Below are 46,290 nucleotides of genomic sequence, written 5' to 3' on the forward strand. Positions count from 1 at the left end.
CTGCCAGCGGGCTTGCCGTGTTGCGGGCTGGCCGTACGGGCAGCGGGCGCTGGGCGTGGCTCGGCAATCGGTGCCGGTGCATCGGGCAGCACGCCCTTGATGACGGGGGTCTGCTTGTTGGTCGGCTCTTGCGAGCGGCGGGGAAAGCCCCGGCTTTCCTCTTCGGGGTCGGCCAGCTTGTAGCTCGCTTCCATCGAGTCCAGACGCGGGTCGTCGTGCTTCATGCGCTCGAGCTTGTAGTGCGGGGTCTCCAGCGCCTTGTTGGGCACCATGGTGACGGACACGCGCTGCTTGAGCTCGATCTTCTGGATTTCGGTGCGCTTTTCGTTGAGCAGGAAGGAGGCGACTTCGACAGGCACCTGGCAGTTCACCGCTGCCGTGTTGTCCTTCATCGACTCTTCCTGGATGATGCGCAGGATCTGCAGCGCCGAGCTTTCCGCGTCGCGGATGTGGCCGGAGCCGCCGCAGCGTGGGCAGTTGATGTGGGCGCCTTCGCTCAGCGCCGGCTTGAGGCGCTGGCGGCTCATCTCCATCAGGCCGAACTTGCTGATGGTGCCGAACTGCACGCGGGCGCGGTCCTGGCGCAGCGCGTCACGCAGGCGGCTTTCCACATCGCGGCGGTTCTTCGACTCTTCCATGTCGATGAAGTCGATCACGATCAGGCCGCCCAGGTCGCGCAGGCGCATCTGGCGGGCCACTTCGTCAGCGGCTTCCAGGTTGGTGCGGGTGGCGGTTTCCTCGATGTCGCCGCCCTTGATGGCGCGGGCCGAGTTCACGTCGATGGAGACCAGCGCTTCGGTGTGGTCGATCACGATGGCGCCGCCCGATGGCAGTGTCACGGTGCGCGAGTAGGCCGACTCGATCTGGTGCTCGATCTGGAAGCGGCTGAACAGCGGCGCATCATCGCGGTAGCGCTTGACGCGGGCAGCGTGCTCAGGCATCACATGGGCCATGAACTGCTGGGCTTGTTCATAAATGTCATCGGTGTCGATCAGGATGTCGCCGATGTCATTGTGGAAATAGTCGCGGATCGCGCGGATCACCAGGCTCGATTCCTGGTAGATCAGGAAGGCGCCCTTGCCCGACTTGGCAGCGCCGTCGATGGCGCCCCAGAGCTTGAGCAGGTAGTTCAGGTCCCATTGCAGCTCAGGCGCGCTGCGGCCAATGCCAGCCGTGCGTGCGATGATGGACATGCCCTTGGGGTACTCGAGCTGGTCCATCGCCTCCTTGAGCTCGGCGCGCTCGTCGCCTTCGATGCGGCGCGAGACACCACCACCCCGGGGGTTGTTGGGCATCAGCACCACATAGCGGCCTGCCAGCGAGATGAAGGTGGTCAGGGCCGCGCCCTTGTTGCCACGCTCTTCCTTCTCGACCTGGACGATCAGCTCCTGGCCTTCCTTGATCACATCATTGATGCGGGCCTGGCTGGGGGAGACGCCTTCGGCGAAATACTGTTTGGAGATTTCCTTGAAGGGCAGAAAGCCGTGGCGGTCTTCGCCGTAGTCGACAAAACAGGCTTCCAGCGAGGGCTCGACCCGGGTAACAACGGCTTTGTAGATATTGCCTTTGCGTTGTTCGCGGCCTTCGATTTCAATTTCGTAGTCCAGCAGCTTTTGGCCATCAACAATGGCGAGGCGGCGCTCTTCAGCTTGCGTGGCGTTGATCAGCATCCGTTTCATGATGCGCGTCCTTCGTAATGCGGGACAGGCTGCCTTTGTCAGTCAGGCACCTGTCTCCAATCCCAACAATAAACAGGCTCTTACTGGAGCCACAGATGCCGGGACAGACGCAGAGAAACGAAAGAATTCACAGAGCGTGTCATGTTTGCTGGTAATACTTATGTCAGCACAGGGGATCTAGGCACGCGGGAGAGGGCATGTAAATAAGCAGCCAGCCAGCGCTGGGCTGCCTCCGGCTGGGATATTTGCCCTGAGAACATGCGCACAGCGGGCACAGCAAGACGCACTGGCGCACAGCTGCTGCTGTGCCAGAGAGTTGCCATCCAAGCCCACAAAATCAACATGTTTGGTGTGAAGACGATCAGCTGGGCGGGGCCTGGTTGCAGGCCTTTGCGACAGCTGTCGCCAAAAATCTGTTTTTTCGTTGTTTCAATGTGTCTGTCCGCCTGATTCACTTGGCGTCCCCTGCGCAATCTTTTGGTATGCAGGTGGGGCGGCAAGGCGATCAGCCAGACATCGACCGGCCTGTGCGGGTACTGGTGGGTGAATTAAACTGCTCACCGGTAAACCAATAACTCTATCGCGCAGGTGAAACATATTATAGGGGGCAAACCGGGCGAGCCCCGTAGTCCACAAGCACCCCCAGTGGCTGTAAGGCTGGTCGAGGTCCATCCCGACGACGCAGACCAGCGCCTGGACAATTTTCTGATGCGCCACCTCAAGGGCGTACCCAAGACCCATGTCTACCGCATCATCCGCCAGGGTGAAGTCCGTATCAACAAGGGCCGCGCGACAGCGGACACTCGCGTCCAGCCCGGCGATGTGGTGCGGATTCCGCCGGTGCGCGTCGCAGCAAAACCTGAAGAAGCCGAGCGCGCGGTGCCAGCTAGGGAGTTTCCCTTGTTGCTCGATGACGATGTCATGCTGGCGATCAACAAACCCGCTGGCGTGGCCGTGCATGGCGGCTCGGGCGTCAGCTTTGGCGTGATCGAGCAGCTGCGCCGCGCCCACCCCGATGCCCGCTTTCTGGAGCTGGTGCACCGGCTCGACCGCGAAACCTCAGGCATCCTGCTGGTCGCCAAGAAGCGCTCGGCGCTGACCCATCTGCAGGACCAGTTCCGCGAGCGGGAGACCGGCAAGACCTACCTGGCGCTGGTCATCGGCGAATGGCCGGCCAACAAGAAGGTGATCGACACCCCCTTGCGCAAATACCTGCTGCCCGATGGCGAGCGCCGCGTGCGCGCCACGACGGCCGACGACCCCGAGGGCATGCGCTCGGTCTCACTGGTCAAGGTACAAAAAGTATTTGCCGCCCGGCACCAGCTGGGCCTGCCGGCGATGAGCCTGCTGGAGGTGACGATCAAGACTGGCCGCACCCACCAGATCCGCGTGCACCTGGCCAGCAGCGGCCATGCGATTGCCGGCGATGAGAAATATGGCGACTTCGATCTGAACAAGCGCCTGGCCAAGCACGGCCTCAAGCGCATGTTCCTGCACGCCTGGCGCCTGCAGTTCAACCACCCGCAGACGGCAGAGCGCGTGCAACTGGGCGCCGAGCTGCCGCCAGAGCTGGCGGACTTTGTGGCGGCGGCCTCGGCGGCCGATTGATGAATTTTGTGACAGCTAGAGAAAGAGCACCCGATGGCCCGCCAATTTGACCTGATTGCCTTTGACTGGGATGGCACCTTGTTTGACTCGACGGCGGCCATTGCGCTGTCGATCCAGGATGCGGTGCGGGATGTGGGGGGGACGGTGCCCAGCCTGGCGGATGCCAAGTATGTGATCGGCATGAGCCTGCAAAGCGCGCTGCGCCATGCCGCGCCCGATGTGCCGGAGGACCAGATGGTGGCGCTGACCAACCGCTACCGCCTGCACTTCCTCAAGCGCCAGGAGCAGGTGACCTTGTTTGACGGCGTGCTGGAGCTGCTCGACCAGCTGACCGCCAGCGGCCACCTGCTGGCTATTGCTACCGGCAAGAACCGCCGGGGACTGGACCGGGTGCTGGATACGACCTTGCTCAAGGGGCGCTTCCATGCGACGCGCACCTCGGACGAGACGGCTGGCAAGCCCCATCCGCTGATGCTGCAGGAGCTGATGGCCGAGCTGGATGTGGCGCCCGAACGCGTATTGATGGTGGGTGACACCACGCATGACCTGCAAATGGCCGTCAATGCCGGCTGCGCCAGCGTGGGGGTGAGCTATGGCGCCCACCACCATGCGGGTTTTGAGGCCTTCAAACCCTTGTATGTGGCCCATACCGTTGCTGAACTGCAACAGTGGATGGCGGATCATGCCTAGCTATGGTGCAATTACTGTCTGTATGTACAGTCAGATGAACCTCGGTGAACAGGTGCGGTGATGGCGGAAGTACCGGCGCAGATGATTGCTTTGTGCCAGAGCGATGCGCTGCTGCACGGTGGGCGCGCGGTGGCCTTTGATGTGGTCTATGCCGGTCAGACCTGCCAGGCCTTTGCCATCCGCTACCACGCGGGAGTCCATGCCTATCTGAACCGCTGCACCCATGTTGCGATGGAGATGGACTACCAGCCCGGGCGTTTTTTCGACGACACAGGTAATTGGTTGCTCTGCGCCACCCATGGCGCCGCCTATGTGCCCGATACTGGAGCCTGTGCCGGCGGCCCCTGTCGTGGCGGTTTGGTCAAGGTTGCGCTGAGTGAGAGTGATGGCGTGGTCTATTGGCACACGGATAACCGTCTCCAACCTCTTGATTTTTAAGATGAACCCCATGGACAACAACCCTCAGCACAATCCGCCGCCGGCGCCCGACCTGTGGGGGCAGACGGCCGCTGCGGCGCCTGCCGCTGCCGCAGCACCCAGCCCGGGCTGGGAGCGCTCGGTGCTGGAGCGCCTGGCCTTTGACACGCTCAAGGAGCAGCGCGCAGCGCGCCGCTGGAAGATTTTCTTCCGCCTGGTCTGGCTGGGTCTGGTGGTTGCGTTTGTCAGCTACCTGTTTGGTTCGGACGGATCGGCCGCCAAGACCTCGACCGAGCACACGGCTGTTGTCGAGCTCAAGGGGGAGATCGCCTCCGGCGCGGACGCCAGTGCCGAATTTGTGATTGCGGCCCTGCGCACCGCTTTTGAAGATGACGGCGCCAAGGCCGTGGTGCTGCTGATCAACTCGCCCGGCGGCAGCCCCGTGCAGGCGGGCATGATCAATGACGAGATCGTGCGCCTCAAGGCCCAGTACAAGAAGCCGATGTATGCGGTGGTCGAGGAGTCCTGCGCCTCTGCCGCGTATTACATTGCCTCTGCGGCTGACAGTATCTATGTCGACAAGGCCAGCATCGTGGGCAGCATTGGCGTGCTGATGGATGGCTTTGGTTTTACCGGTACGATGGACAAGCTGGGCGTGGAGCGCCGCTTGCTCACCGCTGGCGCCAACAAGGGCATGCTCGATCCATTCAGCCCCATGAACGACAAGCAAAAGGCCTATGCGCAGCAGATGCTGAGCCAGATTCACCAGCAATTCATCCAGGTGGTGCGCCAGGGCCGGGGTGACCGCTTGAAGGAAACCGAGGACACGTTCAGCGGCCTGTTCTGGACGGGCCAGGAGGCCGTAAAGCTGGGCCTGGCCGATGGCCTGGGCAGCCTCGACCAGGTGGCCCGCGATGTCGTGGGTGCCGAAGAGGTGGTGGATTACACCCGCCGCGACAATGTGGCCGAGCGCTTTGCCAAGCGTTTTGGTGCCTCGGTCGGCGCGGGCGCGGTCGGCACCCTGCGCTCGATGTCGCTGCTGCCCAGCGTGCGCTGACAGCCTTCAAGGCTTGAATGACAAAGCGGTGCCCAGGCACCGCTTTGTCATGGGCGTGCCGCAACGGCTGCAGCCATTAACAAGCCTTAGCGGCCAATGGCAAACACCATGGGGGTGCGGTTGTCCAGGTGGGTGTTGAGCGGCTTCCACTGCTTGACCAGGCGGCTTTGCGTGTTGGCACTCTCCAGGGTCAATCCGCTGGAGATGGACAGGCGTGTGTTGGGCTGCAGGGTCTGCAGCAAGGCGCCCAGCAGCGCCTGGTTGCGGTAGGGCGTCTCGATGAAGATCTGGGTCTGGCCCTGGCGCAGCGCCAGTTGCTCGAGCTCGCGCAGGCGGGTGCTGCGATCGGAGGCATCGCTGGGCACATAGCCGACGAATGCAAAGTTCTGGCCGTTGAGTCCGCTGGCGGCCAGTGCCAACAGCAGCGAGGTGGGACCAACCAGCGGCACCACGTCGATGCCCGCGTCATGGGCGGCGCGCACCACCGAGCTGCCGGGGTCGGCAATCGCGGGCATGCCCGCCTCACTCACCAGGCCCACATCATGGCCTTGCAGCGCAGCGGCAATCAGGCTGCTGCTGTCGCTGCCAGCGCTGGTCTGCGGGTGGTGGTCGCCTTTTTTATGGGCTTCGCGCGGCAGCTCGGCAATGTTTTGCTGCTGCAGCGGCAGCGCCAGGGGTGCTGCCGCATCCACCCGCTTGAGAAAGGCGCGGCAGCTTTTGGCGTTCTCGCAGACCCAGTGGGTGATGCGGGCGGCGGCTTGCACGGTGTGCAGCGGCAGCACATCGGTGAGCGGCGCCTCGGTGGCGCAGCCAAAATCGAGTGGGGTCGGCACCAGGAACAGGCGGCCTTTGGTGGTTTGTTGGTTCATGGCAACACCAATCCGGCGGCGCGCAGCAAACGGGCTGTGCGGATCAAGGGCAGGCCGATCAAGGCGGTGGGGTCGTCGCTTTCGATGGCGTCGAGCAGGGTGATGCCCAGGCCTTCGCTCTTGGCGCTGCCGGCGCAGTCATAGGGCGTTTCTGCCAACAGATAGCGCTCGATCTCAGCGTCTTCGAGCGGGCGGAACACGGTGCGCACCACAGCGGTATCGGCCTGCGCAAAGCCCGTGGCCTGGCAGACCACGGCCACGGCGGTGTGAAACTGCATGCTTTGCCCGCTCATCGCGCGCAGCTGCGCCACGGCTCTGTCATGCACCATCGGCTTGCCCAGCGGCTGGCCGTGCAGGTCGGCCACCTGGTCCGAGCCGATCACGATCGCATCAGGGTACTGGGCGGCCACCGCATGGGCCTTGGCCAGCGCCAGGCGCAGCGCCAGCGCGGCCGGGCTTTCGCCGGGCTGTGGGGTTTCATCCACATCGGGCGAGGCCGTCTCGAAGGGCAGGCGAAAGCGCGACAGAAGCTCTCGCCGGTAGCGGGAGGTGGAGCCCAGTACAAGGGCGCGGGGCATCAGGGATTCAGACATGCCCAGATTCTCTTACACTGGCGCGCATGACAAAGGAATTTTCAGTCAATCGCCTTGAGATCAAGGCTTTTGCCCACCAAAACGCTTCGCTGGAAGGCGAGTTGCCCCTGGGGCAGCTGGCCCGCTTGCTGGCCGAAGACCAGCGCGGCGAGGCCGCTGCGGCCGAGCCCGTGCGCTGGGTGCTCGATGGTGAATGGGTGGAATCGACCGGCGGCCCCGGCCAGGCCTGGCTGCATCTGCATGCCGAAACCCAGGTGCAGCTGCAGTGCCAGCGCTGCATGCGCCCGGTGGATGTAGCGGTGGAAAGCAGCCGCTCCTTCCGTTTTGTAAAGGACGAGGCCACGGCGGCAGCGCTCGATGACGAGAGCGAAGAAGATGTGCTGGTGCTGGCGCCCCAGATCGATGCGCTGGAGCTGATCGAGGATGAGTTGCTGATGGCACTGCCTATGGTGCCGATGCACGATATCTGCCCCGTCGATGTGAAGCTGGAGTCCGCCACCCAGGATTTTGACGACCGCCCTGCGGAAAAAGCCAATCCCTTCGCGGCGCTGGCATCGCTGCGCATCGATAAAAACCAATCCTAGTTCGGGTGGCTTGAAGCCTGCTTGCGATCTTTGCTATAATTTGAGGCTTCGCGCGAATCCCTCGTGTCTTTAATGGGCTAGTCGCGTAAATTTCGGGCATGCGTTTGTGATTGCGCAGGCCATGTCACCAACCCTTTCAAGACTCAGGAGCCATCATGGCTGTTCAACAAAACAAGAAATCCCCTTCCAAGCGCGGCATGCACCGTTCGCACAACGCACTGAACGTGCCTGGCATCGCTGTGGAACCCACCACCGGTGAAACCCACATGCGTCACCACATCAGCCCCAACGGTTTCTACCGTGGCCGCCAAGTGCTGAAGAACAAGTCGGAAGCCTAAGCCATAGCTGTATAAAAAAGGCCCGCAGCTACATAGTAGCGCGGGCCTTTTTTATTTCTTGCCAGTTTGCGGCGCGCTGCGCGCCGAGCTGGAACTCGGTGCGAACAACGTCAAAGAATTACCGAACGAATGATCACACTGGCCGTGGATTGCATGGGTGGGGACGCAGGTATCCGTGTCACGCTACCCGCATGCAAGAAGTTTTTGGATAGCCACCCTGATGCCCATCTGTTGATGGTCGGGCAGGCTGAGGCATTGCAGTCTTTTCAGCACGAGCGTGCCACCATCGTGCCTGCAAGCGAAGTGGTCACTATGGATGACCCGGTGGAAGTGGCCCTGCGCAAGAAGAAGGATTCTTCGATGCGGGTGGCCATCAGCCAGGTGAAGACAGGCGCCGCGCTGGCAGCCGTGTCGGCGGGCAATACCGGGGCGCTGATGGCCATTGCCCGTTATGTGCTCAAGACGCTGGAGGGCATCGACCGTCCGGCTATCGCCACCCAACTTCCCCACGCCAAGGGCGGCGCCACCACGGTGCTGGACCTGGGCGCCAATGTGGATTGCAGTGCAGAGCATCTGCTGCAGTTCGCCGTCATGGGCTCGGCCTTGGTCAGCGCCCTGGAAAACAAAGAAAACCCCACCGTTGGCCTGCTCAATATTGGTGAAGAAGCCATCAAGGGCAGCGAGGTCATTAAGCGCGCCGGCGAGCTGCTGCGCACCGCTGGCCAGTCGGGTTACCTCAATTTTTACGGCAATGTCGAAGGCAATGACATCTTCAAGGGCACGGTCGATATCGTGACCTGTGATGGCTTTGTCGGCAATGTCGCGCTCAAGGCCAGCGAAGGCGTGGCCAGCATGATCAGCAACGGGCTCAAACAAGAGTTCAAGCGCAACCTGCTCACGAAGATCGCCGCAGTGATCGCTTACCCGGTGCTGGCGCGCTTGATGAAGCGGGTGGACCACCGCCGCTACAATGGGGCTGCATTGCTCGGATTGCGCGGCCTGGTTTTCAAAAGCCATGGCTCGGCCGACGCGGTGGCGTATGAGCATGCCTTGCGGCGCGCCTATGATGCCGCCCGCAATGATTTGCTGGGGCGTGTGCAGACCAAGATTCAGACGGCAGCGCCCCTGCTGATGTCGGCAGACAGCAATGCTGCTGCCAAAACCGTGACGTCTCCTACCTGAATTCGATGAGTATTTATTCCCGCATTATCGGCACTGGCAGCTACTTGCCGCCACGTCGTGTCACCAATGATGAGTTGGCCGCTGAGATGGCCACGCGCGGTCTGGAAACCTCCGACGAGTGGATTGTGGAGCGCACCGGTATCAAGGCGCGCCATTTTGCAGCGCCCGATGTCGTAGCCAGCGATCTGGCGCTGGAGGCCTCGAAGAACGCGCTCCAGGCTGCCAATATCCAGGCCGGCGATATCGACCTGATCATCGTCGCGACCTCGACGCCGGACATGGTCTTCCCCTCGACCGCCGCGATCCTGCAGCACAAGCTGGGCATTGCCAATGGCTGCCCGGTGTTTGACATGCAGGCGGTGTGCAGCGGTTTTGTCTACGCACTGACGGTGGCGGACTCGATGATCAAGTCCGGCAGCGCCAAGCGCGTGCTGGTGGTGGGCGCCGAGGTATTCAGCCGCATTCTGGACTTCAATGACCGCACCACCTGCGTGCTGTTTGGCGATGGCGCCGGCGCTGTGGTGTTGGAAGCGTCTGACAAGTCCGGCATCCTGGCCACCGAGCTGCATGCCGATGGCAGCCATGTCGACATTCTGTGCGTGCCGGGCAATGTCTCGGGTGGCCAGGTGATTGGCTCGCCGCTGCTGCGCATGGATGGCCAGGCGGTGTTCAAGCTCGCCGTCGGTGTGCTGGACAAGGCCGCACGCGCTGCACTGGAAAAGGCGAACATGCAGGAAGCCGACATCGATTGGCTGATTCCGCACCAGGCCAACCTGCGCATCATGATGAGCACGGCGCGCAAGCTCAAGCTCGCGCCGGAGAAGGTCGTCGTCACCGTCGACCAGCATGGCAATACTTCGGCGGCCTCGATTCCGCTGGCGCTGGACCACGCCGTGCGCAGCGGCCAGGTCAAGCCCGGGCAGAATGTGATGCTCGAAGGCGTGGGCGGTGGCTTCACCTGGGGTGCGGTGCTGCTGACGATGTAGCAAGTCTCGGCGTTGCCGAGACCGCTGCCATCCGCTGATTGATAAAAAACTGATTGAACCGAGACATGAGCGCTTTTGCATTTGTATTTCCGGGCCAAGGCTCGCAGTCTGTGGGCATGCTCGATGCCTGGGGTGGCCACCCCGCCGTTGTCCAGGCGCTGCAGGAAGCCTCTGATGCGCTGGGCGAAGACCTGGGCGCGCTGATCCAGAACGGCCCCAAAGAAACGCTGGCGCTGACCGCCAACACCCAGCCCGTGATGCTGGTCGCTGGTGTGGCGGCATGGCGTGTCTGGCAAGCCGAAGGCGGCCCCATGCCGATAGCGGTTGCTGGCCACTCGCTGGGCGAGTATTCCGCCCTGGTGGCTGCCGGTGTGCTGACCCTGAGCCAGGCCGCGCCGCTGGTGCGCCTGCGGGGCGCTGCCATGCAAGAGGCCGTGCCTGTGGGTGCTGGCGCCATGGCGGCAGTGCTGGGCCTGGAGGCCGACAAGGTCAAGGCCGTGTGCGCCCAGGTGACGGCCCAGCTGGGCGGCGCTGAAGTGGTCGAGGCGGTGAACTTCAACGACCCTGGCCAGACGGTCATCGCCGGCTCCAAGGCTGCGGTGGAAGCGGCCAGCCTGGCCGTGAAGGAAGCCGGTGCCAAGCGCGCGCTGCCGCTGCCCGTGTCTGCGCCTTTTCATTCCAGCCTGATGAAGCCCGCCGCTGAAAAGCTCAAGCTGGCGCTGGCAGAGCTGCAACTGGCTGCGCCCCAGATTCCGGTGCTCAACAACATCGATGTGGCGCTGCCTACCGATGCCGATGCCATCCGTGATGCGCTCTACCGCCAGGCCTTTGGCCCTGTGCGCTGGGTCGAGTGTGTGCAGCGCCTGCGTGCGCTGGGCGCCACCCACCTGGTCGAATGCGGCCCGGGAAAGGTGCTCACCGGCATGACCAAGCGCATCGACCCCGAACTCGTCGGTGTGGCCCTGTATGATCCCGCCACTTTGCAAGAAACCAAAGGAGCCATTGCATGACGGAAACCACCTCAACCGCCAAAGTTGCCCTCGTTACTGGCGCATCGCGCGGCATTGGCGCCGCCATTGCCCAGGCACTCGGCGCTGCCGGCTACCAGGTGATCGGCACGGCAACCACCGAAGACGGCGCTGCCAAGATCTCGCAAGCGCTGTCGGCCTTTGCCGGCTCGCGTGGCGTGGCACTGGATGTGAACGATGGCGCTGCCGTTGACGCGCTGATTGACAGTCTGGTCAAGACCCAGGGCGGTCTGCATGTGCTGGTCAACAACGCCGGTATCACCCGCGACACCTTGGCCATGCGCATGAAGGACGAGGACTGGGATGCCGTGCTGGGCACCAATCTGAAGGCCGTGTTCGGCGCCAGCCGCGCCGCCATCCGTCCGATGATGAAGCAGCGTTTTGGCCGTATCATCAGCATCACCAGTGTGGTGGGTGCATCGGGCAATGCCGGTCAGGCCAACTACGCGGCCGCCAAGGCGGGTGTGGCAGGTATGACGCGCTCGCTGGCCAAGGAGCTGGGCAGCCGTGGCATCACGGTCAACTGCGTGGCGCCTGGTTTCATCGAGACCGATATGACGGCCCAGTTGCCCGAAGAGCAGAAGAAAGCACTTCAGTCGCAGATTGCCTTGGGCAAGCTGGGACAGCCGCAAGACATTGCCAACGCTGTGGTCTATTTGGCCTCAGATGGCGCCGGTTATGTGACCGGGCAGGAGTTGCATGTCAATGGCGGCATGTATATGTAGATTTGACGAAAGTTGAATGCCGTTTCCTCGCGACGGCAAGTTGCACTCAGGTATTGCTGAAGCAGCTAGAATCGCGGGTTCATTCACAACCCCCAGAGGGAAACCATGAGCGATATCGAAGCACGTGTCAAGAAAATCATCGCCGAGCAACTCGGCGTGGAAGAGTCTCAAGTAACGAACGAAAAGGCTTTTGTAGCCGACCTGGGCGCTGACTCGCTGGACACCGTGGAACTGGTGATGGCTTTGGAAGATGAGTTCGAGATCGAGATCCCTGACGAAGACGCAGAGAAGATCACGACGGTGCAGAACGCCATCGACTACGCCAACAGCCACCAAAAGGCTTAATTGATTGCGCATGCACTTGGCGCCCTTGTGGCGCAAGTGTCTTGCTGCCAATCTTCCGAGAGATCAACAAGAAAGTTGTAACGCATGAGTCGCCGTCGCGTCGTCGTGACTGGTCTGGGTTGCATCAGCCCCGTGGGTAACACGGTTGCTGAAGCCTGGTCCAACATTTTGGCCGGTCAATCCGGCATTGACCTCATTACCAAGTTCGACACCACCGATTTCAGCTGCAAGATTGCAGGTGAGGTCAAAGGTTTCGATCTTGAGTCCTATATGAGTGCCAAGGAAGCACGCACGATGGACTCCTTCATTCATTACGGCATTGCCGCTGCCCAAGAGGCAGTGAAAGACGCCGGCCTGCCTTTGGGCGAGGCACTGGATGAAGAGCTCGCAACTCGTATTGGCTGTGTGATTGGTTCGGGTATTGGTGGCCTGCCACTGATCGAGAACACGCACGGTGAGTATGAGCGCCGTGGTGCGCGTCGCATCACGCCTTTCTTTGTTCCCGCGTCCATCATCAATATGGTCGCAGGTCATGTATCGATGCGTTTTGGCTTCAAGGGCCCGAACTTGTCGGTGGTGACTGCTTGCACGACAGGTTTGCACTGCATTGGTGAAGCCGGTCGCATGATTGAGTACGGCGATGCCGACGTCATGATTGCAGGTGGTACCGAAGCAACTGTTTCTCCATTGGGTGTGGGGGGGTTCGCAGCCATGCGCGCGCTGTCCACACGCAATGACGATCCCAAGGCGGCATCGCGCCCCTGGGACAAGGGCCGTGATGGCTTTGTGCTGGGTGAGGGTGCCGGTATCGTCGTGCTCGAAGAGTACGAGCATGCCAAGGCCCGTGGTGCCAAGATCTATGCCGAGTTGCTGGGTTATGGCATGAGCGCTGACGCCGGTCACATGACCGCGCCCAATATGGACGGCCCGCGCCGCGCCATGCTGGCCGCTCTGCGCAATGCAGGTGTCAACGCCGACCAGGTGGACTACCTCAATGCCCACGGCACTTCCACGCCGCTGGGAGACCTCAATGAGACCAATGCCATCAAGGCTGCCATGGGCGAGCACGCCAAGAAGCTGGTGGTCAGCTCGACCAAGTCCATGACCGGCCATTTGCTCGGTGGTGCTGGCGGTCTGGAAAGCGTCTTTACCGTGATGGCCTTGAAGGACCAGAAGATTCCCCCGACCATCAACTTGGTGGACCAGGATCCGGAATGCGACCTGGACTACTGTGCGAATACCGCGCGCGACGCCAAGCTGGACATCGCCGTCAAGAACAACTTTGGTTTTGGCGGCACCAACGGCACCTTGGTGTTCAAACGGGTTTGATGCGGGTTGGCGCCTGGTGCGCCGCCCCAGCCACGCTTGGATAAGGCCTCTGTGACAGAGGCCTTTGTTGTTTTTGCGCTGCCCCGGTCAACACGGTGTTGGAGCTTCAACACGGGGTTTGCCCTGCGGGATCGCTGATGGCTGCATTGCAAAATGGAGTGATGCCTCTGTCAATAGCCGCCCAGCCATGCTCCAGCATCGCCCAGCTGCCTTGATGGCACTGCAGTCCTTTGCGCTGGTGAGCCCAAGCCGCATCCGCCTGCTGTTGGCCGGCTGGGTGTGTCTGGTCACGGTGCTGTGCCTGGTCTGGATGCATGCAGCAGCTCCTTCGGCGCTTCCGCGCGCCTTGGCGGTGGCTGTGCTGGCACTGGCGACCGGGCTGATCTGGCGCATGCCGCTGTGGCCGCGGGGAACTTGTTTGTGCTGGACCGGCTCTCAGTGGTGCCTTGGGCAGGGCCCGTTGGCGCTCGAGCCGCGCCAGGAGCTTGCGCAACTGGCTGTGCTGATGGATGGGCAATCCTGGATATTGCTGCAGGCCCAGGGGCTGCCAAGCCGGGGTCCCGGTCAGTGGCTGCTTGTGGCGAAAGCCGCTAATCCAGAGCGCTGGCCGGATATTCGTCGGGTTTTATACTCGTCGCTTGCCGCTGAACCGCAGAACATCCATCAGGTGTAAGCCTACAGCTGAACAACCACAACAATAGCTGCAAGCTTGTAGCGCCAAGAGGGCCTCTTTTATGACGGGAACGCCAACGGCCAGTACCCCGAATGCAAATGACAGCGATCTGCACCTGGTGCAGCGCACGGTGGCAGGAGATCAAAAAGCCTATGGCCTGCTGGTGCTCAAGTACCAGCGCCGCATCGAGCGCCTGATCGGGCGCATGGTGCGCGATGTGGATCTGGTGCCCGATCTGGCCCAGGAGACCTTTTTGCGTGCCTACCGCGCGCTGCCGCAGTTTCGGGGCGACGCGCAGTTCTACACCTGGCTGTACCGGATTGCCGTCAATACCGCCAAGAAGGCGATGGTCGAGCTCAGCCGCAATCCGGTGATGACCGAGAGTGCGCTGCGCGGAAAAGACGATGACGATGAAACTTATGTGCCCGGGCGTGAACTAACGACCGATGAGACGCCGGAAACGGTGATTGCCGCCCAGGAAATTGCCCTGGCGGTGAATACGGCGATGGACGCGCTGCCCGAGGACCTGCGACAGGCTATCGTGCTGCGTGAGATTGAAGGCATGTCTTATGAAGACATTGCCGCTGCGATGGATTGCCCCATCGGTACGGTACGGTCGCGTATTTTCCGCGCCCGCGAGGCGATTTCCGCCAAGGTAAAGCCCATGCTTGAACGCCAGTCTGGCAAGCGTTGGTAGCTGATATGAGTGTGATGACTGGCTGCAAGGGCCTGGGGCCCGCTAGGAATATGGCTATGAATCTCGAAAACCAAGCATCGAACAAGAGCACGCAGGCAGCCTGTGAGCAGCTGTCCGCCTGGGTCGATGGTGAGCTGGACGACCAGGCGCTCAGCCAGCTGCTGGCTGAGCTGCCGGAGTTGGCCCAGGACGAGGCCTGCTACGCCTCGGTGCAGTCCTACCAGGTCATTGGCGATCTGATGCGCTCGGCGCATGCGCCGTGCTCCGACAGCCTGGCATTTCTGGATGCGCTCAATGCCAAGCTGGCGCTGGAGCCGCCGTTGCTGGCCCAGGGTCAGCCAGCGCCAGGCGCGGTCGCCGTGCCGGCCGTGGCTGCTGCAGTTGCGCAGGCCGTCAAGCCTGCCGCTGCAGCGCAGGATGCCGCCAACCACTCGGTTTTCCGCTGGAAGATGGTGGCCGGCTTTGCCACCGTGGCCGCTGTGGCGATGGTGGGCTGGAACAGTATCGGCTTGCTCTCGGGTGGCGCCGGCCAAGAGACACGCCAGCAGATGGCCGGAGCTGCTGCGCCGCAGGTGGTTGCATCGGCTGCATCGCCAAGGCCGGCGGCGTCCAATGCCCAAGGCCTGGTGCAGCAGCAAGTGACGGTGGGCCAGAACTCCAGCATCATGCTGCGTGATCCGCGCTTGGATGAATTGCTGGCGGCACGCGGCCAGATTGGCGGCACCGCCAATCTGCAGATGCCAGCAGGCTTCTTGCGCAATGCGACTTTCAATGCCGAAAAGCGCAGCGATGGCTGCGCCGACAAGGCATCGCGCCTGTGCTGATGATGCGCTGAATCCTTTGAAAAACACCTGCCTGGCAGGTGTTTTTTTATGCCTTTCGCGCACCGAGGCTTGAAACCTGTGGTTTACCGCCTATCTGAAGGTGATGCACGCTTGGAACCTTGAGGCCTATTGCCCCTCCAATTGCGGCACGGCACCATGGGCAAAGCGTTTGAACCGCTGCGCATGCGCTGCCGCCATATTGTCAAATTGAGGAGTGATATGTCTCTAAAGCGTTGGAAGCCTTTTCAGATCAGTGCGCTGGCGGCCATCCTGTCCGTCAGCAGCGCAATGATGCTGCCGGCAGCAGCCCAGACCCCCGCACCTGCCGTGGTGCGTGGCCTGCCTGATTTCACCGACCTGGTCGACCAGGTGGGCCCATCGGTGGTCAATATCCGCACGATGGAGAAGGTGTCCAACCGCCAAAGCCAAAGCGGCCTCGACCCCGAGATGCTGGAGTTCTTCAAGCGCTTTGGCCTGCCGGTGCCCAGCATTCCCAAGCAGCAACGCCCCCAGCGCCCTGGCGCCGATGGCGATGAGGTGCCCAGTGGCCTGGGCTCGGGCTTTATCCTGACGGCTGACGGCTATGTGATGACCAATGCGCATGTGGTCGATGGCGCCGATGAAGTGATCGTGACGCTGACCGACAAGCGCGAGTTCAAGGCCAAGATCGTGGGCGCCGACAAGCGCACCGATGTGGCCGTGGTGAAGATCGACGCCACCGGCCTGCCCGCCGTCAAGATTGGCGATGTGAACCGCCTGCGCGTGGGCGAGTGGGTGATGGCCATTGGCTCGCCCTTTGGCCTGGAAAACTCGGTGACCGCCGGCATTGTCTCGGCCAAGCAGCGCGATACCGGTGACTACCTGCCCTTTATCCAGACCGATGTGGCCATCAACCCCGGCAACTCGGGCGGCCCGCTGTTGAACATGCGCGGCGAAGTGGTGGGCATCAACAGCCAGATCTATTCGCGCTCGGGCGGCTTCATGGGTATCTCGTTCTCGATCCCGATCGATGAAGCGGTGCGCGTGAGCGACCAGCTGCGCGCGACCGGCCGCGTGGTGCGCGGCAAGATCGGTGTGCAAATCTCCACCGTGAGCAAGGATGTGGCTGAATCCATCGGTCTGGGCAAGGCCCAGGGCGCGATGGTGACGGGTGTGGAAAGCGGCTCGCCTGCCGAGAAGGCCGGTGTGGAAGCGGGCGACATCATCACCAAGTTCGATGGCAAGCCGCTGGAGAAGCTCGCGGATCTGCCGCGCTGGGTGGGCAATACCAAGCCAGGCTCGAAGAGCACCGTCACGGTGTTCCGCCGTGGCAAGACCTTGGACCTGCCGATCACCATCATCGAGATTCCGTCGGATGCCGCTGCAGATGCTGCTGCCACCAGCAAGGAGCCAGAGAAGTCCAAGCCTTCCACCGCTGCCCAGCAGCTGGGCCTGGTCGTCACGGATCTGACCGATGCACAGCGCAAGTCCATGCACCTCAAGGGGGGCGTGCAGATTGTGTCAGCCGATGAGGCTGCTGCCCGTGCTGGTCTCAAGCAAGGCGATGTGATCCTGGGAATTGCCAATACCGAGATCAATGACGTCAAGCAGTTTGACGCCGCCGTGGCCAAGGCCGACAAGTCCAAGCCCGTCAACGTGCTGTTCCGCCGGGGTGAGTGGACGCAGTATGTGCTGATTCGCCCAAGCAAATAAGCACTCAGCGCGTAGGCGCTGTGCTGACCGCAAGCCGGTTTCCGCCATGGAAATCGGCTTTTTTCATGGATGGGTGTGAAAGAGCCAGGCACTACCCAATATTCAATACCCAGCAACGAAAAAGCCTCAGAGCATTGCTACTCTGAGGCTTTACGTTTGGTGCGGCTGGCAGGAATCGAACCCACGACCCCTTGGTTCGTAGCCAAGTACTCTATCCAGCTGAGCTACAGCCGCTAAGCCGTCGATTATAGCACGCAATTTTTAGATGGTGCTGGTATTTTGATCTGATGGGATCGCTGAGAAGGCCGGGAAGCGTTTGCGGCATCCAAATCGGGCGGTCTTACCGCGTGGCTGGAGGTGCCGACGGGCACCAGCACCAGCCTGCAACGCGCAGGACAGCCGTAGTACATATTCACTAATTTCGGGGATTGACCGTGAGCGGGCCCGGTCCGATAGTTAGCAACATTGTTAATTTCTGTATATGGCTGCTGAAATGAGGTTGTGCAGGCGTTTGATCCTGGGGTGGTGGATGGCATCGGGCTGCTTGCTCGCGCATGCCGTGCCCACTGCTGTCTCGTCCCGAGACATGTCGGCGGACTACAACCTGGTGTCGCAGCACACGGCGGCAGAGAGCCAAGGGGCCTACGCAGGACGGCTGGCCAGCGCATGGGCGCAAGGGGTGGCCTTGCCCGGTCCGGACATGCATGCGGCGGCCAGTACGCGAGTGCAAGACGATGAGACGGTGTACCACCGCGTGCGACACAGCATGGAGGCCGTGACCGAGCAAGCGTCTGGCGTCCTGTCCAGACCCGCTCCCAAGCTGGGCGGGCTGGTGCTGGTGCTGCTGACGATCTTTGCGCTGGTGCTGGGCTTTTTGAGCCTGCGCTGGCATCGTGAAACAGCGGAATGACCGCAGCTCTGGTGCTGACACCGTTGCTGCTGGCACCCCCACACATCCCCAAAAAACATCAGTGCGATAGAAATAAATAATAAAACGCTGAACTTGTTTACATCTAGAAACAACAATGCGTTCCAACGTTTGGAGTGACTATGAAGCTGTTGTTTCGCATCTGTTCAGTGGGCGCGGTCTGGTTTTGGGCATGCTTATGGGCACAGGGCGCGAGCGCTGCCGTGGTGGCTGCAGCGGATGTGGTGCCGGAGGCGACATTCCAATGGGGCAGCAGTGGCCCCAACCAGTGGGGGCAGGTGGGACTGACAGGCGCGGGCCTGGCGCAGGTCACTACCGATTTCCCGAACAGCGGCAATGGCTCACTGCGCCTTGACTTGCCCGTCACCTCGTCCAAGGCGGGACTGGCTTACTACCCTGCGGCGACCTTTGGCAAGCTGTCGGAGCTGACCACCGTCTCCTACCAATGGCTGGTGCACCGCACCGATGTGGTGGACCAGGCGCCCGTGCTGCGGCTGTACCTGCGCAATGCGCAAGGGGTGCATACGCAGACCCTGGTCTACACCCCGGACATCGCTGGCGTGCACGGTGTGGGGCTGGGCCAGTGGACCACCGCCGATATGCTCCACGGCATCGTTTGGCAAGGGCGCAGTGCGGCGCAAGGTGGCTTTGATCCCAACATCCGACGGCCATTTTCGGACTTCCAGGCCGACCCGCGCTTTGCCGACATGGTGGTCTTTGCAGTCGAGGGTGGCGCCGGCAATGGCTCCAGCGGCTTTGTGGGCGCCATCGACAATATCGAAGTGGTCGGGCCGCTGGCCTCGGTATCGGCCAACTTCGAAGTGGTGCCGCCTACGGCCTCCATCCAGTGCGATAAGGCGCAGCTGTTGGATTCCGAGGGGCAGACTGCTAGCTGCACCCTGAGTTTGAGCCGGCCTGCAGAGACTGCGCTGACCGTGGGGCTGAGCACCTCGGGGGACGCTGCGCGCTACAGTGGTTGCGCCGGTCCGCTGGAGATTGCAGTGGGCGCCAGCACGGCGAGCTGCACGATCACGGCCACCGCCAATACCGTGAGAGGCGATGGCCAGGTCACCGTGTCGGTTGCCATCGCACCAGCGGCCAACCCTGGCGACTACAGCTTGCTGGCGGGCACATCGGTGGCTTCCATTCAGATTGCCAATGACGACGGGGAGGCTGCTGCGCCTGTGGTGATTCCTCCTTCTGTGGCCGTTCCCGTTCCTGGGCTGTCAGATGGAATGTTGGTGCTGTTATCGATGGGGCTGCTGGGCTGCGGTGCCTTTACCAGCCGGCGCATCACCCCTAGGATCTGAGGCATGGGGAGTGGGCCGATCTTGCGGTTTGGATAGGGGCAACCAGAGAGTCCATGTACAGGCCACCACGGTCGGCAGAAATGATGCACCCGCGAAATAGTGAAACGGGTACCACCAATACACCACCAACGCCAGGGCATACATGGCGGCTACCCCAACCAGAATACGACTCGCGATGCGCCATCCGATGTGATGCGTGGGCAGGACGATGCCCAGGCTTGACCAGAGCAAGAGATGCAGCGAATTGAGAAAGTTGTTGGCTATGGGAATCATGATGGCGTCGGCCTCGACGGGGTAGAGCATCGCATCCAGGTTGCTGATCAGCACCCATGTGGTCAGGATGTTGGCTAGAGCCAGTGCGCCGATGATGAGGCCAGCTGCTTGAGCTCGGGAGGAGGGCTTTGGAAGTTTCATTCCTCCATACTAAAAATCCCCTGTGTGGCGACGTTGAGCCCAGGGTGAGGCGGGAGTGAAGTCGGCGTATTTCTTCTTTGACTGCGACCACTGGAAAATTGAGCCGGCGCATAAGAAATACGGTGCTTGAATCCAAGAGGCGCGCTGAGCAAGCGCCTTGCCATTCTGGCAACCATGCATCCCCTGTTGCTTAGCTGGAAAGTACACCTCCCATGGCAAAAATCGCTATCCCTGCGTACCAAGATGCCAGAAAGCGCTTTCCTGTCGGTGTTTTTTGAGCACAGACAACGATATAAAACGGGACCAATAAGCAGAGCAGAAATTTTAAGGGCTGAGATCTGAACACAAAAATAGCCATTCCAAGCTGGGCTAGTATTGCCAAGGCAATGCCTGAAAGCAGCAGGCTGTGTCCAAGTAATGGGTGCATAGGTACAGAGATTTTTGAAGTCGTCCAATAGAGAGTAGTTTGCCGCTGCAGTTCAGTGGCAGTGTTGTGCCGGTGGAACGGCTTGGCCAGAGTGTGGTTGTTCAATTCTTAAAATTTGTCAACTCCGGTCTTGCAGCGTCTTCATATTTCTATGATGCATGGCGACGGATCGGGTCTCAGCCTCCGCTGCTACACATGGGGTGACCGAGCGAATTCCAGTCTCCATCGAGCGATGGCGACTGGGCATTCACGGTTTTCTCCATGGAGTGGGATGCAGCCGCGTAGGCCATACAATTACTGCCTGTCACAAAAGCAATAAAACTTAACCTATAGTCGGGCACTCGCTCCAGTGATTTATCTTCGGCAGGACAAAGGTCTGGCATCTCTATGCGCAAGGACAGTCGTCCGGATTCTGACACCAAAGCTGATTTATGGGATTGAACGCAAAAGGAAGAGAAATGCGATTTGCATTAAAAGCGGGTACTTCAGGTGCACTAGTGGCGGTATTGCTGAGCTTGGGAGGGTGCGCCACGCAGCAAGCGCCGATCGAGACCAAGCAGGCGCCACAATCGCAGACTGAGCAAAAAGCAGCGCAAGCCAGCACCCTTGCGCAGGCAACGGCCACCCCAACGCTCAAGCGCAAGGTCGCCTTGGGACGTTTGTCCAATGAAACGGCCTATGGCCAGTCCCTGTTGCGCGACAAGGATGGAGATCCACTGGGCAAGCAGGTGACGGATCTGTTCAGCAAGGCGTTGACAGAATCTGGTGCATATCTGGTGTTTGAACGCCCAGACATCAGCAAGGTGCAAGCAGAAAGCCAGTTGGCCCAGCAAAAGCTCGACTTGATTGGCGTTGATGCTCTGATTGTCGGCTCGCTTTCCGAGTTCGGGCGCAAGACGGTTGGCAGTTCTGGCTTTGCATCGGCTTCGAAAAAGCAGGTGGCATTTGCCAAGGTCGATGTCCGTTTGGTGGATACACGCACGGGCCATGTGTTTTTTGCCACATCCGGTGCTGGCGAAGCATCCAATGAGGTGTCGTCCACTTTTGGTTTTGGCTCGCGGGCCGGCTATGACGGCACGCTCAATGATGCTGCCATCCGTCAGGCTGTATCTGAAGCGGTGAGCAAGCTCTCCACTGAAATGAATCGCCGCCCCTGGTCGACTGCAATTCTCAAAGTGGAAGGCGGCCGCATCTACATCAGCGGTGGCAAGAGCCAGGGGCTGCAACCGGGCATGACGCTGGCGGTGCAGACGGCTGGCGAGCAGATCAAGTCCCCGCAAACAGGTGCCATCATCACCTTGCCAGGTCAGAAGATTGCACAGCTGCGTGTGGATGCGCTGTTTGGTGACAGCGAGCTCAACGAAGGTGCCGTCACCAGTGTGGTGTCGGGCGATCTGGGCAAGCACCCAGCCAATTCGCTGGTCGTGTTGCATGAGGGAGGAAAGTGAAAATGATGTTCAAGGGATTGCGTGGAGCCACGCTGGTGCTAGGTGCACTGATTGCAGGCGCAAGCCTCACCGCCTGTGTTCAGATGCCCACCGAAAAGCAGGGTGTGGTGTCCCTCAAGCCACAGATCACTTTCCGTCTGGCCCATGAAAGCTTGGGCAATGCAGCCGTGGTGCTGGACGGTCTGCAGGTCGGAACGGCAGGTCAGTTCCAGGCAGGGCAAGCGGCCCTGCAAGTGGAGCCCGGAACACATCAACTTGTGGTGCAAGGCAATGGCAACACGTTCATCAACGAGAAGTTCTACGTGGGTGACGGTGTGACCAAGACGTTCGACATTCGCTAAGAGTCAGTACACATGAAGTTTTTCGACAAGCATGTTCAAGGGCTGCGATCCGCTGCCCGGTATGCGGCTGCGGGAGCGGCGCTCGCGTTGATGACGGGTTGCGCAACCAATCAGAATCTGTACGAGTGGGGTGGCTACGATGCCGCGCTCTACAGCACCTACAAGAGCCCAGAGACGGTGGTAGAGCTGCAAACCAAGCTGGAAACCCATATCGCTGCGATGACGCAGGCCAAGCAAAAGGTGGCACCAGGTCTGTATGCCGAGTTGGGATCGCTTTACCTGCAGGCAGGCAAGACCGATGAAGCCATCGCGCAGTACAACAAGGAGCGCGAACTCTGGCCGGAAAGCCGCACGCTGATGGATTCGATGATCAAGACGCTGGAGAGCCGCTCCAAAGCGACCCCGGCAACCAGCGACAAAAAGGCGAACGGGGAAGTCACATCATGAAGGGTTTCATCTCTCGTATCTCCACCTTGCTGCTGCTTGCAAGCAGCGCGTTGTTGGTAGGCTGCCAAACCACAGCGCCCAAGCGCGATCTGGCCGCTTATGAAGCCGCTAACCCGCGCTCGATCGTCGTCGTGCCGATCGTCAACAAGTCGCTGGATGTGGATGCACCCAACTATGTGCTGAGCGCATTGCCCGTGCCGATTGCGGAAAAAGGCTACTACGTCTTCCCGGTGAACACGACCAAGATGGTGCTGGAGCAGGAGGGCTTCTACGAGCCTGAGCGCGTGCATGAGCAACCGCCCGAGACCATCGCCAAGATGTTTGGGGCCGATGCGGTGCTGTTTGTGACCATCAACCAGTGGGATGCGCAGTACATCATTCTGTCGACGACAGTGACGGTGGACTTTGAGTACCGGCTTGTCAGTAAAACCGGTGAAGAGCTCTGGAAAAACACGCAGCGCATGCAATATTCCCCGAACAATTCCAACGGGGGCTTGATTGGGATGTTGGTCAGCGCAGCGATTGCCCGTGCCGCGCCCAACTACATGCCGCTGACAATACAGGCCAATAGCATGGCGCTGCGGACCGGGCAGAATGCACTGCTTGATGGCCCCTATCTGAAAGAAAAGCTACCGCAGCAAAAGTAAGAAAGCGCGTCAAGCGCCTTCTGTGCGTATGCTTAAAAAGGCTCGATGGTATCGAGCCTTTTTGAATTGCTCGTTATCTCCAGGCCGCAGCAACCCTGCGCTTGGACGGCGCACCGGAGTCTCCGCCATGTACTCCTTTTCGGTACCCGGAGTGGCAGTTCTCCCACCCAATTACGGTCGCCAGAAAAAAGGAGAGCTTGCGCTCTCCTCAGGTTGCTGATAAACCCCCGTTTTTTCAAACGGGGGTTTTTTCTTTTCAGTTTGCAAGCCGATGTGCAGACCTTGATACCCACCGCCGGTAAAACTTTTGTGATGCGCACTGGGCTTGTTTGCGCTGCTCCCAGCCGCTCCTAGCTGCTTTAAAAAGCTGTAAAAGCCGCGCCAGCAGCAACGCGATCTTCTTCATGTTCTGCGCGCACGCTGCCAGCAGGCATTGCTCCGTCACCTTGGACAGACCCCGCATGCGCGCGTAGCGGTGGCCGTGCAGCTGCTTGGCATCAGCAAAGCTGCGCTCTACTGTCTCTTTGCGGCGCGCGTATACCTTCTTTCCCCACTCACTCAGCCGTCTGGCATCTACCGCCGCTTTGGCCCACTCCCACACATGGCGCGTGACCACCTTGGTCATGTTGGCGCTTCGCGTGCAGCGCTGGCGCTGATCACAACCGGCACACTGCGCCGGGTCTGAGTGGTAGAGGCGGTAGCCTTGTCGGTTGGTGGTGCGGTAGTGCAACTGCTGGCCTTGCGGGCACAGGTAGATGTCTTGCTCGCTGTCGTAGCTGTACTGGCGTTTGTAGAAGTAGCCTGCCTTGTGGGTGGGAGTGCGGTAGCCCATTACAGCAGCGATACCTCTTTGCTCCAGGCCGTAGCAGACCTGTGGGGTGAAGTAGCCCGCATCGAGCCCGACGGCGTAAGGCGCCAGGCCAAAGCGCTCGCACTGGCGCTCCAGTCTTTTTATGTACGGCTGGCTGTCGTGCACATTGCCTGCGGTGACGTGCGTGTCGGTGATGATGGCGTGCTTGCTGTCGACTGTGCGGTGGTCCAGGTAGAAGAATCCCCTGGGTTTGTCGTCTCTGACCATGAAGCCGCTGTCCGGGTCGGTGCGGCTTTACTTGATACGCTTGGTTTGCACGGCGCCGCTGGCTGCATCCGTGCTGGTGGCATCGGGCGCATCGCTGTCTGTGGCGCTCGCTGCGCTGCCGCCTCTGTCATCGTCTTCAGAATCTACCTCTGCGCCCTGCGCCCGCGTGCGGGGCTTGAATGGCTTCTTGCCTGCAGCTATGCGGTCTGCATCTATGGCCTCTTCGAGCTCTTGCAAATAGGCGCTTGCGCTGCACGCTACCTCCACCTCGTCGTGTTTGTTCTTGTTGGCGTTGGCCTTGAGGTGGGTGCTGTCGCTGTAGAGCACCTGGCCCTCAATCATTCCTCGACCAATGGCCTGGAGCACGATCTCGTCGAAGATCTCTTGGTAGATACCGCTGCCAGCAAAGCGGCGCCTGCGGTTTTGGCTGATGGTCGAAGCATCAGGCACTTTGTCCGTCAAGCGCAGCCCCAGAAACCAACGATAGGCCACGTTGACTTGTACCTCGCGCATGAGCTGGCGTTCGCTGCGAATGCCAAACAGGTAGCCGAGGAGCAGCAGCTTGAACAGCACTACCGGCTCGATTGCAGGGCGCCCGTTGTTGGCGCAGTACAGATGTGCAACCCGCTCACGGATGAAGGACAGATCGATAGCCGCTTCTATCTTGCGCACCAGGTGATCGGCTGGTACCAAGGATTCGAGTGTCACCATCTCCAGCTCATGCTGGTACGCGCTTGGCTCTTTAAGCATTCCCCCATTATGAACAAAACCCGCCGTTTTTATGGGCGGGTTTGTCAGCAGTCTGAGGAGAGCTTGCGCTCTCCTGGATTCTTCCGTCTCAGTGTGCGCCGGTTGACGGATGGTCGCTGGCGGACAATGGCGTTTTAGTCTAGGACGAGCGCTGAGCCAGTGCCTTACCGTCCTGCGACATGGTGCGCAGATGACGTTCCACGCGCAGGAAGACCACGATCATCATCAAGAACACGAACGACCACAGCAGCACGGTGAACACCAGCAGATTGCTGGGCTCGATCAGGCGCTCCAGCCAGCTGGGCTTGGCTGTTGACATCTCGCTCTCACCCGCCTTGGCGCTGAACACAATGCCATAGTTGAGCAGCAGATTCGTCACCACCATCGACGTGGTTTGCTTGTTGATTCCCTTTTGCACTTGCGGGTCGGCCAGCAGGGCTTTGAGCGCCTGTGGTGCGCCCAGCGTGAACGAGCGGCCTGCCTCATAGCCATAGCTGCTGATAATGCTGCGTGTTTGCTGCAGCAGCACCTCGCCGATGCTGGTGGGCTGGGGTTTCCAGCCTTCGCTGTCGGCCGCATCCGAGGCCGCTGCAGTGGCTGCCGCCGCCGCGTCTACCGCGTCCATCTCCTGGCTGGCCCGCTCTTTGGCCTGCATGGTTTCCACCAGCGCGGGCAGTGCCTGCATGGCTGCCAGGCCTTGCTCCTCGTTGTCTCCTTCCAGTTTCTTGCGTTGCGCAGGGTCGCGCTCGATCGCGGCGCGCAATACCGCGTCGACCTCTGCAAAGGCCGCTACTACCGCAGGGTCGGCGGCCAGTTTGCCATCGCTCAGGGTCTGGTTGGTATCGTCATAGCCAAAGTCAGAATAGGTAATCTTCTTGAGTTCTTCTTCGCTGATTTTGAGTGCAGCCCAGTCACGGTTTGGGTGCATATCTTCGGCGGCAGTACCCGGTGTGGGTTTGTGCGCAGCCCCCCAACTCCACAGCGCAAAGTTGAACAAGGTGAACAACACCAGTACCACCATCACCAGGCGCATCAGGTACAGCAGCGCACTTTCTATTTTTCCGAGCATGTATTCCATCCCTCATGGATTTTGACAACCCGCGAGTGTGGCATGTGGCTATGGCGAGATGGCAGTTATTGTTCATTGCGATGGTTACTGATTGTTGATTTATCAATCACCCAGGCAGAGCGTTATCGAATTGGGTATTGGAGTGAGGGCACTGTCAGCGGTACTGGTTATTGAAAATCAGGCTAGTGCCATGCGGTCGAGCTGTTTTGTACGGCATAGGCGGCCTCGGTGTTTGAAGCTGCGCGGGTTCGGGTATTTCGGCGCTCAGCTCTCTTCCTTACCCGCATTCTGCTGCGCATCAATCGCCTTCATGTTGTCCAGCAGCTTGAGCAGGTAGTGCAGGGTGTGGACCATGTCATTGCTCGAGAACCCTTCGAGCGCCTGCTCGTAATAGCGGCCAATCGACTCAGCCGCATCGTGCTGCCACACCTGTTGCCCGGCGGGGGTGAGCTGCACCAGGCGGGAGCGTTTGTCCGCCGGGTCGGGCACGCTGTGCACATAGCCGGCGGCCTCCATGCGTGAGAGCAGGCCGGTCAGGTTCTGGCGGCTCACCAACAGGTAGCGGGCCAGGTCGCCCATGCCCATGCCCTGCGCGGATTCGGGCCGCGACAGCGCGCCCATCACCGCCCACTGTTGTGTGGTCAGGCCCTGGGCCTCGACCGCCTTGGTCCCTGTTTTATGCAACATGTTGGCGCATTGGTAGAGCTTGAAGTACAGCCGATTGGCCAGATCGGTGCGCAGTTGGTTCGGGTATTCTCTAGGTGTTTTGGCGGTTTTGCTCATGATCGGGATATTGCCATGGCCTGGCATTTGTGTAAATATATTGTCTAATTAAACGATGCAATGCGCAAGAAAGGTGGAATCATGGCACGTTTTGATGGGCAACATGTTGTAGTAACCGGTGGCGGTGGAGGCATTGGCGGGGCCTCCTGCAAGCGCTTTGCCGGCGAAGGCGCCCGGGTGACCGTGCTCGACAAGCAGCTGGGCGCCGCGCAGGCGGTGGCCGATGCGATTGCAGCGGCCGGCGGTCTGGCGCAGGCGCTGGCCTGCGACATCACCGACCGGGCGAGCGTCGATGCCGCCGTGCAGCAGGCCGAGCAATGGGCTGCGATTGATGTGCTGGTCAACAACGCTGGCTGGGATGTGTTCAAGCCCTTCACCAAGACCCATGAGAGTGAATGGCAGCAGCTGATTGCCATCAACCTGGTGGGCGCCTTGCACATGCACCATGCGGTGCTGCCGCGCATGGCAGAGCGCAAGGCGGGGCGTGTCGTCAACATCGCGTCTGACGCGGCGCGCGTGGGCTCCTCGGGCGAGGCGGTGTATGCCGCCTGCAAGGGCGGGCTGGTGGCGCTGTCCAAAACCCTGGCACGCGAGCATGCCCGCCACAACATCACCGTGAACGTAGTCTGCCCCGGCCCCACCGATACCGCCTTGTTCGCCAGCTACAAGGAGGGCGCGGGCAACCCCGACAAGCTGCTCGAGGCCTTTACCCGTGCGATTCCGCTGGGCCGCATCGGCCGGCCCGAGGACCTGCCCGGCGCGATCCTGTTCTTTGCCTCCGCCGATGCCGCCTATGTGACCGGCCAGGTCATCAGCGTATCGGGCGGCCTGACGATGGCCGGTTGACGGCCCCCCCATAAATAAGGAGACTGGTATGGAATTCGAAGACATCCTCTACGACGTGCGCAACCATGTGGCCTGGATCACCATCAACCGGCCCGAGAAGATGAATGCCTTTCGCGGCACCACCTGCGACGAGCTGATCCGCGCGCTGAACAAGGCGGGGTATGACAAAAGCGTGGGTTGCATCGTGCTGGCCGGCGCGGGCGACAAGGCTTTTTGTACCGGCGGCGACCAGTCGGCCCACGATGGCAACTACGATGGCCGTGGCACCATCGGCCTGCCGATGGAAGAGCTGCACGACGCCATCCGCAATGTGCCCAAGCCCGTAATCGCTCGCGTCCAGGGCTATGCGATTGGCGGCGGCAATGTGCTGTGCACCATCTGTGATCTGACGATCTGCTCGGACAAGGCCGTCTTTGGCCAGGTGGGCCCCAAGATGGGCTCGGTGGACCCGGGCTATGGCACGGCGTTCCTGGCGCGTGTGGTGGGCGAGAAAAAGGCGCGCGAGATCTGGTACCTGAACAAGCGCTACTCGGGTGAAGAGGCGGTCGCCATGGGCCTGGCCAATATCTGCGTGGCGCCAGAGCAGCTCGATGCCACCGTGCAGGAATGGGCCGAGACCATCTGCGAGCGCAGCCCCACCGCGATTGCGATTGCCAAGCGCAGCTTCAACATGGACACCGCGCACCAGGCGGGCATTGCCGGCATGGGCATGTATGCGCTCAAGCTGTATTACGACACCGATGAGTCGCGCGAAGGCGTGGCTGCGCTCAGGGAGAAGCGCAAGCCCGATTTCCGCAAACACGCCAAGTAACGCAGCCTGCCGCAAGAGGTGCCTATGAATCCGTACCTGAACGATGACTTGATGAGCCTGGCGGCATCGGTGCGCCGGTTTGCTGATGCGCGCGTGGCGCCGGGCTTTCTGGAGCGCGACCGGACCCGCGTGCTGGACCGCAGCCTGATGCGCGAGATGGGCGCGATGGGCCTGATTGCCCCTGAGCTGCCCGAGCACCTGGGCGGCCAGGGCCTGGGTTGCCTGGCTGCCGGAGTCGTGCATGAGGAGCTGGCGCGTGCCGACCTGAGCATGTCCTATGTGCCACTGCTGGCATCGCTCAATGCGCAGATCCTGGCCGCCCATGGCCAGCCGGATGTGGCGGGGCCCTGGTTGCAAAAAATGGTGGCAGGCGAGGCGCTGTGCGCGATTGCGCTGACTGAGCCCCGGGGTGGCTCGGACGCAGCCAACCTGCGTCTGCGCGTTGAGCGCGATGCAGAAGGCTACGTGATCAACGGCGAGAAGACCTCGATCTCTGCCGCAGACCAGTGCGATATCGCCGTGGTATTTGGCCGCACCGGCACGGTGGAATCGGGCGCGCATGGCGTGACAGCGTTGCTGGTGCCCATGGATGCCCCTGGCATCACGCGCAGCCGCTTTGATTGCCATGGCCAGCGCGCCATTGGCCGGGGCTCGCTGTTCTTCGACAATGTCCGTGTGCCGCTCTCGCACCGCCTGGGTGATGAGAACCAGGGCTTTGTGCAGGTGATGCAGGGCTTTGACTATTCGCGCGCGCTGATCGGCCTGCAGGTGCTGGCCGTGGCGCGTGCGGCGCTCGACGATGCCTGGCAGCACGTCACCCAGCGCCAGGCCTTTGGCAAGCCCCTGTCGGCGTTTCAGGGGGTGTCGCACCCGCTGGCGGATTTGGATACGCAGGTCAGCGCCGCGCGCCTTTTGTGCCTGCAGGCGCTGTGGCTCAAGGACCAGCGCAAGCCCCACAGCGCCGAGGCGGCCATGTGCAAATGGTGGGCCCCCAAGCTGGCCTATGACTGCATCCACCAGTGCCTCCTGATGTTGGGCCATGGCGGCTACGACCGGGGCGTGATGGAGCAGCGCCTGCGCGATGTGCTGGGCTTTCAGATCGGTGATGGTACGGCCCAGATCATGAAGACCATCATTGCCCGCGACCGGGCGGGCAGGCAGGCCGTGCCGGCATAGCCTCGTGATTCGCTCCCAAGCGCAGCCAACAAGCGCGGAGCCCCAACCCACAGGAGACAAGCATGCAATTTGATGCCGTATTGCTGGCGCCGCGCCGTGCGCAAATGCGCAGCCAGGGCTGGTGGCGCGACACCACCATCAACGATGCGCTGGACCAGGCGGCGCAGCAGTGGCCCGACCGGCTCGCGCTGGTGGGGCAGCGCACGGGCGAGGGCGCTGCGCAGTTCTTTAACTACGCGCAGCTGGCGCGCATGGCCGACCGGGTGGCCATTGGTTTGTGGCGGCTGGGTCTGCGGCCTGCCGATGTGGTGGCCTGCCAATTGCCCAATGTCTGGCAGTTTACGGTGCTGTACCTGGCATGCGCACGCATCGGCGCGGTGCTCAATCCCCTGATGCCCATCTTTAGGGAGCGCGAGTTGCTGTTCATGCTGGGCCACGGGGAGGCCAAGCTGGTCGTGGTGCTGAAGGACTTTCGCCATGTCGATTACGAGGCGATGCTCAAAAGCATTCAGCCCCAATTGCCACAGCTCCAGCACATGGTCGCCATCGGTGGTGCCGGCGCAGACAGTTTTGAGGCGTTGCTGACCCAGCCTGAATGGGAGCGCGATGCCGATGCCGTGCAGATCCTGGGGCGCCACCGGGCCCCGCCCGATGCCATCACCCAGCTCATCTACACCAGCGGCACCACGGGCGAGCCCAAGGGGGTGATGCATTCGTCCAATACCTTGATGGCCAATGTCCATGCCTATGCCGAGCGCCTGGCGCTGGGGCGTGACGATGTGGTGCTGATGGCATCGCCCATGGCACACCAGACCGGCTTCATGTATGGGCTGATGATGCCGGTGATGCTGGGCGCCACGGCGGTGCTGCTGGACGTGTGGAATGCTGCTACAGCCGCCCAGCTGATCCGGCAATGGCGCTGTACCTTCACGATGGCATCGACGCCGTTTCTGGCCGATCTGTCACGCGAAGTGGCTGCCAGCGGGGCGGTGCCCAGCCTGCGTACCTTTCTGTGCGCCGGTGCGCCCATCCCCGGCCCCTTGGTAGAGCAGGCGCAAGCCGCCTTGGGGGCGCAGATCATCTCGGCCTGGGGCATGTCGGAGAACGGCGCCGTCACCACCACCTTGCCCGGCGATGGCGCGCTGCGCGCGGTGGAGACCGATGGCCTGCCCTTGCCCGGCGCGGAAGTCAAGGTGCTGGACGACCTGGGCCAGGAACGCCCGCGCGGCGAGATCGGCCAGTTGTGGGTGCGTGCCAATTCCAACTTTGGTGGTTATCTGAAACGCCCGCATCTCAATGCCACTACGCATGACGGCTGGTTCGACACCGGCGACCAGGCGCGCATGGATGCGCAAGGCTATATCCGTATCACCGGCCGCAGCAAGGATGTGATCATCCGCGGTGGCGAGAACATTCCGGTGGTGGAGGTGGAGGCCTTGCTCTACAAACACCCTGCCGTAGCACAGGCTGCGGTGGTGGCCTATGCGGACGAGCGCCTGGGCGAGCGGGCTTGCGTGGTGATTGTGCCCAAGCCTGGCGCAGTCGAGCCGACGCTGGCTGACCTGACCGACTTCTTGCGGGCGCAGAAGCTGGCGCCGCACTACCTGCCCGAACGCCTGGTGGTGCTTGCAGAAATGCCCGCCACGCCCTCGGGCAAGATCCAGAAGTTCAAACTGCGCGAACAGCTCAAGGCCGCGCTGCCGTAGCTATACCGCGTCCGACGCGCCCGAGGAGCTGTCCCGGTTGCGCAGCACAATCGTTATCTGCCCGTTGGTCTCAATCGTCGCCTGCTCCACCTCATAGGTGTGCAGGCAGCCAGCGCCGCGCAGTGCGGCCTTCAGGTCATCGCTGGTGATGAGCTCGGCATCCATCACCTGGCGGTTGACCTGGCCGTTGGAGATCAACCGCTTGGGGATCCCATCAACCCAGCGCGACACCCGCCTGCTGCGGTAGCTCAGTTGCGCGACGATGGAGTGGCAGGCGATCAGGGTCGTGGCCGATATCAGCCCGCCGATCAGCGAGTTGTCGCCCGCGTTCATCGAGTTCTGCACCGCGTTCGACAGGATCAGCAGCAAGATCAGATCGAAAGGATCGTATTGGCCAATCTGGCGCCGGCCCGTGAGCCGCAAAAACACCAGCAGGAACGCGTAAACGACAAAGCCGCGAACCACAAACTCCCACCACGGAACACTCATCGAGAACATGGCATGACTCCTCTGAAGCTCGGGGCGGGCAGCGCCTGCATGCATGCCGAGGCTGCCCGCTGACTTGGCAATGATAGTCCGCAGTGGCTGCCCGGCACGCTGTTGCCGCGTACGCGGGCAGGCCCCGGCGGCGTCGTCTTTTTTCGCCAGTGCTGGCGCTGCATCCAAAGGGTGGTTGCTCGCGATGGATGCCACAAATAAAAAGGCGCCAGTGTTGGCTGGCGCCTGGAGAGCAGAGGCGGGCTGGACTGCTTACATGCCCTGGCCCAGATCGGAGATCAACTGCGCCGACAGGTAGAGGCGCCGCGCGATGGGCTCGGTCAGCACATACTCGGCCAGGTTGGAGTGGTAGTTGGCGCCAGGCAGGCCCAGGCCTTCAATCACCGGCTTGCCCGACAGCGCGGCGTAGGCGGCATCCGATCCACCACCGCCGCGCGTGGTGTACATCTCGGATTTGCCACCCACATCGGCATAGATGGTGATGGCCTTCTGGATCAGCTTGACGCCATCGTCGGTGGCGTTGAAGGCGGGGCGGCCCCGGGTCAGGTTGATGTCGATGGTGGCCCCATGCACATGCGGCAGCGATGCGGCCTTGTCCAGCATGCCCTTCATCAGATCCAGATCTTCATTCTTGCCATAGCGCACATCGGCATTGACCACGGCCTTGTCCGGGATGATGTTGGTGGCGCTGCCGCCAGCGGTCATCGTGGTCCAGTTGAAGCCGCGTTCCTTGGCCTTGTCCTGGATGTCCTGCGTGCGCAGCACCAGGGCCGAGGCTTCGGTCAGCGCGTTGATACCCGCCTCTGGCGCCACGCCGGCATGCGATGCCTTGCCATGCACCACGGCCTGCACATAGGCAATGCCCGAAGTGGCGGTGCCAAAGCCTTCTTCCAGGCCCGAAGGCTCGTAGGAGAGCACATAGTCATGCGAGGCTGCCAGCTGCTGGATCAGATCGCGCGAGCCGAAGGAGCCCTTTTCCTCATCGGTGTTGAACATCACCGTGATGGTCTTGAACTTGCTGAAGTTCTGCGCCTTGAGCAAGCCCAGGCTGTGCAGAATCACGGCGATGCCGCCCTTGGCATCGGCAATGCCCGCGCCGTAGGCCTTGTCGCCCTCCACCTTGAAGGGTGCCGTGGCCAGAATGCCTCGTGTGTAGACGGTGTCCATGTGTGCCATCAGCAGCAGGCTCTTGGTGCCGCTGCCTTGGAAGGTGCCGACAATGTTGTCGCCCACGACGCCCGCTTCTGCCTTGTGGCGCACCACATTGGCCCCCAGCGCCTGCAGGCGCGCTTCCAGGTAATTGCCCATCTGCGGAATGCCGATGGCGTCATTGGTTCCCGTCTCGATGTTGACCAGTTCCTGCAGCGTCTGCAGCACTGCCGCTTTCTCGGCCTGCGACGCCTGGTCGAGCACGGCGTTGTAGCGCAGCGAGGAGGCGCTGCTGTCGGAGCAGCCCGATACGGACAGGGAAAGGGCCGCAGCAGCGGCCATGGCCAACAAGGTTTTTTTCATAGTAATCATTGGGTGGGGGAGTCTCTTGAAAGCGTCACGGGATTGTCATGTGACGGTTGCAAGCATAAGAAAGGAGCTCCGCTGCGGCGGTCACGGCTGGGACAAGTGTGGTGGTCACTGCCCGCGCGGTCACCGCTTGCGCCCATCTCGGGCTGCGGCATACCCATGCCCGCGCTGACCAGCCTGCTGCAGCGATGGCCACGATTAAGCTTCCGCGTAACCACCGGCAGACAAGAGGTTCCTATGGCCCCAACTGTGATCGCTTAGCCGTCTGAGGATGCGGACAGCTACCTTCCCATGGGGCGGAATCAGCATGCCCATGCCATCCCGCGCAGTGCCCGCATCCCTGGCGCGCCAGACAAAGTCAAGCGGACTTACTCACGGTCGCGGCGTTCGCCGCGTTGGCCTTCACGCGCTTGCGGGTGGGCGCCTGACTGCGCCTGCTGGTGCATCTGCTGCTGGCGCATTTGCTCTGCTTGCGCATGCTGTTGTGCCCGCATTTGTTGCTGCATCTGTTCTTGCTGGGCCCGTTGCTGTGCCATCTGCTGCTGGCGCGCTTGCTCCTGTTGGGCCCGCTGCTGCGCCATCTGCTGTTGGTGCATCTGGTCTTGCTGGGCGCGCTGCTGTGCCATCTGCTGCTGCTGGCGCGCTTGCTCCTGTTCAGAACGTTGTTGCGCCATCTGCTGTTGGTGCATCTGGTCTTGCTGTGCGCGCTGCTGTGCCATCTGCTGCTGTCGCGCTTGCTCCTGTTCAGAACGTTGTTGCGCCATCTGCTGTTGGTGCATCTGGTCTTGCTGTGCGCGCTGCTGTGCCATCTGCTGCTGTCGCGCTTGCTCCTGTTCAGAACGTTGTTGCGCCATCTGCTGTTGGTGCATCTGGTCTTGCTGTGCGCGCTGCTGTGCCATCTGCTGCTGTCGCGCTTGCTCCTGTTCAGAACGTTGTTGCGCCATCTGCTGTTGGTGCATCTGGTCTTGCTGTGCGCGCTGCTGTGCCATCTGCTGCTGTCGCGCTTGCTCCTGTTCAGAACGTTGTTGCGCCATCTGCTGTTGGTGCATCTGGTCTTGCTGTGCGCGCTGCTGTGCCATCTGCTGCTGTCGCGCTTGCTCCTGTTCAGAACGTTGTTGCGCCATCTGCTGTTGGTGCATCTGGTCTTGCTGTGCGCGCTGCTGTGCCATCTGCTGCTGTCGCGCTTGCTCCTGTTCAGAACGTTGTTGCGCCATTTGCTGTTGGTGCATCTGGTCTTGCTGCGCGCGCTGCTGGTCCATTTGCTGCTGGTGCGCTTGCGCTTGCTGTGCGTGCTGTGCTTCCAGGGGTTGGCCGTGTGCTGGTGGCTGGGCCATCGGTTGTGCCATGGTCAGCCCGCCGGGCCGTTGATGGGCTGGCGCTTGGGCGGTCTGGGCATGGGGGTCTGCAAGCGGCTGCATGGCTGCTACGGCGCCGGGACGCACCATGGGCTGCATGCCCGGGCTGGTCGGCAACTTGGGCGGGTCACCCGCCTGGCGCTGGCTGAATGCATAGGCGCCTGCTGCCGCCGCCGCCGTGGCTGCGCCCGCAGCCAGGGCAGGCCCGTGGCCGCCGGGGAGCACGCCGGTGGTCATCGCAGGTCGGGCGGGCTCGGCCACGGGCGCATTGTTGACCACATGCACATTTGTGGTGTTATGGATGTTTTCCACGACGGTGTGGGAGTTGGATATGTAGGTTTGGTTGTTGTAAACAACGGCGGGACGCGCCAACGGTGGGGGTGGACGGTTACCCCGGACCCAGTTGCCAGGCTGACCAGGCTCGCCCCAATGGACGTGCCATGCATTCCAGCCCCAGGGGTGGCTGATGACCTCGGTCACTGCAACGCCGACGCCAAAGCCAATCAGCCCGCTGACTGCCGGCGCAGCGAAGCCACCTACCACGACGGGAGCTGGGGGTGGTGGAGGGACGGCATAGCTGTAGCCACTGTAGACAGGAAGCGATGCGCCATAGACCACGCCGGGGTCGTACTGCGGGACGTAGACCGTGGCGGGCTCAGTAGGGGCGATTTCGATGAATTGCCGTGGCGGCTCGATGACCGGCGCAGTCACCAGCACTTCAGGTGCTGCATCGCTGGGGGTATAGCTTTTTGGGGGCGCGGCGTCGGTCACCAGCTTGACCTTCAGGTGGCTGGAATCCTTGAGCGAGCCTGCCTTGTAGGCGCGGCCACGCATCACCTGGATGGCATTCATCACGTCGACGGGATCGTTGTAATAGGCCTTGCCGAGTGCGGTCGTCCATGGCAGGTTCGATGCCATTTGCCTCAGCACGTTGGGAAACAGCGTGAGCGACTTGATGGAGGGATCCCAGGGCTGGGCATTGGCCACAGTGCTGAGCGCACTGGCCTTGAGGCCTGGATTCTGTGCAAGCCAGGTTTCGGCAGCGCTGACCTGGTCGGGGTAGGTGGAGCCCGCCAGGATTTGCGCGACCAGCTTGTCCGGGTACAGCGCGATGGGCGCCACCATCTGGTAGAGGATGTCGGCAGATGGCGGCGTGTAGGCGGCTTGCACCACAGCGGACGGCGCGGCGGCGGGCGCCTGATTGGCAGCGGCGTTCTCGGCAGGGGCGCTGGCCACCTTGTTGGTATGGCCATCGTCATTGCACCCGGCCAAGGTCAGTGCTGCAGCCAGTGCTACCAGCCCGATCCGGAGGCCGCCTACGCGGACGCCGCCTGCGAGCAAAGGCGGTGGCAACGCGCGGGTATGAAGAGGTTCAAGGCGGTCAACTGCTGGGGACATGGTGCTCTCCTGAAAGCCGGCGGTGGTTGGTAGTGGCCCAGCGCTTATCGCTTGCCCCAAAACCCACCGCATGCCTGCACAACGCCATGCTGCGGCTGCCGTTGACGGCGCGGCGTCAGCCAGACGCGCTTTCCGCCAAGCCTTAAGTTTGGCCTCAGTTTGGGTGAGGGGCCAACCCTTCCTGCCCGTGTTGACCACCCTCCAAGCCATCAATTTCCAAGAAATCTGCGTTTCTTCCCGAGACCCGCAAATTGCCTGCTATAATTTCAGCTTCGGCGCTGCGGAGAGGTGGCAGAGTGGTCGAATGTACCTGACTCGAAATCAGGCGTACGTGCAAACGTACCGAGGGTTCGAATCCCTCCCTCTCCGCCATGGCATCGATAATTAGCGGCTGTAGCTCAGCTGGATAGAGTACTTGGCTACGAACCAAGGGGTCGTGGGTTCGATTCCTGCCAGCCGCACCAAACGTCAAGCCTCAGAGTAGAAATACTCTGAGGCTTTTTCGTGTTTGTGCCATGCGGCGCATGGTTGGTCCTGTTGTTCTTTGATTTGAAGGTCTCAAGGGCGCTGCGGGATTGGAGATCCCGCTCAGACATAGCCTCCCGCAATTCAGGCCATCAACCCAGCCCCAGCGCCGCGATCACCCCCAAAGCCAGCAGGATCAGCACGCCACCCGAGATACGCTCCAGCCAGGGCAGTGCTCGCGCAAAGCGCCGCAGCACCGCCGGGTTGCCGATCAGTGCGGCAATCAGCAGATCCCAGAGCAGCACGATGCTGAACATCCAGCTGCCGTACACCAGCTTCCAGCCCACACTGGCATGCGGGCCCGTCAGCATGGCAGCCAGGCTGGCGTAGAACAGCGCGTTCTTGGGGTTGAGGATGCCCGAGAGAAAACCCATGCAGGCGGCGCGGCGCCAGCTGGTGCGGGCAGGGGCCTCCTGGCCTGGGCTGGCCGCAACGCCCAGCGCACTTTTACCTGCATGGCGGATAAACAGCAGGCCCAGGTAGAGCAGATAGCCGCAGCCGGCCAGCTGCAGCAGGGTGAACAACTGGCTGCCCGGCTGGAGCGCGGCGACACTGGCAAAGGCCATGACGATAAACACGCCATTGGCCAGCGCGATACCAAGGCAGGCGGCGCCAGCACTGCGCCAACCGCTGGCCAGCGAGGTGCGGGCGATCAGAAAAAAATCAGGACCGGGGGAGAGCAGCGCCAGAAAATGGACGGCGGCGATCAGCAAAAACTCTTGCATGCAAAAGGACCAGGCGGGGAATGGCCTTGCATGGTGGCGGCTGCCGCATGCCTTGTATTGAACGAAATTGCAGCGCTTGCTATGGGCTACGACTAATGGGTCTTGCGAAAGCAGCCCGGCGTGACGCCGGTATGCGCCTTGAACACCCGCTGAAAATGCGCCTGGTCGGCAAAGCCCAGCTGCAGCGCCACGGCGGCTATGCCATCGGGCCCGCGCAGCTGCTGCTTGGCCAGATTGATGCGCTGGTTGAGCTGCCAGGCATGGGGCGCCATGCCCGTTGCCTTGCGAAAGGCGCGGATGGTCTGGTAGCGGCCCATGCCTGCCAGATCGGCCAGCTGGTCCAGCGGGATGCTGGCGCACGGGCTGGCGCGCAGGCAGTCCAGCGCCGGGCGGATCTGCCGCGCCAATTGCGTTGGTACCGCTAGGGCGTGGATGTGCAGGCCTTGCTGGCTGTCGAGGTCGCCGATGAACTCGACCAGGCTGGCTTCCTTGTCGGCCACGTCGGCCTGGGAGAACAACTGGGCATTGAGCTGGCAGAAGCGCTGGTAGCGGGCCGGGTCATTGACGATGCGCACTGGCTCATTGGCCATGCTGGCCGGGTCGGCGTATTCCTCACGCAGCGCCTGCAGCCAGGCGGCATCGAGGTGCAGCATCTGGTAGCTCCAGGCGGCATCGGGCGCAGGGTTGCAGGCATGCACACGCTCGGCCGGCACAAAGACCAGGGCGCCTGGCGACAGCCGGACGGGGCCGGCCTCCGCGCCGGTGAAGACGCTGTGGCCGCCATCGACCGCGCCGATGGAAAAGCTCGGGTGGTGGTGCGGCTTGTAGCAGGCCCGGCTCTGGCTGGCGCGGCGGCTTTCCACAAAGGGCAGGGCCGGGTCGCGCCAGAACGCCTGGGCCGCAGCGCTGCGCTGCGTGAAGGTGGGCGTTGGGGCGGGCATGCAATGGCTCTGAACAGGTGCTTGGGTCAATCAGCGGGGGATTCTCGCATGGCATTGCCAGGGGCGTTGTTCGGCTTGTGTACCCCGTGCGATGGCCCGGCGGCCGCCAGCCAGACGCTCAAGTGCTGGGAATGCCCAACCAGTTTCACTTCCTGTCAGGGTGGCGTGCTTCACACAGCAGTGCTTCGTGGATGTCCTGCAGGCCTGCGCAACCCATCTGTGCCATCACCAATTCCAGCTCTGCTCTTAACACATGCAGCATGTGCGCCGTGCCCAGCATTCCTGCTACCGCGAGGCTGTAGAGCTGTGGTCGTCCTAAGAAGACAACGCTGGCGCCAAGTGCCAGTGCCTTGAAGACATCGGTCCCATAGCGAACACCGCCGTCCAGCATGAGCGGGATGTGCGGGCCGACAGCGCTGCGGATCTCAGCGAGTGCATCAAGCGCCGAGATGGTGCTGTCGAGCACACGGCCACCGTGGTTGGAGACGATGAGCGCATCGGCGCCCAGCTCCAGCATCTTTCGCGCAGAGTTAGCGGAAAGCACCCCTTTGATGATCAGGGGGAGGTGTGTCTGTTGGCGTAGCCACCGTAAATCGTCCCAGCAAGGTGCACTGTCGGCAAGCGCAGAGCCGAACAGCACGCTGTCGCTCATCAGATCACTGACATGCACTATTGGGGGAGGCAGTCCCCGCAAGTTGGCGGGCTCCACACCCGGGGGCAGCGGGAAGCCCGAACGTTTGAGGCCTGCATCCACCGTCCAGACAATGGCTTGGTAACCTGCTTCTTCGGCGCGGCGCAGAAGATCGAGGCTGTGGCGGCGCTCAGGCTGCTGGTAGAGTTGAAACCACATGGGCGCACTGCGTCCCAATTCCTGGGTTGCCGCTTGCGCAGCAGCGATGGTCTCCTCGAGTGTGTAGCTGGAGAGGGTGCTGACGACAAGACCCGTTTGCATGGCCATCGCGGCTCGTGCAGTGGCGAGTTCACCTTCGGGATGGGCCAGGCGCTGGTAGGCGACTGGCGCCAGCATCACAGGCCACCTCAGTGCTTGGCCCAGGATCGTCTGCCTTGTGCTGGCGCCAGCCAGATCACACAGCGATTCAGGCCTGAGCAGGATGCGGTCAAATGCTGCACGATTTTCTGCCATCGTCAGCCCCTGGTCTGCGCCGCTTTCGATGTGGGCCCATGATTTCGCTTCGATATGCGCTATCGCGTGGCGCGCATAGTCGGAGACTGAGCTGATATCGGGCGGAATCTGCTGGAGCGGGGCTTTGATGGGTTGGCCCATGGCATTGGCCAAAGCGGGGGCCGCAGCGATGTCGTTGGAGCCGTTCATACCTCGGACCACATGCGCAGCAGGTTGTGATAGGTGCCAGAAAGCGCAGCAATGCGCGGATGGCTTGGGTGATCGCGCTCCAGCATTTGAATAGATTGGTCGAGATCGAACAACAGCCGTCGCTGCGCATCGCTACGAACCAGGCTTTGTGTCCAAAAAAAACTGGCGAGCCGAACACCCCGCATCACCGGGTTGACGCGGTGCATACTGTCGCCGGGATAGACAATGGCATCCCCTGCGGCCAATTTGACGGTTTGTTCGCCATACAGATCTTCGATAACGAGCTCGCCTCCGTCGTATTCATCAGGGTCCGAGAAAAACACCGTGGTGGACACATCGGAGCGCACGCGGATGGCGGAGCCCGGCATGTTGAACAGCGCGTTATCAATGTGGTTGCCGTAGGTGCCACCTGCCGCATAACGGTTGAATCTTGGCGGCAATACCTTGGCGGGGAGTGCGGCAGCCAGAAACAGGGGATTGTGGCCAAGCCGGTCAAGAATCAGGTTGCCCATCTGCATGCCCGCCTGGCTGTCCAGTGGCAATTGCTGGTTGTCCTTTACCTTCATGGCCAGATGGCCAGCGGTAGCCTTGCCATCTTGCCAGTCGATTTGCGCCAAGGTCGCGCGGCATTGCTCGACATCCTTCGGTGTTAGCAGGGCGGGAATACGTAACAGCATCAGCGTAATACTTCCAGCGGCGGTGCCGCTATCTGGTGACCGAACCTAGGGTGTCAACATTCAAGGGATGATAGCGCCTGGCTGGGCGCCTTATCACACAGTGCGATGCTAACGAAAAAGCCCCGCGTTGGCATGTGCGCGGGGCTCAGGTCGTAGCCGACTCTATGGGCAGTTAGAAGCGTGCCTGCAGCGTTGCAATCACCGAGCGGCCGTAGCCAGGCGTTGCATAGTGCGTCGAGTACGTGGACGCGTAGTACTGCTTGTTGGTCAGGTTCTGGATATTCACCTGCAGGCTCAGGTTCTTGGTGAATTTGTAGCTCGCCATGGCGTCAAATCGCATGTAGCCAGGGATGGCACGCGTGACCAGATGCCCATCGGTGGTGTAGCCGTAGCCGCCGACTGCCTCGCTTTGGCCGAATGCGCCCAGGCCCAGCGTGAGCTGAGCGTCAGGACGGTAGTTGACCCACAAACTCAGGCTGTGTTTGGGCGTGTTGGGAAAGGCCATGCCCGTCCCTGCCGCAGGGCGGCCGGCAAGCGCACCGGAGGTGACCGTGCCGATCTCGGACTGCTTGCTGTCCATGAAGGTATAGCCAGCAAAAACATCGACGTCCTTGGTGACGCGACCTGTCAGGCCCAGCTCCAAGCCGTTGACCGCTTTCTTGCCGACCATCGAGGCGGTGCCGCCGGTGGGATCGATGACCAGGGCATTGGAGGTCTCATTGCGGAAGATGGCCGCGGTGACGCCCAGGCGTTTGTCCAGCAGGTCCCACTTGGTGCCAATCTCATAAGAGCGGGTCTTCTGGGGCTTGAGCAGATCAGCATTGGTCACCGGCGTGCGGCCGCTGGTTGGGTCGATCGTCTGGCTCTCCAGACCTTGTCCCAGCACGCTGTTGCCGGGGGTGGAGGAGGAGCCGACGTTGGCATACAGGCTGCCGTTGGGAGCCACCTTATAGACCAGTCCGAGCTGGTAGTTCAGCAGGTTGTCATTGCGCTCGTATTCGATGTTCTTGGCATTGGTGACGCTCGTGTTGTAGTGGTCCAGGCGAAGGCCTCCATTGACGATCCACTCTGGCGTCAGCGTGACGGTGTCGAATCCGTAGAGCGAAACGGTGTCGCTCTTGTAGTTGGTCCAGCTGTTGGCGCGAACCAGCGATCCGGTCCAGGGATCGTTGCCATTGGGGCTCGAGAGGCTGGTGCACATATAGGGCGAACCGCCTGCAATGCACTGGTTGCTGTTGGCGATGGCGTTGCCATTGGCATCCACCATGCTGTAGCTGTCCACCTTGGACCGTTCGGTCGCCAGCTCCAACCCGAATGCGTAGCTGTGCTTGACGCTGCCCGTTTCGGCTTTGCCCGTTAGCTCGGTGGCATTTTGCAGGCTGTAGGTCTTGGAGTAGCGCGAGTTCAGACGGCGCCAGACCTGTCCGTTGGCCACATTGCCCTGGCTGTCATCGGGCTGGGTCCAGGCATAGTCCTGGGTGGAGCCGCTCCAGCGCAACGTGTTGCGCAGCTTGTTGGTGTCGCTGAACTTGTGTTCGTAGTTCGCCGAGAACCGGTCTCCGTTTTCCTTGTATTTATCCCGCGCGGTCAGTCCGTACCAGTTCTCGCTGTTGCCGCCATTGTCGGGGCGCAGCGTGATGTCTCGGGTGGATGCTGGCACCGTGGTCTTGTTGTAGTAGTACGGAACACCGCCATCGGGAATATTGTCAATATCCAGGTGCTGGTAGGACAGGGTGAGCTGGTCAGGGGTGCCAAGACCAAAGGTGATGCTCGGCGCAATGCCCCAGCGCTTGTTCGTCGGGCCTTCGCGACCTGGAATATCCGCATCGTGTGCCATGGCATTCAAACGGATCGCGGTGGTTTCATTGATCACCCGGTTGATGTCGATGGTGCCGCGCTTGTAGTTGGCATTGCCTGCGCTCAGGTCGGCATTGAAGAAGTTTTCTTTGCTTGGCGCCTTGGTGGCCATATTGATCGAGCCGCCTGCGCCGCCACGCCCACCATAGGCGGAGTCCGCACCTTTGACGACTTCGACGGTCTCGATGTTGAACATCTCACGCGAGCCCGCTGCGATGTCGCGCACGCCGTCCACATAGATGGACGATTGCGAATCATTGCCACGGATGAAGGGGCGGTCACCCGAAGGATTACCTCCTTCTCCGGATCCCATCGTGATGCCTGGGCTCAGGCGCAATGCATCCGTCAGCGTGGTGCTGCCCGTTTGTTGAATCACCTCTTGCGGAATGACGTTGACCGTCTTGGGGGTGTCAATCAGGGGCGCGGTGAATTTGCCCTGGGTGGCGGTCTGGGGGTTCAATACCGTGTCGGCAGTATCTTGTACCTTGACCGTTGGCAAGGTGGCTTCTTGCGCTGGCTGTTGCTGTGCCAATGCGTTGGCACCCATCAGGCATAGGCCGGCAGCGAGTACAACCTGCGTGAGTTCGCAGTGAAGACCAGCACCTACATTTGAATTTGTTGTGTTTTGGTTCTGTGGCATGGGAGGGCGGGAATGAAAAGACGAGATGCGGTGCATAAAAAAAATATGCCGCATTGCGAATTTTATTGCGATTGATAGTGATTCTCGGTCAGGATATGAGACCGAGGTGACATCTTTACATCGCTTCCACAGCCGGTAAGCGCGTACTTTCAGAAATTCAATGTTGCACATTAGCAACAAACAGAATCCATTCTGATTTCTGAGTCCGCAGCGTCTGCGCAAAGCATCGCCGCGTTGGGGCCGCTGCCGAAAGTCTGGCTTTCAGTTTCTGGCTTCGGTTTCTCCATCCTCGCCCCAAAGAAAATCCCGGGCGTCCATTTTGCGGCTTCCTTGCCCAGCCCAGGGGGCCTTGCATATCGCGCGCCTGCGCCGCTTGGTCTCGGTCTGGCCTGGTTCCCAAAGACAGGCCAAAGACTTTAGACAGCCGCGTTGCCGCGTCGCCGGAATAGGTTCGATCGCTGGAGTCCGAGGCCATGCATTCACGCGCTGGATGGCGTGGCTGGTCAGACTTGCGCAGGGCTCCCTTTAACGGACTTGGTGCATTTCCCATCGGTAAAGTATTTGAAAATGAGATTCATTACTGTTTATTTTCCTTAAAATCCCAGCTTTTCCTGGGCCCGGGCCTGCCCCCTCTCCGCATGAAAGCCAACGCGTCTTCCTCCTCGCAGCGGGCCTACTGGCTCAAGACCTTGCATGAATGGCACTGGGTCAGCTCCGCCATCTGCCTGGTGGGCATGCTGCTGTTTGCGGTGACGGGCTTTACGCTCAACCATGCCGGCCAGATCGAGGCCAAGCCCGCCGTGGTGCTGCGCGAGGGGACCTTGCCCGCGCCGCTGCTGCAGGGCCTGCAACAGGCGGCTGCAAGTCATAAAGAGGCCGCAGACGCAGCCCAGGCGCTGCCCGCCGATGTGCAAGGCTGGCTGCGCGCAGAGCTGGGCGCCGACACCCGCCAGCGTGCGGTGGAGTGGAGTGAAGACGAGGTCTATGTGGCCTTGCCCCGGCCGGGTGGCGATGCCTGGGTGCGCGTTGCGTTGGGCGATGGGCAGGCCGAGCATGAATCCACCGACCGGGGCTGGATCTCCTACTTCAACGATTTGCACAAGGGCCGCCATGCCGGCCTGGCCTGGACCTGGTTCATCGACATTTTTGCGGGCGCCTGCCTGGTGTTCTGCATCACCGGTCTGTTCATTTTGCAGATGCATGCAGGCCGCCGCCCCATGACCTGGCCCATGGTGGGCCTGGGGTTGCTGGTCCCGGCGCTGCTGGCGCTGCTGCTGGTGCACTGACGACACCCACACCGACTTATTCTGAGGAGAGCAAATGACAAGCACTGTTTCGCGTTTCACCGTGGCCTTGACGGCGGTGGCCGGGCTGCCGGCCGTCGCCGGTGGGCTGAATGTCGGCGTTGAGCTGCCACGCCTGGAGGTGGCCGAATACCACCGCCCCTATGTGGCCATCTGGCTGGAGCGCGCCGATGGAACAGTGGCAGCCAACCTGTCGGTCTGGTATGAGGTGAAAAAGCGCGATGCCGAAGGCGCCAAATGGCTCAAGGACATGCGCCAGTGGTGGCGCCGCACAGGCCGCGAGCTGAGCGTGCCCATCGATGGCGTGACCCAGCCCACCAAGCCGGCAGGCAAGCATGCGCTGTCGTTCTCCGAAGGCAGCAACCCGCTGCCCAAGCTGGAGCCAGGCCAGTACAAGCTGCAGATCGAGGCCGCACGCGAAGTCGGTGGCCGCGAGCTGCTGAGCATTCCTTTTGAATGGCCCGCCAAGCAGGCCACCAGCCTGTCGGCCCAGGGCAAGACGGAGCTGGGCGAGATCAAGCTCGAACTCAAGCCCTGATCCAACACACCTACATTTTTGAGGAGAGTCCCCATGTTTTCTGCCACCCGTATTGCCGCCGCGCTGGCGCTGAGCTGTGCCGCCCTCGGTGCCCAGGCCCACAGCGTCTGGATGAAGCCTTCGAGCACCGTGCTGTCCAAGGCGGACTGGGTCACGGTCGATGCCGCCGTGTCCAATGACATGTTCTTCTTCAACCACCGCCCGCTGGGCCTGGACAAGCTGGTGATCACGGCGCCCGATGGCAGCACGGTGGAGCCCAAGAACGCCCACAAGGGCGAGCTGCGCAGCGTGTTTGACCTCAAGCCCGAGCAAGCGGGAACCTACCAGCTGGCCATCGTCAACAGCGGCGTCATGGGCTCCTACAAGGATGCAGCCGGCCAGATGAAGCGGCTGCGCGGCAGCGCCGACGAGATCGCCAAGCAGATCCCCGCCGATGCCAAGGAAGTGCGCGTGGCAGAAAGCATCAGCCGCATCGAAACCTTTGTGACCATGGGCAAGCCCAGCCCCCTGCGTTTGAGCGGCAAGGGCCTGGAGCTGGTGCCTGTCACCCACCCCAACGATCTGGTCGCCGGTGAGGAAGCCACCTTCGCCTTCCATGTCGATGGCAAGCCGGCGGCCGATGTTGAAGTGGTGCTGGTGCCCGATGGCAAGCGCTACCGCGATGCCGTCAACGAGATCAAGCTCAAGACCGATGCCCAGGGCCAGGTCAAGGTGAAGTTCCCCACCGCGGGCATGTACTGGCTGGATGCCGACGTCAAGGACGACAAGACCTCGACCCCCATCGCCAAGGAACGCCGCCTGGCCTATGTCGCCACCCTGGAAGTGCTGCCTTAAGGCGCGGTCGCCGGTGACAGCAACACGGACAAGCGCTGGCCTGATCGCGGAGCGTCTATGAGCACGGCACCGCGCATCCACTATGGCACCGGCATCTGGCAGATCCCTCAGGCCCAGGCCCGGGGCGAAGGCCAGTCTGCCCTGGCGGGTCAGGCTTTAGCCGGCCGCTCCTTTGCATCCCCCGCCTGGAGGGCGCCGGCAATGCAGCATGCGCAGCATGGCAGCCTGCACAGCCTGCAGGGCGCAACGATGGGCACCACCTGGTCGCTGCGTCTGGCCAACCCCGACTACGCCCCGCTGGCGCCGGTCCAGGCGCTGGTGCAGCAAACGCTCGATGCCGTCATCGCGCAGATGAGCAACGGGGAGGCGGCCCCCTGCCTCTCGCGCTTCAATGGCGCCGCTGCAGATACCTGGCATGTGCTGCCTCCTGAGTTGGCACAGGTGCTGGATGCGGCCCTCTACTGGGCCCGCGCCTGCGATGGCGCCTATGACCCGACCGTCGGCGCGCTGGTGTCGCTCTGGGGCTTTGGCCCGCGTGCAGACCCGCACGCGCCGCACAGCGGCCAGCCACCTGCGCAGGCCGCTATTGACCGCGCGCTGCAGGTCTGCGGCCACCAGCGCCTGCAGTGGCAGGCGCCGCGGCGGGGGGT

Annotated in this window: 45 protein-coding genes, 3 tRNA genes and 1 pseudogene; 32 read left to right on the plus strand and 17 right to left on the minus strand. The window is 61.7% G+C overall.

The window, feature by feature from the left end:
- Positions 1 to 1,679, minus strand: a 1,679-nt coding sequence (locus H928_RS0119110; RefSeq protein ID WP_043341125.1) for an Rne/Rng family ribonuclease, incomplete at its 3' end; no start/stop codon positions are given.
- A 588-nt stretch (positions 1,680 to 2,267) separates the two neighbouring features.
- Here H928_RS0119110 and H928_RS0119115 point away from each other — a divergent pair.
- From H928_RS0119115 to H928_RS0119130, 4 genes are read left to right on the plus strand one after another with little or no spacing between them, the layout of a single operon-like run.
- Positions 2,268 to 3,287 (plus strand): RluA family pseudouridine synthase, encoded by a 1,020-nt coding sequence (locus H928_RS0119115; RefSeq protein ID WP_027011126.1) that lies wholly within the window; start codon positions 2,268 to 2,270, stop codon positions 3,285 to 3,287.
- A gap of 33 nt (positions 3,288 to 3,320) precedes the next feature.
- Positions 3,321 to 3,977: an HAD-IA family hydrolase gene (locus tag H928_RS0119120; protein ID WP_021027943.1), complete on the plus strand. Its 657-nt coding sequence runs from the start codon at positions 3,321 to 3,323 to the stop codon at positions 3,975 to 3,977.
- Between the two features lie 60 nt (positions 3,978 to 4,037).
- Positions 4,038 to 4,415 (plus strand): Rieske 2Fe-2S domain-containing protein, encoded by a 378-nt coding sequence (locus H928_RS0119125; protein WP_021027944.1) that lies wholly within the window; start codon positions 4,038 to 4,040, stop codon positions 4,413 to 4,415.
- A 1-nt stretch (position 4,416) separates the two neighbouring features.
- Entirely contained in the window at positions 4,417 to 5,451 is a 1,035-nt protein-coding gene (locus H928_RS0119130; protein ID WP_052330112.1) for a S49 family peptidase, read from the plus strand.
- An 86-nt stretch (positions 5,452 to 5,537) separates the two neighbouring features.
- Here the strand turns inward: H928_RS0119130 and H928_RS0119135 are convergent, their stop codons facing one another.
- Together H928_RS0119135 and H928_RS0119140 are read right to left on the minus strand one after the other, a co-directional pair.
- A complete protein-coding gene (locus tag H928_RS0119135; protein ID WP_021027946.1) occupies positions 5,538 to 6,320 on the minus strand; it encodes an SAM-dependent methyltransferase in 783 nt (260 codons plus the stop codon).
- A complete protein-coding gene (locus H928_RS0119140) occupies positions 6,317 to 6,913 on the minus strand; it encodes a Maf family nucleotide pyrophosphatase (RefSeq protein WP_021027947.1) in 597 nt (198 codons plus the stop codon). The genes H928_RS0119135 and H928_RS0119140 overlap by 4 nt, the downstream gene beginning before the upstream one ends.
- A gap of 26 nt (positions 6,914 to 6,939) precedes the next feature.
- Here H928_RS0119140 and H928_RS0119145 point away from each other — a divergent pair, with 26 nt between their 5' ends.
- The 12 genes from H928_RS0119145 (at position 6,940) to H928_RS0119200 (ending at position 17,316) form a co-directional block, all read left to right on the plus strand.
- Entirely contained in the window at positions 6,940 to 7,497 is a 558-nt protein-coding gene (locus H928_RS0119145) for a DUF177 domain-containing protein (protein ID WP_021027948.1), read from the plus strand.
- 155 nt (positions 7,498 to 7,652) lie between these two features.
- The gene (gene rpmF, locus H928_RS0119150; protein ID WP_021027949.1) at positions 7,653 to 7,835 is read left to right on the plus strand and encodes a 50S ribosomal protein L32; all 183 of its coding nucleotides are present in this window, start codon (positions 7,653 to 7,655) and stop codon (positions 7,833 to 7,835) included.
- A gap of 129 nt (positions 7,836 to 7,964) precedes the next feature.
- The gene (plsX, locus tag H928_RS0119155) at positions 7,965 to 9,017 is read left to right on the plus strand and encodes a phosphate acyltransferase PlsX (RefSeq protein ID WP_021027950.1); all 1,053 of its coding nucleotides are present in this window, start codon (positions 7,965 to 7,967) and stop codon (positions 9,015 to 9,017) included.
- 5 nt (positions 9,018 to 9,022) lie between these two features.
- Positions 9,023 to 10,003: a beta-ketoacyl-ACP synthase III gene (locus H928_RS0119160; protein ID WP_021027951.1), complete on the plus strand. Its 981-nt coding sequence runs from the start codon at positions 9,023 to 9,025 to the stop codon at positions 10,001 to 10,003.
- A 65-nt stretch (positions 10,004 to 10,068) separates the two neighbouring features.
- Complete coding sequence (gene fabD / locus H928_RS0119165) at positions 10,069 to 11,013, plus strand: ACP S-malonyltransferase (RefSeq protein WP_021027952.1); 945 nt, start codon at positions 10,069 to 10,071, stop codon at positions 11,011 to 11,013.
- Positions 11,010 to 11,756, plus strand: a complete 747-nt coding sequence (gene fabG, locus H928_RS0119170; RefSeq protein ID WP_021027953.1) for a 3-oxoacyl-ACP reductase FabG — start codon at positions 11,010 to 11,012, stop codon at positions 11,754 to 11,756. The genes fabD and fabG overlap by 4 nt, the downstream gene beginning before the upstream one ends.
- A 105-nt stretch (positions 11,757 to 11,861) precedes the next feature.
- Positions 11,862 to 12,101 (plus strand): acyl carrier protein, encoded by a 240-nt coding sequence (acpP, locus tag H928_RS0119175; protein ID WP_021027954.1) that lies wholly within the window; start codon positions 11,862 to 11,864, stop codon positions 12,099 to 12,101.
- An 84-nt stretch (positions 12,102 to 12,185) separates the two neighbouring features.
- The gene (gene fabF / locus H928_RS0119180; RefSeq protein ID WP_021027955.1) at positions 12,186 to 13,430 is read left to right on the plus strand and encodes a beta-ketoacyl-ACP synthase II; all 1,245 of its coding nucleotides are present in this window, start codon (positions 12,186 to 12,188) and stop codon (positions 13,428 to 13,430) included.
- A gap of 214 nt (positions 13,431 to 13,644) precedes the next feature.
- Positions 13,645 to 14,103: a hypothetical protein gene (locus H928_RS0119185; RefSeq protein ID WP_158400580.1), complete on the plus strand. Its 459-nt coding sequence runs from the start codon at positions 13,645 to 13,647 to the stop codon at positions 14,101 to 14,103.
- Positions 14,104 to 14,164: 61 nt separating this feature from the next.
- Positions 14,165 to 14,800 carry an RNA polymerase sigma factor RpoE gene (rpoE, locus tag H928_RS0119190; protein ID WP_021027957.1) on the plus strand — a complete coding sequence of 212 codons (636 nt, stop codon included), beginning with the start codon at positions 14,165 to 14,167 and terminating at the stop codon, positions 14,798 to 14,800.
- Positions 14,801 to 14,856: 56 nt separating this feature from the next.
- On the plus strand, positions 14,857 to 15,624 hold the full coding sequence (locus tag H928_RS28790) for a sigma-E factor negative regulatory protein (protein WP_021027958.1): 768 nt from the start codon (positions 14,857 to 14,859) through the stop codon (positions 15,622 to 15,624).
- 219 nt (positions 15,625 to 15,843) lie between these two features.
- Entirely contained in the window at positions 15,844 to 17,316 is a 1,473-nt protein-coding gene (locus tag H928_RS0119200; RefSeq protein ID WP_043341130.1) for a DegQ family serine endoprotease, read from the plus strand.
- A 157-nt stretch (positions 17,317 to 17,473) separates the two neighbouring features.
- Here H928_RS0119200 and H928_RS0119205 read toward each other — a convergent pair.
- Positions 17,474 to 17,550: transfer RNA gene (locus tag H928_RS0119205), tRNA-Arg, on the minus strand.
- Between the two features lie 352 nt (positions 17,551 to 17,902).
- On the opposite strand from H928_RS0119205, the gene H928_RS0119210 reads away from it, so the two are divergent.
- Together H928_RS0119210 and H928_RS0119215 are read left to right on the plus strand one after the other, a co-directional pair.
- Complete coding sequence (locus tag H928_RS0119210; protein WP_021027960.1) at positions 17,903 to 18,226, plus strand: hypothetical protein; 324 nt, start codon at positions 17,903 to 17,905, stop codon at positions 18,224 to 18,226.
- A 140-nt stretch (positions 18,227 to 18,366) separates the two neighbouring features.
- Entirely contained in the window at positions 18,367 to 19,554 is a 1,188-nt protein-coding gene (locus H928_RS0119215; RefSeq protein ID WP_021027961.1) for a hypothetical protein, read from the plus strand.
- Here the strand turns inward: H928_RS0119215 and H928_RS31730 are convergent.
- Both H928_RS31730 and H928_RS31735 read right to left on the minus strand, forming a co-directional pair.
- Positions 19,492 to 19,968, minus strand: a complete 477-nt coding sequence (locus H928_RS31730) for a hypothetical protein (protein ID WP_148293223.1) — start codon at positions 19,966 to 19,968, stop codon at positions 19,492 to 19,494. The genes H928_RS0119215 and H928_RS31730 overlap by 63 nt on opposite strands.
- Before the next feature lie 190 nt (positions 19,969 to 20,158).
- On the minus strand, positions 20,159 to 20,500 hold the full coding sequence (locus H928_RS31735; RefSeq protein ID WP_148293224.1) for a hypothetical protein: 342 nt from the start codon (positions 20,498 to 20,500) through the stop codon (positions 20,159 to 20,161).
- A 326-nt stretch (positions 20,501 to 20,826) separates the two neighbouring features.
- On the opposite strand from H928_RS31735, the gene H928_RS0119220 reads away from it, so the two are divergent.
- The 4 genes from H928_RS0119220 to H928_RS28800 are packed head-to-tail and all read left to right on the plus strand — an operon-like array spanning position 20,827 to position 23,278.
- Positions 20,827 to 21,843 (plus strand): CsgG/HfaB family protein, encoded by a 1,017-nt coding sequence (locus tag H928_RS0119220; protein ID WP_239645018.1) that lies wholly within the window; start codon positions 20,827 to 20,829, stop codon positions 21,841 to 21,843.
- A gap of 2 nt (positions 21,844 to 21,845) precedes the next feature.
- Entirely contained in the window at positions 21,846 to 22,184 is a 339-nt protein-coding gene (locus H928_RS0119225; RefSeq protein WP_021027963.1) for a hypothetical protein, read from the plus strand.
- Between the two features lie 12 nt (positions 22,185 to 22,196).
- Positions 22,197 to 22,631, plus strand: a complete 435-nt coding sequence (locus H928_RS28795; protein WP_021027964.1) for a DUF4810 domain-containing protein — start codon at positions 22,197 to 22,199, stop codon at positions 22,629 to 22,631.
- Complete coding sequence (locus H928_RS28800; RefSeq protein WP_021027965.1) at positions 22,628 to 23,278, plus strand: DUF799 domain-containing protein; 651 nt, start codon at positions 22,628 to 22,630, stop codon at positions 23,276 to 23,278. Before H928_RS28795 ends, H928_RS28800 begins: the two co-directional genes overlap by 4 nt.
- 256 nt (positions 23,279 to 23,534) lie before the next feature.
- Here the strand turns inward: H928_RS28800 and H928_RS31030 are convergent.
- The 3 genes and pseudogenes from H928_RS31030 to H928_RS0119250 form a co-directional block, all read right to left on the minus strand.
- Positions 23,535 to 25,106, minus strand: a pseudogene (locus H928_RS31030) (IS1182 family transposase).
- Between the two features lie 139 nt (positions 25,107 to 25,245).
- Positions 25,246 to 26,175: a hypothetical protein gene (locus tag H928_RS0119245; protein WP_148293225.1), complete on the minus strand. Its 930-nt coding sequence runs from the start codon at positions 26,173 to 26,175 to the stop codon at positions 25,246 to 25,248.
- A gap of 264 nt (positions 26,176 to 26,439) precedes the next feature.
- Positions 26,440 to 26,958, minus strand: a complete 519-nt coding sequence (locus H928_RS0119250; protein WP_052330124.1) for a MarR family winged helix-turn-helix transcriptional regulator — start codon at positions 26,956 to 26,958, stop codon at positions 26,440 to 26,442.
- 81 nt (positions 26,959 to 27,039) lie between these two features.
- Between H928_RS0119250 and H928_RS0119255 the strand changes: the two genes are divergently transcribed.
- The 4 genes from H928_RS0119255 to aliA all read left to right on the plus strand — a co-directional run bounded on the left by H928_RS0119255 (position 27,040) and on the right by aliA (position 31,497).
- Positions 27,040 to 27,804: an SDR family oxidoreductase gene (locus H928_RS0119255; protein WP_027011130.1), complete on the plus strand. Its 765-nt coding sequence runs from the start codon at positions 27,040 to 27,042 to the stop codon at positions 27,802 to 27,804.
- Positions 27,805 to 27,832: 28 nt separating this feature from the next.
- Positions 27,833 to 28,615, plus strand: coding sequence for a 2-ketocyclohexanecarboxyl-CoA hydrolase (gene badI / locus H928_RS0119260; protein ID WP_021027969.1), 783 nt, complete (start codon positions 27,833 to 27,835; stop codon positions 28,613 to 28,615).
- A gap of 24 nt (positions 28,616 to 28,639) precedes the next feature.
- A complete protein-coding gene (gene aliB / locus H928_RS0119265) occupies positions 28,640 to 29,791 on the plus strand; it encodes a cyclohexanecarboxyl-CoA dehydrogenase (RefSeq protein ID WP_021027970.1) in 1,152 nt (383 codons plus the stop codon).
- A 62-nt stretch (positions 29,792 to 29,853) separates the two neighbouring features.
- Positions 29,854 to 31,497 (plus strand): cyclohexanecarboxylate-CoA ligase, encoded by a 1,644-nt coding sequence (aliA, locus tag H928_RS0119270; protein ID WP_021027971.1) that lies wholly within the window; start codon positions 29,854 to 29,856, stop codon positions 31,495 to 31,497.
- Here aliA and H928_RS0119275 read toward each other — a convergent pair whose 3' ends face one another.
- The 3 genes from H928_RS0119275 to H928_RS0119285 all read right to left on the minus strand — a co-directional run bounded on the left by H928_RS0119275 (position 31,498) and on the right by H928_RS0119285 (position 36,266).
- Positions 31,498 to 31,995 (minus strand): DUF421 domain-containing protein, encoded by a 498-nt coding sequence (locus tag H928_RS0119275; RefSeq protein ID WP_021027972.1) that lies wholly within the window; start codon positions 31,993 to 31,995, stop codon positions 31,498 to 31,500.
- Positions 31,996 to 32,247: 252 nt separating this feature from the next.
- Positions 32,248 to 33,507, minus strand: coding sequence for a glutamate carboxypeptidase (locus H928_RS0119280; RefSeq protein WP_021027973.1), 1,260 nt, complete (start codon positions 33,505 to 33,507; stop codon positions 32,248 to 32,250).
- 374 nt (positions 33,508 to 33,881) lie between these two features.
- Positions 33,882 to 36,266, minus strand: a complete 2,385-nt coding sequence (locus H928_RS0119285; protein ID WP_084635877.1) for a DUF3300 domain-containing protein — start codon at positions 36,264 to 36,266, stop codon at positions 33,882 to 33,884.
- Between the two features lie 282 nt (positions 36,267 to 36,548).
- Here H928_RS0119285 and H928_RS0119290 point away from each other — a divergent pair.
- Positions 36,549 to 36,638: transfer RNA gene (locus H928_RS0119290), tRNA-Ser, on the plus strand.
- Positions 36,639 to 36,653: 15 nt separating this feature from the next.
- Positions 36,654 to 36,730: transfer RNA gene (locus tag H928_RS0119295), tRNA-Arg, on the plus strand.
- A gap of 153 nt (positions 36,731 to 36,883) precedes the next feature.
- Here H928_RS0119295 and H928_RS0119300 read toward each other — a convergent pair.
- From H928_RS0119300 to H928_RS0119320, 5 genes are all read right to left on the minus strand, one after another.
- The gene (locus tag H928_RS0119300; protein ID WP_021027974.1) at positions 36,884 to 37,516 is read right to left on the minus strand and encodes a LysE family translocator; all 633 of its coding nucleotides are present in this window, start codon (positions 37,514 to 37,516) and stop codon (positions 36,884 to 36,886) included.
- Positions 37,517 to 37,608: 92 nt separating this feature from the next.
- Positions 37,609 to 38,457 (minus strand): AraC family transcriptional regulator, encoded by an 849-nt coding sequence (locus H928_RS0119305; protein WP_021027975.1) that lies wholly within the window; start codon positions 38,455 to 38,457, stop codon positions 37,609 to 37,611.
- 145 nt (positions 38,458 to 38,602) lie between these two features.
- A complete protein-coding gene (locus H928_RS0119310) occupies positions 38,603 to 39,790 on the minus strand; it encodes an alpha-hydroxy acid oxidase (RefSeq protein ID WP_021027976.1) in 1,188 nt (395 codons plus the stop codon).
- Positions 39,787 to 40,467, minus strand: a complete 681-nt coding sequence (locus tag H928_RS0119315; RefSeq protein WP_021027977.1) for a Fe2+-dependent dioxygenase — start codon at positions 40,465 to 40,467, stop codon at positions 39,787 to 39,789. Before H928_RS0119315 ends, H928_RS0119310 begins: the two co-directional genes overlap by 4 nt.
- Before the next feature lie 172 nt (positions 40,468 to 40,639).
- Positions 40,640 to 42,856, minus strand: coding sequence for a TonB-dependent siderophore receptor (locus H928_RS0119320; RefSeq protein ID WP_239645019.1), 2,217 nt, complete (start codon positions 42,854 to 42,856; stop codon positions 40,640 to 40,642).
- Between the two features lie 746 nt (positions 42,857 to 43,602).
- Here H928_RS0119320 and H928_RS0119325 point away from each other — a divergent pair.
- The 4 genes from H928_RS0119325 to H928_RS33640 all read left to right on the plus strand — a co-directional run.
- A complete protein-coding gene (locus H928_RS0119325; RefSeq protein WP_021027979.1) occupies positions 43,603 to 44,250 on the plus strand; it encodes a PepSY-associated TM helix domain-containing protein in 648 nt (215 codons plus the stop codon).
- 34 nt (positions 44,251 to 44,284) lie between these two features.
- The gene (locus tag H928_RS0119330) at positions 44,285 to 44,806 is read left to right on the plus strand and encodes a DUF2271 domain-containing protein (protein ID WP_027011134.1); all 522 of its coding nucleotides are present in this window, start codon (positions 44,285 to 44,287) and stop codon (positions 44,804 to 44,806) included.
- A gap of 33 nt (positions 44,807 to 44,839) precedes the next feature.
- Positions 44,840 to 45,640, plus strand: a complete 801-nt coding sequence (locus H928_RS0119335; protein WP_021027981.1) for a DUF4198 domain-containing protein — start codon at positions 44,840 to 44,842, stop codon at positions 45,638 to 45,640.
- Between the two features lie 201 nt (positions 45,641 to 45,841).
- The coding region (locus tag H928_RS33640) for an FAD:protein FMN transferase (protein WP_373604930.1) at positions 45,842 to 46,290 on the plus strand (449 nt) is incomplete at its 3' end.

The sequence above is a fragment of the Comamonas sp. B-9 genome (assembly GCF_000410635.1).
Taxonomy (GTDB): Bacteria; Pseudomonadota; Gammaproteobacteria; order Burkholderiales; family Burkholderiaceae_C; genus Comamonas.

What these genes read in the sequence shown, in the direction of transcription:
- H928_RS0119120 (WP_021027943.1), top strand. Translation starts at nt 3,321, where the DNA reads ATGGCCCGCCAATTTGACCTGATTGCCTTTGACTGGGATGGCACCTTG.
- H928_RS0119125 (WP_021027944.1), top strand. Translation starts at nt 4,038, where the DNA reads ATGGCGGAAGTACCGGCGCAGATGATTGCTTTGTGCCAGAGCGATGCG.
- H928_RS0119130 (WP_052330112.1), top strand. Translation starts at nt 4,417, where the DNA reads ATGAACCCCATGGACAACAACCCTCAGCACAATCCGCCGCCGGCGCCC.
- H928_RS0119135 (WP_021027946.1), bottom strand. Translation starts at nt 6,320, where the DNA reads ATGAACCAACAAACCACCAAAGGCCGCCTGTTCCTGGTGCCGACCCCA.
- H928_RS0119140 (WP_021027947.1), bottom strand. Translation starts at nt 6,913, where the DNA reads ATGTCTGAATCCCTGATGCCCCGCGCCCTTGTACTGGGCTCCACCTCC.
- H928_RS0119145 (WP_021027948.1), top strand. Translation starts at nt 6,940, where the DNA reads ATGACAAAGGAATTTTCAGTCAATCGCCTTGAGATCAAGGCTTTTGCC.
- rpmF (WP_021027949.1), top strand. Translation starts at nt 7,653, where the DNA reads ATGGCTGTTCAACAAAACAAGAAATCCCCTTCCAAGCGCGGCATGCAC.
- plsX (WP_021027950.1), top strand. Translation starts at nt 7,965, where the DNA reads ATGATCACACTGGCCGTGGATTGCATGGGTGGGGACGCAGGTATCCGT.
- H928_RS0119160 (WP_021027951.1), top strand. Translation starts at nt 9,023, where the DNA reads ATGAGTATTTATTCCCGCATTATCGGCACTGGCAGCTACTTGCCGCCA.
- fabD (WP_021027952.1), top strand. Translation starts at nt 10,069, where the DNA reads ATGAGCGCTTTTGCATTTGTATTTCCGGGCCAAGGCTCGCAGTCTGTG.
- fabG (WP_021027953.1), top strand. Translation starts at nt 11,010, where the DNA reads ATGACGGAAACCACCTCAACCGCCAAAGTTGCCCTCGTTACTGGCGCA.
- acpP (WP_021027954.1), top strand. Translation starts at nt 11,862, where the DNA reads ATGAGCGATATCGAAGCACGTGTCAAGAAAATCATCGCCGAGCAACTC.
- fabF (WP_021027955.1), top strand. Translation starts at nt 12,186, where the DNA reads ATGAGTCGCCGTCGCGTCGTCGTGACTGGTCTGGGTTGCATCAGCCCC.
- H928_RS0119185 (WP_158400580.1), top strand. Translation starts at nt 13,645, where the DNA reads ATGGCACTGCAGTCCTTTGCGCTGGTGAGCCCAAGCCGCATCCGCCTG.
- rpoE (WP_021027957.1), top strand. Translation starts at nt 14,165, where the DNA reads ATGACGGGAACGCCAACGGCCAGTACCCCGAATGCAAATGACAGCGAT.
- H928_RS28790 (WP_021027958.1), top strand. Translation starts at nt 14,857, where the DNA reads ATGAATCTCGAAAACCAAGCATCGAACAAGAGCACGCAGGCAGCCTGT.
- H928_RS0119200 (WP_043341130.1), top strand. Translation starts at nt 15,844, where the DNA reads ATGTCTCTAAAGCGTTGGAAGCCTTTTCAGATCAGTGCGCTGGCGGCC.
- H928_RS0119210 (WP_021027960.1), top strand. Translation starts at nt 17,903, where the DNA reads ATGTCGGCGGACTACAACCTGGTGTCGCAGCACACGGCGGCAGAGAGC.
- H928_RS0119215 (WP_021027961.1), top strand. Translation starts at nt 18,367, where the DNA reads ATGAAGCTGTTGTTTCGCATCTGTTCAGTGGGCGCGGTCTGGTTTTGG.
- H928_RS31730 (WP_148293223.1), bottom strand. Translation starts at nt 19,968, where the DNA reads ATGAAACTTCCAAAGCCCTCCTCCCGAGCTCAAGCAGCTGGCCTCATC.
- H928_RS0119220 (WP_239645018.1), top strand. Translation starts at nt 20,827, where the DNA reads ATGGGATTGAACGCAAAAGGAAGAGAAATGCGATTTGCATTAAAAGCG.
- H928_RS0119225 (WP_021027963.1), top strand. Translation starts at nt 21,846, where the DNA reads ATGATGTTCAAGGGATTGCGTGGAGCCACGCTGGTGCTAGGTGCACTG.
- H928_RS28795 (WP_021027964.1), top strand. Translation starts at nt 22,197, where the DNA reads ATGAAGTTTTTCGACAAGCATGTTCAAGGGCTGCGATCCGCTGCCCGG.
- H928_RS28800 (WP_021027965.1), top strand. Translation starts at nt 22,628, where the DNA reads ATGAAGGGTTTCATCTCTCGTATCTCCACCTTGCTGCTGCTTGCAAGC.
- H928_RS0119245 (WP_148293225.1), bottom strand. Translation starts at nt 26,175, where the DNA reads ATGCTCGGAAAAATAGAAAGTGCGCTGCTGTACCTGATGCGCCTGGTG.
- H928_RS0119250 (WP_052330124.1), bottom strand. Translation starts at nt 26,958, where the DNA reads ATGAGCAAAACCGCCAAAACACCTAGAGAATACCCGAACCAACTGCGC.
- H928_RS0119255 (WP_027011130.1), top strand. Translation starts at nt 27,040, where the DNA reads ATGGCACGTTTTGATGGGCAACATGTTGTAGTAACCGGTGGCGGTGGA.
- badI (WP_021027969.1), top strand. Translation starts at nt 27,833, where the DNA reads ATGGAATTCGAAGACATCCTCTACGACGTGCGCAACCATGTGGCCTGG.
- aliB (WP_021027970.1), top strand. Translation starts at nt 28,640, where the DNA reads ATGAATCCGTACCTGAACGATGACTTGATGAGCCTGGCGGCATCGGTG.
- aliA (WP_021027971.1), top strand. Translation starts at nt 29,854, where the DNA reads ATGCAATTTGATGCCGTATTGCTGGCGCCGCGCCGTGCGCAAATGCGC.
- H928_RS0119275 (WP_021027972.1), bottom strand. Translation starts at nt 31,995, where the DNA reads ATGTTCTCGATGAGTGTTCCGTGGTGGGAGTTTGTGGTTCGCGGCTTT.
- H928_RS0119280 (WP_021027973.1), bottom strand. Translation starts at nt 33,507, where the DNA reads ATGAAAAAAACCTTGTTGGCCATGGCCGCTGCTGCGGCCCTTTCCCTG.
- H928_RS0119285 (WP_084635877.1), bottom strand. Translation starts at nt 36,266, where the DNA reads ATGTCCCCAGCAGTTGACCGCCTTGAACCTCTTCATACCCGCGCGTTG.
- H928_RS0119300 (WP_021027974.1), bottom strand. Translation starts at nt 37,516, where the DNA reads ATGCAAGAGTTTTTGCTGATCGCCGCCGTCCATTTTCTGGCGCTGCTC.
- H928_RS0119305 (WP_021027975.1), bottom strand. Translation starts at nt 38,457, where the DNA reads ATGCCCGCCCCAACGCCCACCTTCACGCAGCGCAGCGCTGCGGCCCAG.
- H928_RS0119310 (WP_021027976.1), bottom strand. Translation starts at nt 39,790, where the DNA reads ATGAACGGCTCCAACGACATCGCTGCGGCCCCCGCTTTGGCCAATGCC.
- H928_RS0119315 (WP_021027977.1), bottom strand. Translation starts at nt 40,467, where the DNA reads ATGCTGTTACGTATTCCCGCCCTGCTAACACCGAAGGATGTCGAGCAA.
- H928_RS0119325 (WP_021027979.1), top strand. Translation starts at nt 43,603, where the DNA reads ATGAAAGCCAACGCGTCTTCCTCCTCGCAGCGGGCCTACTGGCTCAAG.
- H928_RS0119330 (WP_027011134.1), top strand. Translation starts at nt 44,285, where the DNA reads ATGACAAGCACTGTTTCGCGTTTCACCGTGGCCTTGACGGCGGTGGCC.
- H928_RS0119335 (WP_021027981.1), top strand. Translation starts at nt 44,840, where the DNA reads ATGTTTTCTGCCACCCGTATTGCCGCCGCGCTGGCGCTGAGCTGTGCC.